Raw genomic sequence first — 53,658 nt, 5'->3', positions numbered from 1 at the left:
GCGGAGGCACGCCCCCGGCGACGCCGGCCTTCCCGGGGCCGGCGTTTACCGCCGTCGGCTACGGCCGCGATCCCGCAGGGACGCAGGCGGAGGCCGTGGGCGGTTTGCTCGCGCTGCAGCGGCAAACCGACTTTGCCCCGCTCCATGCCGCTGCGCTTGGCATGGAGCGGGCCGGCGACTGGCTGGTCTGGTCGGACGACCTGCCCGTCGTGTTCGGCTTGGAGCAAAGTCCGGACGATGGACGGACGACGCTCCAAGCCTATGATCCGGCGGCATGTGAGTGTACGCCGCCGGATCCGGCCGCGCTGCAGCAAGGCGCGCGGCAGTGGATTCCGCAGCAGGAATCGCTGGGCGTGTTGTCCTCGGCGATGATCCACTACAAGCAGGCCAAGGGAGATTGGCCTTCCAGCCTGCAGGATTTGGCCGGGCCGTTCCCCGACAATTGGATCGCCGGGACGGATCCGACGATGGTCCAGGCGTTTGGCCCGCTGCTGGAACAGTTGAAGAGCAACGGCTCCGCCGCGGCGACCGGTGAAGGGGGCGCGGAAGCAACGCTCGCGGAGGGGATGGCTCCGGGACAGCGGCCGTTTTTTGCCGAGCCCTATGAGATTATCGTGGATACAAAAACATATGAACTGGCGGTCGTCAGCGGGAATGTGCTGCTGCGGAGTTACTCGGTAGGGCTTGGCGGCGACCGGACGCCGGAGGGCACGTTCGCCATTTCGGAGAAGGTGGTTAACCCGAACGGCAGGGATGACGGAGAATTTGGCAGCCGCGGCATGCAGCTGTCGGATACGAATTACGCGATTCACGGAACGAATGAGCCGGACAGTATCGGAAAGGACGAGTCGCTCGGTTGTATCCGGATGGGCAAGAAGGATGTCGAAGAGCTGTTCGATCTCGTCCCGAAGGGGACGAAGGTGAGGATCGGGGAGGGGATTTTGCCGAAGCTGAAGAACGTCCCGGCAGAGCGTTTTGCCTTGGGCGACAGACAGGATCAGACCAATCCCCACCGCACATACCACTGGCTGGACTAGTTCAGGTCACGATCAAAAGGACGGCGGTCACGATGACGAGCGCGGCGACGATGGAAATCGACCAGATCAGCGCTTTCTTGTTGACCTCGTCCTTTTTTTGCTGGAGTGTAGGCGGTTTGCGTTTGGTTGACATATACATTTCCCCTCTCTAACCTAGTCTGAAGCGATTTTGGAGGTGCTTTCCCCCTTATTGTAACGGCTTTCATCGTAAAATTCCATCACCTTGTTGTTTCTTTCACGTACCGTTCAGGTTAAACTTTTCTTTTCCAACGGAAACGGATAAACTGATAATAGTAAATTCATGTAAAGCGTAAGATCGGAGTGAACTGCATAACGTGTTATATCGCACATTGGGAAAGCCGGTGTTTTTCCGGATGGATCCGGAGAATGCCCATCATCTCGTTATCGATGGATTACATACTGCTGCTGCCGTCCCCGGAATGATTCCTCTCTTACGCGGGATGTACGGCGTGCCGGAAACGCCGGAGCTGGCGGCGGACTTATTCGGAATTCATTTTCCTTCCCCGGTGGGGTTAGCTGCCGGTCTTGATAAAAATGCCGATGCGGTGCCGGGTTTTTCCGCGATTGGCTTCGGATTTATGGAAGTGGGCACGGTAACGCCGCTGGAGCAGCCTGGCAATGATCGGCCAAGGTTGTTCCGCTTGCCTCCCGAAGAGGCGCTGATCAACCGGATGGGCTTCAACAATCGCGGCACGGAGGCGATGGCGAGGCGGCTGCAGTCGCTGAAGCGCCGTCCGATTCCGATTGCCGTCAATATCGGCAAGAATAAAATGACACCCAACGAAGAAGCTTACCGCGATTATGAGAAATGTATCTCGGCCTTATACGAAGCAGCCGATTTTTTCGTTGTGAACATCAGTTCACCAAACACGCCGGACTTGCGTAAATTGCAGCATGGCAACGAGCTGGCTTCGCTGTTGACCGCCGTAACGGACCGAATGGCGGCTGAAGCGGAGCGGCACGGCAAATCGAAGTCGGTGCTGGTCAAGATCGCGCCGGACGTCAGCTTTGACGAGCTGGAATACATGGTCGATACCATCCAAAACAGCGGCGTTTCAGGTTTGATCGCCACGAATACGACGTTGTCCCGGGACGGGTTAACTCACCCGAACGCCAGGGAAACCGGAGGCCTGAGCGGCAAGCCGCTGGGCGCGCGATCGACGGAGATCATCTCCCGCGTTTACCGACAGACGGGCGGCCGGCTGCCGATCATCGGCTCGGGCGGGATTTTCACGGCGGAAGATGCCTACGCCAAAATCCGTGCCGGCGCCAGTTTAGTTGAAATTTATACCGCACTGATCTATGAAGGTCCGGAGATCAACCGCAAGCTGCACCGCGGCCTGCGGGAGTTGCTGCGCCGGGACGGCTATCGCCATATTTCCGAGGCGGTTGGCGCGGATCACCGGTAAGCGGGACGGCTGAATTCGAGCCGGGACAGAAGACAGGAGGCATAAGGATGGACAGTAGGGATTGGGGAACATTTTTGCTTCCATATGAACAAGCTGTTGAAGAACTGAAGGTCAAATTCAAGACGATGCGCTCCGAGCTGAAGAAACGCGAAGAGTACGCGCCGATCGAATTCGTGACCGGTCGGGTCAAGAAAATATCCAGCATCCTGGATAAGGCGAAACGCTTAAACGTCGCTTTGGAGGACCTGGAGACCGGGATTGAAGATATCGCCGGCATCCGGATTATGTGCCAGTTCGTGGAGGATATCCGCCGGGTAGCGGAGTATATCCGGATGCGCAAAGACCTCAAGGTGCTATACGAGAAAGACTATATTACGAATTATAAAGAGAGCGGGTATCGCAGCTTTCATATGATCGTGGAATACCCGGTGCAGACCGCACTCGGCCAAAAGGAAGTGCTGGCCGAAATCCAGATTCGCACGCTGGCGATGAATTTCTGGGCGACCATCGAGCACTCCCTGAATTACAAGTACCGGGAAAGTCTGCCCGAAGAGATGCGGGGCCGGCTGAAGAAAGCCGCAGAAGCCGCGTTCGTACTCGACAACGAAATGTCCAGCATCCGCCAGGAAATTTTAGTTGCGCAGAAGAGCTTTGAGGACGATTCCAACATCGTCTCCTCGGTGCTTGCCTCGATTCACCAATTGTATTTTTACCATCTGGTATCGGAGGCGATCGAAGCTCAGGAGCGGTTCAATCAGCTGTGGGAGCAGAAGGATTTCGAGGGACTGAAGCAATTGCTGGGCGAGGTGAAGGGGCTCATCAAGCAGCACAAAAAGGTGGAGGAGCCCGGGGATGAGTTATGAGCCGCTGTTCGTGGCGTACCTCGTCTACTTCAATCGGGACCGCGATTACTTCGAGTGCCATGAGGTTCTCGAGGAACTGTGGCTGGCGCGGGGGCGCGATCCGCTGTACAAAGGGCTGCTTCAGGTTGCCGTAGGCTTGTTCCACGCGCGGCGCGGGAACTTGTCCGGCGGCCGGAAAATGCTGCGATCGGCATTAGAGCGGCTGACTCCTTACCCGGAGCAGGCGCTTGGCATCGACCTCGGGAAGCTGCGCCAGGACACGGAAGCGTATGTCGCGCTGTTGACGGAGGGGGATCCTCAAGCGTTTACCTATTACGATTTAACGATCCGTCTGTTGGACCCGGAGCTGGTTCGCGCGGTAGAAGGGGCATCGGAGCACATCGCCCCCAATATTCCGCAACGACGGACGCCGCAACGCGGAGAGAAGCATGAGGAGCGGCAGCAGAAGCTCGAGCAAAGAAAAGCACGCTAGCAAGCTGGTTTGGGTTAGGTGGCCCGTCCCCCGGTGTCGGGGAGACGGGCGTTTTGCGGTAGAGAGCGATCAGATCAGAGATGAAGAATGGATGGGACAAGCATGGCAATACAACTGCCAAAGGTATTTCTCGAGCGGATGCAGGCGCTGTTGGGAGAAGAAGAGTATGCGGCGTTCTCCGCTTCTTATGACAATCCCCGATTTGCGGGAATCCGTGTGAACACGCTGAAAGTGGATGCGGAGGCATTCCGGGAGATCATGCCGTTCGAATTGCGGCCGATTCCCTGGTGTGGAACAGGCTATTATCTCGAAGAGCTGGCGAAGCCGGGAAAGCATCCGTATTACCATGCCGGGCTGTATTATATCCAGGAGCCCAGCGCGATGGCGCCGGTGGAGCTGCTGGACGTCACGCCCGGGGAGCGGGTGCTGGATCTCTGCGCAGCTCCGGGCGGGAAGTCGACGCAAATTGCGGCGAAGCTGCGCGGCAGCGGCCTGTTGGTAACGAACGATATTAACGCGGATCGAACCAAAGCCCTGGCCAAAAATATCGAGTTGTACGGCGTGCGAAACGCGGTCGTATTGGGAGAAGCGCCGGAGCGAATTGCGCGGGCTTTTCCGTATTTTTTTAATAAAATTCTAGTAGATGCGCCTTGCTCGGGCGAAGGCATGTTCCGGAAAGACGAAGATATGGCTAGGCTGTGGGAACCGGAATGGATTCGGAAGTATGCCGGCATGCAGCGGGAGATCTTGCGGTCGGCGGCGGCGCTGCTGGCGCCGGGCGGGAGAATGGTGTATTCGACTTGCACCTTTGCACCGGAAGAGAACGAGGCGACGATCGCGGACTTTCTGCTGGAGCATCCGGAGTTCCGGGTTGTGCCGCTGCAGCCGGATCCGTGGGTTTCCCCCGGACGACCGGAATGGTTGACATGGCTGGCCGAGCAGGGAGAAGGCCGCATGTACCCGCCGGAGATCGCTGAGCAAACCGCAGGCTGCGGCCGGCTTTGGCCCCACAAGGTGGAAGGCGAGGGGCATTTTCTCGCCGTACTGGAGCGCCAAGGGGAGAAGAACTTCCAGGAGCCGGCTGCGGATTATGGTATAATCTCCTCGGAATGGGAACGCAACTCCCGAGAGAAACGGGATTCCCGCCAAATGCAGCGGTCTCGTTCCGGCGCCGGGCGTGATCCTAAGCCCGTGGATGAACGGGAGGTGCTGGAGAGCTGGCGGGCGTTCTCCCGGGAGCAGCTCCAGCTGTCGGAGCTGCAGGGAGAGCCGCTGTTGTTTGGCGGGAACGTCTACCTGTCGCCGCTGCCCAAAGAGCGTCTTGACGGCTTGAAGGTCGTCCGACCTGGCTGGTATGTGGGGACCGTGAGGAACGGTCGATTGACCCCCGGGCAGCCCTTGGCAACGGCATTGTCTCCTTCAGAGGCGGTTCGGGTGCTGAATTTGAACAGTTCGGACGGCGAGTCGATTCGTTACCTGAAGGGAGAGACGCTGCAGATTGAAGCGGAACGGATTCGCTGCCTGGGGAACGCCGCCCCGAAAGGATATGTACTGGTTGCCGTCGACGATTATTCGCTGGGATGGGGCAAGTGGCAGGATGGGTTGCTGAAGAACGAATATCCCGCCGGCTGGAGGTGGACGTAACATGAGTACCGGCAAGAAAACGCAACGTTTAGATAAAATTTTGGGCCATCTCGGCTATGGAACGCGATCGGAAATCAAAAAATACGTCAAACAGGGCCGGGTCGCGATAAACGGCGCGGTCATCAAGGACAGCGGTATCCAATGCGATCCCGCTTCAGATGTCGTGGAGCTGGACGGGGAGCGGATCTTTTACCGCGAGTTCGTGTACTTGATGCTGCATAAACCCCCCGGCGTCATCTCGGCCACCGAGGATGCCCGGGAGAAAACGGTGCTGGATCTGCTTCCGCCGGAATTTCAGGTGTTCTCGCCGTTCCCTGTGGGGCGGCTGGACAAGGATACGGAGGGCCTGTTGCTGTTGACCAATGACGGTCAATTGGCGCATGACCTGCTGTCCCCGCGCAAGCATGTGCCCAAAACCTACGAGGCCGTAGTTCTCGGCCATGTCGGCGACGAAGAAGCCGCCCGGTTCCGGGAGGGCGTCGAGCTCGACGACGGCTATGTCACGCTGCCTGCCGAGCTGAACGTGCTGGAACATGGCGCAGAAGCGGACGGCACACTCATCTCCCGCATCCAACTGACCATCTCGGAAGGAAAGTTCCATCAGGTTAAGCGGATGTTCGAGTCCGTCGGCTCGCGGGTTACCTACCTGAAGCGCCTGTCGATGGGGCCGCTTGTCATTGATAAATCCCTGCCGCTCGGCGCCTTCCGCGAGCTGACCGAGTTCGAGTTGAATGCCCTGCGAACGTACAAGAGTCCCGGAGCGAAAAATAGCACTCAAGGTAACTAACGATCCGCTCTACCGTGAGCGATTCCCGCAGGGAGAGCGCCGGGTTTGCTGGAATGAAGCTAAGAAGCACGCCGTACCCCGAACAAACTAGCGGTGTGCACTACAAGTGAGCGATTCCCGTAGGGAGAGCGCCTTAGCAGCACGAAATAGAAGGAAATAAGCCATACGTTGCAGTTTTCGCCTTGGAGCAGGAGCGCTTTAAGTAGAGCGTGCCCGTAGGGCGACAAGCGGCTCAACGCTGTGCTTACCTGCCCGGGTGCGCCGACAGGAGTAGGGATGAGCAGCACGGTTTACCCGGGAACCCGGGAGCGCCTCAAGTAAGACGTACCCGAAGGGGGAAAAGCGTTCCGCGAGCCAAAGTTAAGCGATCCCCGGAGGGGGAGCGTGTAGGAGCGCCTCAGTCACTCCCACGTTCTCCCCGTTTGCGGGAGACCAGAGGGCAGCAGGCCCTCGGGCCCCCTCCCTTACGGTAAGGGAGGGATGGGGAGGGTTGAGAAAGAAAGGAGAGACACCACATATGAAATACAAACTGATCGCTTTGGATGTTGACGGCACGCTGCTCACGGACGATCACGTGCTGACTCCGGGAACGATCGAGACGATCCAGGCTATTGCGGAGCAAGGCACGGAGTTCGTGCTGTGCACCGGACGGGCCCCGCGAAGCTCGATTCCGTATATGCGCGAGCTCGGGCTTGGCGGTTATGTCATTTGTCATAACGGAGCAGCAACGGTGGATGTGCGTACCGAGGAAATTGTCCACGAATTCGCATTGAATCCCCATGGACTGGAGCCGTACATGGAGTATTGCCGCAAGAATAACGTCCATTTTGACATCAATACCACCTTTGGCCTGTATGTTGAAAATGCGGCAGGGCTCACCAAGGAAGCGCTGGACATGTACCGCCGATTCCTGATGGAACCGGAGGATATGCCGGGCTGGGCCGATTTGAGCGAACCGATTGTGAAATTCACAGTCGCCGGCGAGATGGACCAGTTGGACCGCGTGTACGCGGACTGGAGCCAGTGGACGCAGGAATTTAATATGCTGCGCAGCGGCGATTTCTTCATCGACTTGATGCACAAGGAGGCCTCCAAAGGGGCCGCCCTGAAGAAGCTGGCTGAAAAGCGGGGAATCCCTGCTGAAAATGTCATGGCGATCGGGAATTATTATAACGACTTAACGATGCTCACCTATGCCGGGCTAGGCGTAGCCATGGACAATTCCCCGCTGGACGTGAAAGCGGCGGCTAATGCCTTGACGGCGTCGAATAATGAAGAAGGCGTGAAGCAGGCTTTGGAAAAATACGTATTGGAAGCGCAGTTGGGCTAAGATCTCCTCATCAACAAGAAGCCGACCCGGAAGGGCCGGCTTCTTTGCTGCCGAAAATGTTCATTCAGGGGGGGCTGGCGGTTGGCTCGGCAACGGTCGACGAACGGTCAAGGGTTCTCGGACGGTGCAGCAGCCAGGCAAGGCCCACACCCAGACCCAGCAAGGCGAGAAGCATTCCACCAGCCAGACCCAGGGTTCTAGGCGTCACGGCTTCCAGCAGGAAACCGGAAACGAGCATAACTACACCCATGATGGTATTTTGCAAGGTGGCGAGACTGCCGAAAAATCGGCCCTGCCATTCGGTCGGAACCAGCTGCATCAGAACGGTTTCGTTGCAGGCATTGCCTACGCTCGTGATCACCGCCGAAAAAGCCAGCAGTATCAAGAGCAGGAGAAACGAAGGCGATTGGCTGATCAGCATTTGGAATATCCCTTCAATCAGCACCGTCAGGACAGCGGCTGTCCGCATATAACGTGCCGTTCGGCTGGTGAGGCTTGAGCCGATCAGCATCCCGGCCCCCAACGCCCCATAGAGCAGCCCGATGCCGAGATCCCCCATGCGGAACACTTCGGCGGCGTAGACGCTGATCAGCACGTTAAAAATCCCGTCTCCGATCGGCCATACGGCGAACACGACCAGCATGATCCGCAGGAAGAAGGACTGCGATATAAGCTGGCGGAGTAAAGGGGTTGGGCGGGGGGCAAGCGTGGGTACCGGCGTCCGTGTTGGCTCATTCGCCTCCGTCTCCGTTTCCGTCTCTGAGGCTGGAGCCTGCCCGGCAGGATCGAGGCGAAGAATCAGCAGACCGGAGACGAGGAAAGACAAGGCGTTGAGGACAAAAGACACCTGCCCGCCAATCGCAGCGGCAAGGATGCCTCCGGTGACTGACCCGCCGATGAGCACGAAGCCGACCATCGCCTGCTCCAAGCTGTTCACGGCCAGAAGGTTCTCCCGGCGTACGAGCCGGGGGATTAGCGACATGCGGGCCGGGGCGTAGATCGCTTCACCTGCGGACAAGGCAAAGGAGCTGACATAAATGATCCAGACGTCGTCGGCGTGGCGGACCAGCAGCGGAGTTAACGCAAAGAACAATCGGATGACATCGGTAAAGAGCATGATCGTCTTCTTGGAGAACCGGTCGGCGAGCCATCCGCCAAGCGGACCAAAGACGAGGTACGGAAACAGGCGGACCGCAAACGTGATGCCGATGGCCAGACCTGATCCGGTCAGGGATAGAAGCAAGCCGAGAACAGCCACCTGACTGAACCGATCCCCAATGCCGTTGACCAGTCCGGCGGTAAATAGACGGCGGTAAGAAGGTTCCTGGCGCAGGATTCGTAAGGATTTCATGGGTGGAAGCTACTCCTTTTCATGGATAATCATAATGTTACATATATCTAATTAAATATATATCTAATTTAGTGGGCGAAAAAAAGGCAACAAGGCCAAAAGCGATACCTCATTGCATGGCAAGCTTAAGCCGCCGCCATTATTGCGGGCTTTTCCCCCAAAGTTCCGGCGGGTTCAGTTCGTAAATGTCGTTCTCGCGGTACATGAAGTGATTCATGATGAACTCGCGGCGGATGGTGGCGTAATCTTCGTGGAATTTCCGGATGTATTCGTTCATTTCCTTCTCCGTATATTTACGGTGCGGCTCAACTCCCTTGACGAGACGTTCGAGCACGATCAGCTTCTTCCTGCGCTGGGCCGGCAGATGTTTTAAGGTGCCGTCTTTATTGAAGAAGTTGTCCAGGGTGGCAGCTTTGCGCGCAGCCTCTTCGTGTTTGTCCTCGGCTTCCGGGAGCGCTTTGCCGATTTTCAGGATCGCTTGGGCCTGGAGGGCGAGGCTTTTTTCATTCAAGTAGAAATAGATCGTATTCTTGTCGCGCCGCTCGTACACCAAATCGGCTTCCCGCAGCTTGGTCATGTGGTGTGTAATCGTAGGCGGTGTGACGCCAAGCTTCCCCGCAAGCGCCTGACCGTGCAACGGTCCGTTCTGAAGCAATGCGATGATCCGGATGCGGGTCACATCGCCAACAGCTTTGTGGAAATTGACCAACCGATCCAACTGCATATTCATCCCTCGCTAATTCGATATCTGTATAATTAGATGATCGTATTATTCCATGCACGTGTGCTTCTTGTCAAGGGAGGTACGAAAAAAACAGCGGAGGAATCCGTCCAGGATTCCATCCGCTATCGCAGTGCGATGTAGCATTAGACCAAGAGTGTACGGGAAACGATAACGAGCAAGATGAACAGCACCAAAATAGCTCCCGTCGAAGTGAAGCCTCCTCCGTAGATTTCACCCATTGTTATTCCTCCCTTACAATAGGTTTCCCGCTGATCACGAGATAGTGTATTGTATNCGGACGTCGCCGAGGTGAAGCCCGGCGCGCGGAACCTTCAGGCCGGTCAGGTGGTCCGGCGTCAGCGCCAGGCCGCTGCCGGTCGGCAGCAAATACAGCGCCTCGCCGAACAGAAGCGGGATGCCTTCGGCGGGAAGCGCGAAGGACGGCAGCACGTCCGCCGCCCAGGCGCGGAAGCTGTCCAGGGCGGCGGCAGCGCTTCGCTCCGCCGGGCCGGAGCGGCCTCCGTGCCTGCGATCCCGCTCGCGTCCGTCGATGCCAGTAGCTGTCGCGCCGCCCTTTTCGTCATTATCCCGCTCAATCAGGGCGACGTAGTGGCCTTCGCCTTGCTCGCGATGCGGCCAGATCCGTTTCTCGGCGATCTGGCGCAGGAAGGGATACGCCGCCAGCAGGCGGGCGATCGTGTCCTCGTTCTCGCGGCGGTTGAACGTGCAGGTGGAATAGGCGAGCCGGCCGCCGGGCTTCAGCATCGCGACCGCCTCCTGCAGGATGTCCCACTGCCGCGCCGCGCACAGCTCCACCGCCTCCGGCGACCACTCGCGAATCGCCTCGGGGTCTTTTCGGAACATGCCCTCCCCCGAGCAAGGGGCGTCCAGCATGATGCGATCGAAGGCGAGCGGAAAGCGGGCGGAAAGCGCGGGGGGTGCCGCCTGCGTCACGACGGCGTTCCGGATGCCGAGACGCTCCACGTTCTCCGCCAGGATCCGCGCGCGCTGGGGGTGAATTTCGTTGCTGATCAGCAAGCCTTGTCCGTTCATTTTCGCGGCGATTTGGGTTGTTTTCCCCCCCGGCGCAGCGGCTAGATCCAGTACGGTATGGCCGGGTTGCGGGTCCAACAGCTCTACGGCGGACATTGCTGACGGCTCCTGAATATAATAGAGTCCGGCGGCATGGTAAGGATGTTTGCCCGGCCGGGTCGATTCCTCGTAATAAAATCCCGTCCCGCACCAGGGAACCGGTCGCAGGGCAAATCGGTTCGCAAGCTTGTCCGCCGACGCTGAGGTCGGGTCCATTTTTAACGTATTCAGTCTTAGTCCATATGCACGGGGCGCGTCATAGCTAGCCAGAAACGCCTCCGCCTCGGCCGGGCCGAGCATGGCCGTCACCGCTTCAAGATAAGCGGGCGGCAGGGATGGATGGTTCATTGCTGCTGCTCCTTCCGAATAAGAACAAGGCCATCGGTGGCCGGATAATCTGTACCTCAGCAGTTTATCATATCGCTTTTTATTCTCAAAAGGGGAATGGATGTTCCTTCCTGCCTATGGCATAATGGAAAAAGAAGCGGACTTTATCGCAAATTCGTAACGACTTGCAAAGGAGAACCTCAATGAAACTGCTGCAGGCTTTATTTTTTCCGCCGGAACAGCCCGGTGGCGTATCGTCGATGATTCCGTACCTGCAAGACCGGTTTAATCCTCCTCATTGGGAGATGGAGTTATTTTCTCTACCGAAACGGATCCGCTCGAAAGGGAGCGATCCCGTTATTTTTCATACCTTTGATTGGCAGCAATACGGGGACAGCCCCATCGTGCAGAAATATGTGCAAACCTACCGTGATTACTTGTGGTGGACGAAGCTCCGGCTGAAGCAGCCTTACGATGTGATTCATGCCCATCATCCGATCGCAGGGCTGGCGATGAAGGAAGTGTTTCCGCAAACTCCGGTTATCCAAAGCATCCACTCCAGTTATGAAAAAGAACTGATCTTAAACGGCCGCATCCGGGAGAACGGGCCGGAACACCGGTTTCTCACTTCGCTGTACCGCGAGCTGGAGCATCGCGCCGACCGGATGTTCACCGTATCGCAGTCCTTCGCGGATTATTTGTCGCCCTATGTGGACGATCCCGCGGCCATCAGTGTGATTCCGAACGGGTTTGACGAGAAGCGCTTTAAGCCGATTACGCATGAGAACGAGGTCGCGCAACTGGTGACCGTCTGCCGCCTCGTGCCGGCCAAAGGGCTGGATACGTTGCTGCATGCTTGCGCTGAGCTGAAGAGACGCGGCCAAAGCTACGTGCTGCACATCATCGGCGACGGTCCGATCCGTCAGGAGCTGGAGCAGTTGGCTCAGCGATTGGGCATATATGAGGAGACGATTTTCTACGGGTACACGCTGCATCCGGAGGAATTTATGCCCTTCTTCGATATCTTCGTACTGCCGTCCCGGGCGGAAGCGTTCGGCAACGTGTTTGCGGAAGCTGCACTTTGCAGTCTGGCGCTCGTCGGAACGCGGATCGGCGGGATTGCCGAGCAAATTGAGGACGGGGTGAACGGCCTCCTGGTGCCGCCGGAAGATGCGATGGGCTTGGCCGAAGCGCTGGAGAAGGTTATCGTGGATCCGGATTACCGTTACCAGCTGGCTCGCAGCGGTTCGGAGAAAGCCAAAGCCCAGTATTCCCTGAACCGGGTCGTCCACGAACTGAAGAAGCTGTATCTGGAATTCAAATAAGGAAAGAGTTGTTGCACGAATGAGAGCCTTTCGTTTTCTCCACGCAGCCGATTTGCATCTGGACACTCCCTTCTCGGGCATGTCCGGCGTGCCGGATCGGCTGCGCGGGTTATTGCGGGAATCCACCTTTGCCGCCTTTGACCGGATGATCCGGCTTGCGATCGAAGAAGCCGTTGATTTCATCGTGATCAGCGGGGATATTTACGATGCTGCCGATTCCTCGCTGCGCGCGCAGCTGCGGCTGCGGGAAGGCTGGGACAAGCTTAGGGAGCACGGGATTCCGGTCTATCTGATCCGCGGCAACCACGATCCCCTGGCCGGACGGCGGCTAAGGTTGGCGCTGCCCGGACATGTTTACGAGTTTGGCCCCCGGGCGGAGAGCGTCACCGCCGTCAGGCGGAGCGACGGGGAGCCGGTTGCGGTGCTGACCGGGAGCTCTTATCCCACTGCGGCGGTGCATGAGAATCTGGTTTTGCAGTATCGGCGCGAGCCGGGCTCTCCCCTCTATCATATCGGGCTGCTGCATGGCAATGTGGACGGCCAGGAGGGGCATGACGCTTACGCGCCATGCTCGCTCCGCGACCTGCAGGCTTCGGGATATGACTACTGGGCGCTGGGGCATATCCATAAGCGCCAGATCCTTAGCGAATCGCCGTGGGTCGTGTACCCCGGCAACATTCAGGGACGCAGCTTGAAGGAGAGCGGCCCGAAGGGCTGCTATCTCGTTGAGGTGGCGGAGAACGGGGAAGCCGAGTTATCGTTTCGACGCCTCGATCAGGTGCTCTGGCTGGAGAGTCGTTTGGCGATCGACGGGCTGGCCACGGAAGAAGCATGGAAGGCCCGCGTGGAGGAGCGGCTGGACGAGCTGCGGGAACTGGAGCCCGGCCGCATCACGGTCGTCCGGTTCACGTTCACCGGACGGGGGCCGCTGCATACGCTGCTTCAGTCCGGCCCCGAGGCGGCAGAGCTGCTGCAGGAGCTGCGGCGGAAGGAGAGCGGGCGGTTGGAAGGGACCGGCTTCGCTGCGGCGGATGCGGCCGCTGCGGAGGGCTTGCTGCCGGGCGAAGGGATCGTCTGGCCGGCGGGCTTCAAGCTCGAAACCGGCATGGAACTGGACCGCCAGGGGCTGCTGGCGGAGGACAGCTTCCTCGGCGAGTTGTTCCGGCTGGGCGAACGGACGGCGGCGGAGCCTGAACGCGTGGAGGAATTCGTTGACACTGCGTTGGCTTCACTCTCGGACAACCGTCATCTGCGGCGTATGCTTCAGGAGCTGGATCCGGAGGCGAAGCGGGAGCTGGTGCGCCGAGCGGAGGAACTAGCGGCTGCCCTGTTGAACGAGGATTCGCCGCAGTTGCGGGAAGGGAGGGGAGCTTCATGAAGCTGGAGCGGATGCAGGTCAGCGGTTTTGGCCGTCTGAACGGGCTGGACGTGGAGCTTCCCAGCCAAGTGACGGTGTTGTACGGTCCTAATGAGGCGGGAAAAAGCACGCTGCTCGGCTTCGTCCGGGCGATGCTGTTCGGGATTCCTTCCCGGGCGCTGGCTGCCGAGCGGTACGAGCCGCTGCGGGGCGGGGCGCATGGCGGAGCGCTGACGGTGCTCGGCGACGACGGGGCGCGCTGGCTGATCGAGCGCTACGCGCAGCCGCCCGAGGGGCGGAATTTGCCCGGCACGCGCGGCGATCGGCTGCGGATCACGCGCAGCGACGAGCGCGGCGAAGTTCGGGAGGCAACGCAGGAGGAGATGCAGCGGGAACTGCTCGGCGGCATGTCCAAAGCGATGTTCAAGCAGCTCTTCGCCGTGTCGCTGACCGAGCTGCAGGAAGTGGGCGCTTTGCAGTCGGAGGAGCTGAGCCGCTATCTGTTCCACGCCGGCATCGGCGGCGGGGCCGCGGTGCTGCGCGGGGAGAAGCGACTGGTCCAGGAGATGGACAAGCTGTACCGGCCGCGCGGGCGTACGCAGGAAATCGCCCAGCTCCTTCAGGCNCCTTCGTCCGGTCCGGTGGACTGGGACGAGGAGGAGCGGCAGCTGCGCCGGCTGATGGAGGCGTGGCTGCTCTGGGAGCAGCGCCACGCCGCCCTGGAGGGCGAGGCGGATGCCGCTTTGAATCAGGCATCCGCCCTCCGGGACGAGCTGGCCGCAGCCCGGCGCGAGCTGGTCCAGCGCGAAGCGGCCTTTGACGAGCTGGACAGGGAGTGGGAGGCCTGGCTGACTGAGCGGAGGTTGTCAGTGGATTTGTCCCCGGAAGCGGCATCGGACGTATTCCGGCTGGCGGAGCAAGGGCGGGACTGGTTGTCCCGGTTGGACACCTTGAATGCCAAAATCGCCGCGCTGCGGTCGGAGAACGAACGGTTTGAGCAGGAATGCTTACGCTACGGAGATGAGAAGGCGGAGTTGGGACAGGCGGCGGTGACGCTGAGCGCGGCGTTAGCCCGTCTGGACGGTGCGATCGATCTGCAAAATCAGTTGAATCAGCTGTCCGCCCAGCTGCGGCCGCTGGAGGAGGAAGGGCAACGCTTGGATGATCGCCTGAGGCAGATGCAGGAATCGGAGCGATTGCTGCTCGCTGAAGCCGGCGCCGCGGACGGGGAGGAGCTGCTGCGTCTGAATGCAGCGCGGGAGAAGCGAGAAGCACTGGAGCGCGAGCTGCGGCAATTGGAGTTGCTGTTGTTCGCTGGACTAGATGAAGCGAAGCGGGACGAGCTGGAGCGTCTCTTGCAAACGACGGAGGAGTCAGACTTGCGGCAACGGCTGGAGAAGTCCGAGCAGGATTTGCGGCAAGCGGAGGCGTTGGTCGGGCAACTGCAGGAGAAACGCGGACGCCTTCTGCAGGAGCAGGAAAATCTAGCGGCCCGCTGTCAGCGGGACGATCTCATGCAGCAGCTGGAGGAGCAGCGTGCGGCCCTGCGCGACCGGGTGGATCAGTATGCGGTGATGGCCGTATGCCATGAGTTGATCGGCCGCGCGCGCCGGGTTTACGAAGAGGAGCGGCAGCCGGCAGTGCTGCAGGCCGCCTCGGGGTATTTTGCGGAGATGACCGGAGGCACTTATCGGCGCATCGTCATGAAAATGGGCACCCAGGAGCTCATGGCCGAACACGCGGAACTCGGGCCTCTGGAAAGTACACTTTTGAGCCGGGGGACGGCGGAGCAGCTCTACCTGTCGATGAGGCTGGCCTTGTCCGAAGCGGTGTCAGGGCAGGCTCCGCTGCCGCTGCTGCTGGATGACCTGTTCGTCAATTTCGATGAAGGCCGGTTGGAAGGGGCTTTATCGGTGCTGCGAACGGTTGCCGATCGTCAGCAAATCATCATGATGACCTGCCACGAGCATGTCGTCCGGCATATTCAGACCTTGCTGCCCGCGGCGAAGATCGTGCGGATGTAGGCAATTAACGCAGGGAACCGCATTTTGACGGAACACCCCGGGGTTTAACGATGACTTCTTTAGTTAGCCCCGGGGGTGTTTTTTTGCCGGTACAAACCCAGCATCAGCGCCCATAACAAACTGAACAAGCCAAACACGGGATAAAGCACAGACAGCAGCGAACTGAAGCCGAACTGACTGGTGATATAACAGATAAAAAGAATCGTAACCGAAATCAGCATCGGCGGCACCGGGATCCGCTGCTGCAGCTGGAGCGTCACGCCGTAAACATCGGCGACGAAGGTGCTGAAGATCTCCATGAAGATGAGCAGGACGTAGATCAACTGAATGGTCGTCCCCAACTGCTGGGCGATGCTGCCCATCGGAATTTCGTATTGGACGATCCCCGGCATGTAGGCCGACAAGGCAAAATGACCGGCCATTAACATAAACCCAACGCCCAGCCCGCCGAGAACACCACCGAGCACAATGACGCGGCGGCTTTCAGTATGGCTGCCGATCGGCACGAGCACCGCCTGGGCCATCGACAGGTTAAAGGCGGAATACATCAGCGGGGCCGCCCAGGCCGCTACCAGCGCGGTATCTGTCTCCAGCGTCAGAAAGCGGGTCGCCCCCGGCGAGCCGGCGGTATTCACAATGATCGCGAGCGAGAGAATCAGCATCATCGGCACGACGATGGAGTTCAACTGCAGTACCCCGTTGATCCCCCGACCCAGCAGCAGGTAGGTGAAAATCAAGGTGATCCATAGGCCTGTCTGATAATGAAGCCCCAGGTGTTCCATAAAAACGGAGCCGGCCCCCGCCAGCATCACACTGTTGACGCCGATTAACACGACTAATGTAAACAAGCTGAGCGCCCGGCCGATCCGTTCCCCGAACAGGCGGCGATTCAGGTCCTCATAGGAAGCGGCTTTGATCTCGCGGGCGAGCAGCATCATTTTCGTTCCGAGCCAGACAAACAGCACGGTGGATAACAGGATCGTCAGAACGCCCCATTTGCCGTACCGGGTGAAAAACTGGAGAATTTCCTGCCCCGTCGCAAAACCGGCGCCAACGACAGTGCCGATATAGGTGAATGCGATCTGCAGAACTTTTACGGCATTTTTCATGGTTTTCCCCCCGGTTCTTGTGCTATATATAGTACAGGGTATGTTGTCCAAGAACGGGACATGACTTAAAAAACGCAGGAGGTCAGCTAACGGAACACAGAGACGTTATTTGCCCGCTATCGAGGATTCTCAATTCTAACGGAACGAGGAGACCTTATTTTGAGCAAACGTTGTGAAATGAGTGCGAAAATTGCCTAATAAGGTCTCTCAGTTCCGTTACAGCGAGAAATAGTCGGGAAATGAGCAAATAAGGGCGCTACGTTCCGTTAGGTTCGCCGCACGACTTCCGCGAGCGCCGACTTCACGTGTTTGCTGCACGACTATCCGCGTGAGCCGACTTCACGGATTCGCCGCACGCCCAGCCGCACGGGTTCAATTTTGGAGCTTTCTTGGTACGGAGGGTCATCCCGCATGTCATCTTGGATGGAACGGAGTTATTGAATATGAGCCTTGGAGGAAATCAGATGGAGTTGTTAAAACAAAAGATCGTGGAGCAAGGGGTCATCGTTTCGGACCAGGTGCTGAAGCTTGACGGACTGCTCAATCATCAGGTCGATCCGCAGTTGACGATGCAGATGGGTCAGGAATTTGCCAAGCGGTTTCGCGATCAAGGCGTCACCCGCGTCATTACGGTGGAGTCGTCGGGGATTGCCGTGGCGTTTGCCACCGCTTACGAACTGGGCGTTCCGCTCGTGTTCGCGCGGCGGAAGAAGACGTTGCTGGCCGAGCCGGACATGCTGTGTGAACGGGTGCCTTCGTTTACGAAAGGCATTGTCACGGATATTTTGGTGTCGCGTGATTTCCTCGGGGAGAACGATCGGGTGTTGTTTATCGACGATATTATCGCCAACGGCGACGCCGCGCGGGGATTAATCAAAATCATCGCCCGTTCCGGAGCCGAGCTGGTGGGGGCGGGGATCGTGATCGAGAAGTGCTTCCAGCCCGGAGCCCGGGCCATTCGCGAACAAGGGATTCGGCTCGAGACGCTGGCGCGCATCGCTTCGCTGGAGGGCGGCCGAATTACGTTTGCCGATTAGGACAAAGGGACGAAGAAAAAGCAGCCAAATTTCGGTTAATCCTTTGCAGGCCCTCTTTTTTTCGCTATAATGAGGATTACTAGGGAGAGGAGGCTTAAAGAATGGGGAAAGAATTGGCAGTTGACGCGGAGTTTTTTCTTTCGAAATTGTCTGAAGCGAAGGTTACTTTTGAACGTGCCCTGGATTGCAAACATACCGAGTTTGATGACCTTTATCCCTATATGCTTGAACATCCCCAGTTTTTCTGGTACAAACGCTATGTAGCATGGTCGCAATTGTTGACGATAGCCGGGCTATGCCAAGAGCTCGAGGTGCCCTGGAAGGAACAGTTCAGCCCGCAACAGATAGGGTATTTGGAACAGAGGGTTATGTCGGCGAAAGTGCTTGATTTTTGGTTCGAAACGAATGACAGCCGGGAGCACGCTTCACGATAAGCGGTTACCGTGCTGATGCCGCAAGTGATATGCTCTTAACTGCGGCGCCGTATCGGTTAATGCAGGCATTCGAAGTCCCGTCGGTTCGCCGGCGGGGCTTTTTTTGCGTTTGACGTCAGATCCATACACGCTGCCCGGCGCTTTGAACGAGGATCCCGTTTAATCAGGCAGCAGCAAACAAGACTGTCGGGGCAAAGAAACTTTGGCGACGCAAGCGAACGGTTCGATCATGGGGCGGACGTAGGCTTAAGAGGCAGGCTGAGCGGATAAGGTAGCGTTACCTCGCAGCCGGAGGGAGGCGGATCGTGAAATCCGGACTCCGGGTTCCAAAGTGTCTTGATCCTGATTTCCGGACGATTCCGATGGTTTCGCTTCCGCTCCCCTCCTAATCCATGCTCCCTTAACAAAAGGGATAATGGTGCAAAGCCCCATGCAGAGGATCATCCAAACGCGAACCGCGAACTTGGACCCCGAACTGTTGTATAATAGAGGTTGTTCCCCTAAATCAGGAGGTAGAATGTCGATGATTTCAGATGAAACGCTGGACCAATACCGGCTGTCCGGAGAAAAAGTGCGCGTCGTACGCGACGGCATTCCGGAAAACGACGTGCGGGGGATCGTAGTGGCTTGGGACGACACGCATGTCTTAATCCGCAAGCCGAACCGCAACGTGGTCAAGCTGGATCGCAACTACATTTACCAACCTGCGCGCGAGCCTAGGATTTCGCCGCTGGATTGATCGTCTTGTTTGAAGAGGGGATCTTAAGGGAGCGGATGCTCCTTAAGGTTCCCTCTGTCCACTTTGTCCCCTTTGTCCGCACGTTCCCGCCGGGACGAGCCGGGTGCGGGAGCGCTGCCGTTCAAATAGGCACGCATCCGGGAGGACACCTCGCGCTGCAGACCCGCCCACAAAATCCGCATCTTCCCGTGATACCCCCGGCAGCGGTATTCCGCCTGTATGCCGTTCTCATCCTGGAGGATCCGTTCAATTTCGATGTTCCGCTCGCGGAACTTGCCTTGAATTTCCGAGAGGACCAGCGTTACGCGCCGCTCTCCGCCGCGGATAAGGTCCACGTAAGCCTCCGGGCTCTTCAACAACCCGCTCTGCTCGAGAATCCGGGCATCCCGCTCGAATACTTTCTGCAAAAAACCAAGCAGCAACGCGCTCTTAATCAGCGCCAGTTCCTCTTCCTTGATGCCGGGTACAGCCATCGAACAACACCTCTTCATACGAACTTATGTTCTTATCATACCCCAGCCGGACGTTTTTAATCAAGCGCAACTCTTGAAAGTTTTGCATTGACTTCTTGGTGCGAGACGTGGTATGATCTATCTTGTCGCTGCAAAAGTTAATTTGCTCGATACTCAATATGCGGTCGTGGCGGAATTGGCAGACGCGCACGGTTCAGGTCCGTGTGGGCTAACCCCCCGTGGAGGTTCGAGTCCTCTCGACCGCATTAACTCAATAAGGAATAAGCCCTTGAATTTCTTCTTTCGTGGAGATTCAAGGGCTTTTTGCATACTCGGAATTTACTGGAGAAGTTTAGATGGGTAGGAATGGCATAAATTTGAATTAATGTTATTTTAATGATATTGTAAATATTGAAATAATAGTTTAACTATCAATTCGATACTGCTACGGATCGCAGTATGTAAAAGGGGGATTGATTTGCACGCCCATTATCCATTTTCAATCCAATTCATTATTAGGAGGCGTTTTAATGTCAACGGATCAAAAGAATGGGTTTAGGGAATCTATGGTCGACTTTCTGGATAAAAGGTTTATTAACAATCCCTTTCCGGTATACCACGAGCTGCGAGAAAATGACCCGGTGCATCGGTTCCTCTTGCCTAACGGCCAGTTCGCCTGGATCGTCTCACAGTACGAAGATGCGGTGGAGATTTTGCAGGATTCGCGTTTTGTGACCAATTCTCCTTATTTAGAAAATGAAACGGGCACATTACCTCCGCATCGAGAAATTATTTATCGTAATTTGCTCAGTATTAACCCAGATGACCACCGCAGGCTTCGTCGGCTGATCCAGAAAGCTTTTACTCCACGGATGATTGAAGGGTTGCGGAGCCGTATCGAAGGAATTAGCAGCGAACTTCTTGATCGGATCGAATCGAGGGGAAAACGCGAGATGGATTTGATTGAAGATTTTGCTTTTCCTCTCCCCATCATCGTCATTTGTGAAATGCTTGGGGTTCCTCTTGAGGATCAGGAACAATTTAGGGAATGGTCTAATACCATTATGGAAGGCTTTAATAATCCGCAATTGGACCGCAAAAGCGACGAAGTGATGAAAGACTTTGTTGATTATCTGCAGAAGCTGATAGCCCATAGGAGGAACGCCCTTCAAAAAGACTTGATCAGTGATCTCATTAGCGTGGAGGAGCAAGGGGATGTTCTTTCGGAACATGAATTGTATGCGCTTGTGTTCGTGCTAATCATTGCTGGTCACGAGACAACGGTAAACCTTATCGGGAATGGTATGCTGGCACTCATGAGTAACCCGGAGCAGAAACAGTTGCTCTTAAATGATCCTGCTCGGATCCATATGGCCATCGAAGAAATATTACGTTATAATGGGCCTGCTGAAGTAAGCAACGTTCGATGGGCAACGGAGGATGTGGAGTATAAAGGCAAACACATTCGACAAGGCGACATGCTATTTGTCTCCTTTACTTCGGCAAACCGAGACCCTCGGCAGTTTCCAGAACCGGATACGTTTGATATCACACGTGAAGTAAACAACCATATTGCTTTTGGCAAAGGGGTGCACTATTGTCTGGGAGCGCCATTGGCAAGACTGGAGGGCGAAATTGCCATAAACGCCTTACTAAACCGGATGCCGGAAATACGGTTGAAAACATCGGATGAGCTGCTGGAATGGCGGCCGGGCATGATTATACGAGGATTAAAGGAGATACCGGTGATATATTAATTATTTTAGTTGAATGGTTCGCAACTTTCCCCTTCAGGGGTGAAGTTGCTTTTTTTAGTATGCGATTCACTTCCCTTTCGTACATGTCCTACTTCCCTTTTGTACGATTAAACTGCAATAACGTTGTATTACAATCATGTATAGTAGAGGAGGGGTATCAATTGGTTACAGGAGTTGGCAATAAAGATGAGTGTTAAAATTGTCGGCGTACATTCCGAAGGTTTAGGAAATAGTATGAAAGTATGAGGGGAACAATATGAAGATCCCACGGATTTTTAGGACAGACAAAGAACTTGAAGATCAGATGAGTGATGAAATCCTTGTTGCTCGTGGTCCTATTCTGCTCTGGGTATCGTTAGTCTATGCAGCTTCAATGATCTTACAGATGCTGGGCCAGCTAAATTGGATGAACACCATGATCTTTACTGTTGTATATGGAATACATCTCGTACTTCACTGGAATCTATACAGGGTCGTGAAAACTAAGGCTTGGATTTATTTTTTAATTCAAGGATTGCTTATTTTTGCCTGTGCTTTATTAATGCCTGACAGTTCTCCGGCGATTCTTATCGGATTGTATCCTGTCTTGATTGGACAATCAATTAGCCTGTACTATCAAAAACGCAAAATTGCACTGGTGATCCTATACAGTTTCTTTATGTTTTTTTACGCCTTATTGTATCTAGGGAGCCGTTATGAACTGGTATTAATGGTGCCGTTATTTTTGTTAATGTTAATTGTAGTGGTCGCATATGCCTCATTATTTTTTCAGCAAGTACATGCCCGAATCCGGACACAAACTTTTTTGAGGGATTTGGAAAAGGCACATAAAAAGGTTGAAGAACTGACTCTCGCAAACGAACGCCAACGTTTGGCACGCGATCTTCACGATACACTCGCTCAAGGATTAGCAGGGATTATCATGCAAATCGAAGCTATTGATGCACATGTATCTAAAGGAAATATTACGAAAGCTCAGGAATATCTAAAAATATCCATGGGTGAAGCTCGAAGAATATTGGCCGAAGCTCGGCTAGCTATCGACAATCTAAGAATGAAATCTGCTTCTAATGTGGAATTTGAGGAAGCAGTTAATGATGAAATACGTCGATTTATTCAGGCTACAGGTATTAGTATCCTTGGTCGAATTGAGGTTTCATCTCATATGTCCGGCACCTTAAAAGAGCATAGTCTGCAGATTATTAGTGAATGCTTGATGAATGTGGCAAAGCATGCCAAAGCGGATTCAGTATGGGTCCATGTGACTGAGAGGTCAAGCACATTATATATTGAAATCAGAGACAACGGTGTAGGGTTTGATACAACTCTGATCGGACAAAAAACGGGGCATTACGGGATACTGGGAATGTATGAACGTGTTCGGTTAATCGGAGGAACGATTACGATTCATAGTCATCCCACTGGCACAAGAATCCAAATCGAAGCTCCATTTCATAAAGGGGAAGGGATATGAACCCATACAAAATACTGATTGTTGATGACCATCTGGTGGTAAGAGAAGGATTAAAGATGATCTTGGAAACCGATAACCGCTTTGAGATCATCGGAGAAGCGGAAAATGGGAAGGTCGCTCTTCGTTTGATTGAAGAACTTTCGCCTGACGTTATCCTCCTCGACCTAAATATGCCGGTGATGAGTGGTGAAGATACCTTGAAAGCCCTACAAACGAATCGGTGCAGCATTCCTGTCATCATATTAACAACCTACAATGAGGACGGTTTAATGGTCAATGCGTTGGCGCTTGGTGCAAGAGGATATTTGCTTAAAGATACGGGCAGAGAGCATTTATTCCATACGATTGAATCGGCCGTGCGTGGGGATACCTTACTGCAGCCCGATGTTCTAGCTAAAGTTTTGGCGGCTAAGAATCATATGGATGAGCCTAATTCAAAGGGAAAAGGGCGCTTCATCTTGACGGACAAAGAATTATTTGTCTTGCAATTAGTAGCTAGAGGATATAAAAGTAAGGAAATCGCTTTTGACATGGGGGTTACTGAACGGACGGTCAAAGCCCATCTAACTAATATCTACAATAAACTTGGGGTGGACTCACGCTCCCAGGCTGTAGTTACAGCACTGGAACACGGGCTTCTTCATATCTGATTATACTCGGGCCATGCTCATGCAGAAAACTCCAACTTGAAACGCACGGATCTTCCGTGTGTTTTTTTATTCCTCTGCTTCCCTTTCATTTCCCTAAAGTACAGGTTCCTCACTTCCCCTTTGTACGATTCTTTCTTTGATTATTTTTTTTAAACTAACTATATAAAAAAAAGAAAGAATAGGATGTCGGGAGGAAGAGAAATGGCAAAGTATTTATATCGTTTAGGACATTGGTCAGCAAGAAATGCAAAGAAAGTCCTTATTGGAGGAATTGGATTTTTGTTAACACTTGCCATACTAGCCATAGCAGTGGGTCCATCCTTTAATGACAATATTTCTATTCCGGGGCTTCAATCCGAGTCAGCGATCAAGCTTCTGAACAAGGAGTTTGCCGGACCGCAGGAAGATGGAGGGCAAGCACGCTTGGTAATTAAAGCACCGGAAGGAGAGACGTTGTCCTCAGAAACGGCTCAACTTTTTATACAGAAGGTCTTAAAGGATATTAAAGAAGATACGCAAGTGAAGTCAGTAACAAGTCCTTATGAAAATTATTCAATTCGTGCAGACAAGAACATAGCTTATCTGGATGTCACATACAAAACCCCAGCCGGTGAGGTAACAGATCAATCCAGAGATCATCTTTCATCTGTTGCTGAAACTATGAGGTCTTCTGGCTGGGAAGCAGAGCTGACAGGCGCAGCATATGTTCAAATGAAAATCATGGGGCCGTCCGAGGTTATTGGCGTTATCATTGCTTTTCTGGTACTATCCATAACCTTTAGTTCGTTCCTGCTTGGCGTATTGCCCATTGTAACAGCAGTTATTGGGCTTGGTATGGGCTTGCTGGGTGTACTGCTAGGCACCAAATTATTTGACATTCCATCGACTTCAATGTCGCTGGCAGCTATGCTTGGATTGGCAGTCGGTATAGATTATGCACTCTTTATGGTCTCAAGGTATCGTCAACAATTGGCAGAAGGCTTCAGCAAATCTGAATCCATCGCCATCGCGAATGCGACAGCAGGAAGCTCAGTTGTATTTGCCGCAATCACGGTTATTATTGGGCTTACCGGTCTTGCTGTGGTTAACATTCCATTTCTGACTGCCATGGGGCTGGCTGGAGCATTTTGTGTAGTAACAGCCATGTTAATCTCGATTATTCTTGTTCCAGCTTTACTTAGCTTGATGGGCGGCAAAATTAGTGCTGGGAGCAGCAATAAGCTGCTGAACATGGGGAGACGCAAAACTCAGAAGAAAAAGAACCGTCTTGGGCATTTGGTAACCAGCAAGCCATGGGTGGTGGTCTTTCTTGGAATTATCATGTTGGGGACTATCGCGATTCCTTTCTTCCATATGGAACTTGGCACGTCAGATGATGGTCAAAAATCTACAGAAAAGACGGAGCGCCGCGCTTATGACCTTCTCTCAGAGGCCTATGGTGAAGGCTATCATAGTCCGCTTATCGTTCTAGCCCGTGCAGACGGCACTGGTGATTTCACTGCCGATGTTTCGAGTGCAATGGAAGAGTTAAAGAATATACCGAATATAGGTACGATTTCGCCTGCAATACCAAGTCCTTCTGGAGAGGTAGCTATGATTAATATTATCCCTGCCATAGGACCTCATAATATTGAAACTCCTAAATTAGTAGATGCAATTAAGAACCAGACACCTCAATTTCTGGATAAATATCATGTGGAACTGATGGTTACGGGTTCCACTGCAGTGAATCTCGAAATATCCCAGAACCTAACCGATGCGTTACCGAAGTTCTGTCTGGTGATCATTGGGCTGGCATTCTTCCTGCTCATGGTAGTGTTTCGTTCCTTGCTTGTGCCCATTAAAGCGGTGCTCGGCTTTATTCTTTCGCTAGCGGCAACGTTGGGGTTTGTTGTGTTTGTCATACAGGATGGGCATATGTCCAGTATTTTCGGCTTTTACGGATCGGGTCCGATCCTCAATTTCCTGCCTATCATTGTTGTAGGCATTCTATTCGGCCTTGCTATGGACTACGAGGTATTTCTTGTCAGCCGAATGCGTGAAGAGTTTAAACAAACCGGTGATGCAAAGAAAGCAGTTTTGGCCGGAATGGGGCATAGTGGCGGAGTGGTAATAGCAGCAGGACTAATTATGATCTCGGTTTTTACGGGATTCATGCTTGCAGAGGATCCGATTATTAAATCCATGGGCTTTGCACTCGCATTTGGTATTCTTTTTGACGCTTTTGTAGTTAGACTCCTTATTGTGCCTGCGGTCATGACGCTTTTGGGTAAGTCTGCTTGGTATTTGCCAAAGTGGCTGGATCGAATTCTTCCTAACCTTGATATTGAAGGAGAGTCTGTCATGGAGGAGATTAAGAAAAATGTACAACAGCGAAGTTAGCCTATTATCTTGATCCTTAAATACGAAGCCCTTCGATCTAATCGAAGGGTTATTTTTTTGTTGTACAGAAGAAGTCGAATTGGAATACAGGCGGAAGGGTAAAGATGAGGAGGCTGCGCAACCAGAAAGGTCAATATCCGATGATGACAAGGTAATATTCGATGAGACAACCAAGAAAAGAAAAGGTACACTGAATATAGCGTTTAAACGCTTACATGGTGATTGCGCACACCAGTTTAGACGAGGGTTCAGTGCAGAAGAAAAGGTCAATAAACCGGAGGGCGTCGTTGACGGTTTCCATGGACAAATGTTCATAAGGGAGGGTCTTGGTATGATTCTAAAAAGAATGATGGCCGTGTTACTAACGGGTTGTTTGGTTGGCGCGGCATTGACGGGCTGCGGAGGAAAAGACGAATCCGGCGCAGATCAAAATGAAAACGCTTCAAACGGCAAGCCGACCAAACTGACGGCATTGTTTGTTAAGCACTCGCTCACGAAGGACATCAATGAGATGCAGTGGCTGTCCGATTTGGAGAAGAAGGCGAACGTGGAAATCGAGTGGCAGCAAATCTCCGCGGACTGGGATCAGAAGAAGAGCGCCCTGTTTGCCAGTGGCGAAATTCCGGATCTGCTGTTCAATGCGACAAAGAATTCGGATTTCGTGCAGTTTGGCGGCTTGTTTGAAGACCTTAGCCCCCTGATTGAGAAGAACGCGCCCAATATTCAAAATATGTTTAGCGAACACCCTGATTTGAAAACGCTATCTACGCAAGTTGACGGAAAGATCTACAGTACGCCCAGATATAAAGGGCTCTGGCCCAATGCTACCGCAACGATGTTTATCAATAAAACCTGGCTTGACAATCTTGGTTTGAAAGTTCCCGAAACCTGGGACGAACTGGAGCAGACGCTGATCGCCTTCCGCGACGGCGACCCGAATCAGAATGGCGACACCAAGGATGAGATCCCGATGGATTTTAATAAAATCGGCTGGAGTTTCACGCCGAAGCTTCTGCTTGGCAGTCTGGGGTTGCCCCTGTCCGATGACGCGCCGGACGGCTACTTCACCGAAAATGCCCAGGTCAAAAATTTTTATGTGGATGAACGCTTTAAAACGTTAATGCAGTTTCTGCAGAAGCTGTACAGCGAAGATCTCATCAACAAAGAAGCCATCACGCAGGATTACTCCAAGTATCAGTCGCTGGCACGCGGCAATGGCTCCACTGCAAAGGTAGGTTTTACTTGGGGCTGGGAATCCGGAGACCGCTTTGGCAACGAACTCAAGGACCAGTATATGGTGTTGCCGCAGCTTAAGCAGCATGCCGATTCGACGGATGAACTTTACTGGAGTTACGACTATTACAATCAGAACTTCGGGGACAATGCGGTAGCCATGAGCGCCAAATCCAAGAATAAGGATGCGGCCATGCGATTTATCGATGCGTTTTACGAACCGACCGTCAGTCTCCAGGTGTTGTTCGGGGGCATGAACGATAAGGATCAAGGCATTAAAGATAACGGGGACGGCACGTATCAAATCCTGCCCCCGGCTGACCCTTCGCTGGATCCCGGTTCCTGGAAATGGACCAACTCGTTTGCGGACTTGGGCCCGATGTATGTTGCCGATGACCTGAAAGAGAAGGTGACGCTCGGGACCGACATGCAGGCTGTATTTAAAGAGAAGGCGATATATAACGACTTGCTTGCCAAAGCGGACCCGAAATCGAACGTCTATCCGCAAGCTTTTATGAAATACAGTACAGAAGACACCAATACAATGGCCATGAATCAGGCCAATATCAACAACATCACCGACCAGGAATGGGCACGTTGGATGATGACGAATGCCGATATCGAAAAGGAATGGGATGCTTACGTCGACAAAGTCTATAAGGTCGGTCTGAAGCAAAATCTGGAAATTCGTCAGAAAGCCTATGAGGAGTATTTGTCGACTTTGAAATAGAAGATGAGAATCGGATGCGATTCATTCCATGAACCGCATCCGGGTTCACCTTTATAAGGGGGGAAGCATCCATGAAGCAAGCGCAGACGGCCCAGCGGGTCCTCCATGCCCGCAAAGGAACAAGACTGGGGAAGCACTTGGGAAACTATCAGTTGTGGATTATGGTTCTCCCGGCGGTTGTTTATATCGCCATTTTCTGTTACGGCCCGATGTACGGCATTCAACTCGCTTTCCGGGATTTTGATTTTAGCAAAGGGATTACCGGGGGGAATTGGGTCGGGTTAAAGTACTTCGAGCAATATTTCGACAGTCCGATGTTCTGGCCTACGCTCAGAAATACGTTCGTGATCGCCTTTTTCTCGCTGCTGCTTGGTTTTCCGATGCCGATCTTGCTGGCGCTGGTCATCAATTCCATTCGCAGCGCGAAGCGCAAGCGTATCCTGCAGACTACGGTTTACATGCCGTATTTCATCTCCACGGTCGTCATGGTGGCTTTGCTGCAAATCCTGCTTTCCCCCACAACGGGTCTGGTCAGCGGCTTGCTCAAATCATTGCACCTGATTCCTGCGGATATGAATCTCATCGGGGATCCCAGAGCTTTTGTTCCGGTCTATGTCCTTTCGGGTATCTGGCAGCTCTGCGGCTGGAACAGCATTATTTTTATCGCTGCGTTATCCTCGGTGGACACCCAACTCTATGATGCCTCCCGAATCGATGGGGCCAACCGCTGGCAAATCGTGCGGCACGTGGAGATCCCTGCAATCCTGCCGACGATTATTATTTTGCTGATCATGAATATGGGCAACATACTGAGCGTCGGCTTTGAGAAGACCTTCCTGATGCAGAATAGTCTCAACTTGTCCGTATCGGAAGTCATTTCAACCTATGTGTTCAACGTTGGGGTGAAGTCCAACCAGTTCAGTTTCGGCTCGGCTGTCGGACTCTTCAATACGGTCGTCAATTTCCTGTTTCTTATGATGGCGAACCAATTGGCCAAGAAGTCATCGAACATCAGTTTAATGTAAGGGAGGCGAGGTCATGTCTGCCAGAAACGCGCAAGGTCCGCAGAGCCTGGTCCATTCCGGCGGCATAGCCGACCGGTTATACACGGTCGTTGTAGCTGTGGTCAGCATTTGTGCCATGATCATTGTGGCCTATCCGCTCTACTTTATTGTTATCGCTTCATTCAGCAGCTCCACGTTGGTGAATCAGGGGGATGTTGTTCTATGGCCCAAGGGGATCAATTTTTACGGTTACGAACAAATTTTTAACGACGGACGCATTTGGCAAGGGTATCTTAACACGATCATTTATACGGTATTCGGTACCCTGTTAAATTTGGCGGTTACTTTGCCGGCCGCTTACGCGCTTTCCCAACGGGGATTTGTGGCGCGCAAAGTCATCATGCCGTTATTCGTATTTACGATGTATTTCGGCGGCGGAATGATTCCTACGTATCTGTTGATCCGCGATCTGCATTTGCTTAATACGCCATGGGTCATGATTGTAAACGGCGCACTGAGCGTCTACAACTTGATTATTACCCGGACCTTTATTGAAAGTTCGATTCCGGAGGAGCTTTATGAAGCAGCCGCGCTGGACGGATGCTCTCATTTCCGCTATTTCGCTTCCGTGGTGATGCCTCTTTCCAAAGCGGTCATTTCGGTCATTTCTCTCTATTACATGGTAGGTCATTGGAATGACTTCTTTAACGCGCTGCTCTATCTCAACTCGGATGAACTCCAGCCGCTCCAGATCGTTCTTCGCAACATTTTGTTGTCGAACCAGGCGTTTGCGGGCGGTGCCGGGGCCGGGGCAGGCGCAGGTGCGGGCAGCTATGCCCAGCAGTTTGCAGATCAGATCAAATATGCGGTGATCATCGTGTCGACGGTCCCTATCCTCTTGGTGTATCCGTTTATCCAGAAGTACTTCGAAAAAGGAGTCATGATCGGCGCGGTCAAGGGCTGACGCGTATTTGAGCGCATGTCCGCGTGGCCGGTCAGGGAGGTGCGAAATGAAGAAAAGCCTTGAATTATTGGAATTCTTCGGGGAGACCGTTTCACGGGATATGAAGGAAACGGTGGCTCACGGAAGCAGGCAATTTCGCATGAGCGTACACATGACGAAGGTCCCTCCAATCAACAATGTTGTGCTGTATTCGCATTGGCATGAGGAGCTGGAGTTTCTATTTTTGGCGAAAGGCAGTGCGCTGGTGCACATCGGTCAGGAGAAAGTGAAGGTTCGAAGCGGCGAGATCGTTTTCATCCCGCCCAACCTACTGCATTCTGCCAGCCGATTGGACCGGGAGGAAATCGTTTTCTATGCCGTGCTGGTGCATTTTAATTTTCTGTCAAGCCTGGAGAATGACCGGATTCAACAGCAATATATCTTGCCGCTGTTTATGCAGAACCTCCGTTATCCTCATCTGATTACGCGCGAGATGGACGAAGAGTTGCATCTCTATCCGTTATTGGAGGACATACGCGATGTTTATCAGCAGGAACCTCCCGGATACGAACTGCTGGTCAAAGCCAAGCTGCTGGAGATCTTGTATCGTTTGCAGACCCGCGCCGTTCCGGTCGATGCGGATCAAGCGTTCGGGAAGGCGAAGGGCCATCCTTCTTTATTGGCCAAAAAAGTGCTGGCCTACGTTCAGCAAAATTACGGAAAGCGGATCACCCTTGCGGATATGGCGCAGCACGTAAATCTGAGCCTGTCCTACTTTTGCCGGTTTATGAAAAAGCAGTTTGATCTTTCGCCCATGGATTTTTTGAACGAATACCGAATTTCTGAAGCGATCAGTCTCATGGAGACGACGGATAAAACCATCACCGAAATCGCTGAACTGACCGGCTTTTGCAACGTGAATCGCTTTACGGAGACCTTCAAGAAGTTCTACGGCTGTACGTCTGCCTATTATCGCAACGCGATTCGGAATCATGAAGGTCAGGGTCAATATACCGTTCGGCGCGATACGGATTTGAAATTCATGTAATCAGCAGAAAGGAAAACAAGAACATGACATTATTTGAGAGACAAGGAAACCGGTTGATATGGCGGGGCAACGGCGAAACCTTATATCTGGAGCCTTGGGGGCAAGACAGCTTGCGCGTTCGCAGCGCGATGATGGGGGAGGTTCTCGACACGGACTTTGCCTTGTTGGAACCGGAATCCCGGGAAGCGGAAATCGTCATAGAGGGACATGAAGCTTCCATTCGCAATGGAAAGATCCAAGCGGTTCTGAAGGTTTCCGATTGGACGAAAAACTGCCGAATCGGTTTCTATAATCAAGAAGGGCGATTGCTGTTGCAGGAGCTGGACGGACACGGCTGTCTCAACCTCTCCGCGCGCAAATTCAAGCCGATTATCGGCGGGGATTTTCGCCTGACTGCCAGTTTCGAGTCCGACGACTCGGAGAAGCTGTACGGCATGGGGCAGTACCAGCAGGAGATTCTCAACCTCAAGCACTGTCATCTCGAGCTTGCGCACCGGAACTCTCAAGCCAGCGTGCCGTTTGTGCTGTCAAGTCTCGGCTACGGATTTTTATGGCACAATCCCGCGATTGGCCAGGCCAGCTTCGGCAAAAACGTGACCGAATGGTTCGCCGAAAGCACGAAACAGCTCGATTACTGGATTACGGCAGGCGATACCCCTGCGGCCATCGTGGGCAATTACGCCAGCGTTACCGGTTATGTTCCGATGATGCCGGAATACGGGCTTGGCTTCTGGCAGTGCAAATTGCGCTACTGGAACCAGGAGCAGCTTCTGGAGATAGCGCGCGAGTACAAGCGGCGCAACCTGCCGATTGACGTGATCGTGTGCGACTTTTTCCATTGGCCGAAAATGGGGGACTTCCGGTTTGAGGAGGAATTTTTTCCCGATCCGAAAGCGATGGTGGAGGAGCTGAAAAGCCTGGGGATTGAACTCATGGTGTCCGTATGGCCGCAAATCGATCTGAAAAGCGAAAATTTTGAGGAAATGCGCCATAAAAACCTGTTGGTGAAACCGGAAATGGGCGTCAACATCTGTATGCGTTTCGGTGGAGAGAGTGTATTTTACGACGCAACTAACCCGGAGGCGCGCAAATATGTCTGGGATAAGTGCAAACAAAACTATTACGATCACGGCATCCGTGTATTTTGGCTGGATGAAGCGGAACCGGAATACGGCGTATACGACTTTGACAATTACCGCTACAAGATGGGGCCGAATGTGCAAATCGGCAATGTCTACCCGCAGCTCTTCTCCCGCACTTTTTATGACGGCATGACGGCGGAGGGGGAACAAAATATCGTCAATCTCGTTCGCTGCGCTTGGGCGGGCAGTCAGCGCTACGGTGCGTTGGTCTGGTCGGGAGACATCCACTGCTCCTGGACGGACTTCAGACGGCAGATTTGCGCGGGGCTGAATATGGGGATCGCCGGTATTCCATGGTGGACTACGGATATCGGGGGTTTTTCCGGCGGCAACCCTGAAAACGAGAGTTTCCGCAAGCTGCTGGTCCGATGGTTTCAATACGGCACGTTCTGCCCGGTCATGCGTCTGCATGGCGATCGTCTGCCTACACAGAAAATATACCGCAAAGACGGTACCGAAGCTTTGTTCTCCGGAAGTGACAACGAGGTTTGGAGTTTCGGCGAGGAGGTTTATCCGATCCTGGTCAAATACATGAACCTGCGCGAAACGATGCGGCCCTATACCCGCAGGCTGATGCAGGAAGCGCATGAACAGGGAGCGCCGGTCATGCGGCCGATGTTCTATGAGTTCCCGCAAGAGGGGATCTGCTGGGACCTGCAGGATCAATACATGTTTGGTCCGGATGTGCTGGTGGCCCCCGTTGTGCAGGAGAGCGCCAGCGAACGCGAGGTGTATCTGCCTGCAGGGGCGGAATGGACGGAACTGCATAGCGGGCGCGTCTATCCTGGGGGTCAGATGATTCAAGCCGATGCTCCGCTGGAGGTCATCCCGGTATTTCTGAAGAACGGCGCTTGCGCGGAATGGGTTGGCGCGATTTAAGAGATCAGCCGGCGCACTTCGCCGACTTTTCAAAATGGGGGTGGAATATCAAATGACGGTTTCTAAAAACAACGGCGTCTTAATGCTGCCCTACTTTTTAACGCCGGATACCGTGCTGCCGGAGGAAATTCACGGAGAGCCGGTGCTCTGGCGCTCCTCATTGCCGGGCGCGCTGGACGGGCACGGGCGCTTGATGCCGCCGCAAACAGGGGTGGGGCCGGAGTTTCATTTGATCGCGGCGACTCAGGGGGAAGAACGTTGCTTTAAAGTCCGCATGCTGGGGCGGGATCGTTACTGGCTGGCCGCCTATACACGCGAACCGGATGATAACCCGAATGTTTACAGCCGATTTATCGCCAACAGTCTTCATTTGGCCTTAAGTACGGAAGAAGAAGGCGGTTTTGAAGCGCTGAACAGCAACTACGGGGTACTGTTTGCGAAAGCCGATTACCGCAAGTCGGCAGTTGGAGCAACCAAGCTGCTGCAAATGCCGCGCTGCTTCAGACGGGCTGATCAGGGGTTTGGCATATTGACGGTCCCGCTTGACCATGAAGGACATGTCGACAGCCAGGGTGAACTGTTGTATTTTGAAACGCGCGATTTCGTCCGTTATGAAGAGAGAGGGCGGATCAAGCTGACTCAGGCCGCGCTGTTGGATTATTCCTGCGAATTGGACGCCATGACGCTGCTGTACCGGATCGGCTGGAAGGAAGAAAGCGGCGAAACCTGGTTTGTAACCACATCGGATTTCATCCATTTTGATGCTCCACAGCAGGGGGAAATGTTCCCGGTTAGGACGGCCCCCATCCCCATTGAAGGTGCAGCAAGCGGACAGTTGATCGCCTTGACGGCGCCGGAAGCGATCTATTTAAGGAACAAACTGGGGCGTGTCCGCAAGGTTTCCGTGACCGTTCCGACGATCTTCCTTCGGGCGGGTTCCGTTCCCCGGGATTTGCCTGCGATACGTGCGGCGGCCCATTATTCGGACGGCAGTGCCGCGTCCCAAAGAATCGAAGTCGACTCGGATAGAATCGCCCAATTGGATTGGTCGCGGCCGGGCCGCTATATACTTCCGGCGAAGGTGGTCCGGCATCGTTTCCCGTATCCGATGATGCGAACCAGGCCGGACCCGTACGTGTTGCTCTACAAGGAACGTTACTACTTCATTTCTACGGATGATGACAAGCAGCGGAAAATTTATATCCGCTCCGCCGAGACACTGGAAGGGCTTGAAGATGGCCGAGCGGAAGAAGTGCTGCTGTGGGACGGTAATCTTCCGGATGGTGAACGGCAAGGAGAGCTTTGGGCCCCGGAGCTGCATGTGATCGGCGGCAAACTGTATTGTTTGCTGGCGATCAGCGTCAACAACCATTGGCATGGCGTTCAAGCCCACCTGGCCTCGCTCATCGGAGAAGATCCCATGAATCGGGACCATTGGGAGAAGCCGAGACGGATCACGGACCGTCATGGGAAACCGTTGGCGGATCCATCGCAAAGGGAGCGCGACATCTGTTTGGATATGACCTATTTCGAGCATAACGGGAACTCGTATTTCTGTTGGTCGCAACCCAAATGGATCGGGAAAGAGCAGGAACTGGCCTCGCTTTACATCGCGACGGTAGACCCGGAGCAGCCCTGGCGTCTTACCGGGGATCCGGTGCGGATCTGCCGAAATGAATACGGGTGGGAGCGTAACGGCGGCGCGGCTTCCGGCGTGTCGGAAGGACCGTATGTGCTAAAGCGCATGGACAAGCTCTATATGGTTTACTCCGGCTCCAGCGTAGGGCCGACCTACACGGTCGGTCTCCTGGAATTGGATGCGGCCGGCGATCCGCTGGACCCATCCGCTTGGAGGAAAAGCAATTATCCATTGATGCATTCTCTCAGCCTGCAGGGGCAATACGGACCAGGTCACAACATGATGTTGCAGGACAACTTCGGCGACTGGTTCAACGTTTACCATGCCTGCGGCGTAAACGGCGGACACCGCCACGCGGGCATCCGGCCGGTACATTTCCGGTTCGACGGTTCGCCTGTTCTCGATATGAGGGAAGAGGAGGAACTGCTGCCGGAATACGAAAGATTATACGTAACCGTTGTTGTCGAAGAGTCAAAATAATGCACGCCAGCGGACGATACATCGTTCATAGACGCCCGTCTTGGTTTGTGGTATTACCGAATTAAGTCCCGGGATAAATGAAGTAGTGAGGTGTGGTCTACGATGAGAGGATTAACGCTTTGCATGGCATATGCTCCGCGCAGGGTCTGATTCAGGACGGTGATTGCGCGGAGCGGTTCTTCCGGAAAGGAAGTCTACCGTCCACATCAGGCTTTGCGCCACTTACAATCACTTATTTTGTAAGGAGCGGAAGCCATGAAGAAAGATCATATCTTTTCGGGCCTTGGGAATTTCCTTGTCCTCTGGGGCTCGCAGTCCGTATCCACGTTGGGTACGGCAATGACCAATTTTGCATTAATCGTCTGGGTGTACGGACAAGAAGGCACCGCCTCCAGTATTGCGCTGTTGTCGGTTTGCTCGCTTGTGCCCTCCATCTTGTTTAGCTTTGTCGCCGGCACGATTGCCGACCGCTGGGATAAAAAGCTAACGATGCTTGTAACGGATGCCTTTGCAGCACTTGGGACGGTGGCCGTCTTGATGCTGTACGTATCATCTGCCCTGCAAATATGGCATCTGTATATCATCAATTTTCTGCTTAGCTTCATGAATGCTTTTCAAGGCCCGGCATCGTATGTAGCCACAAGTTTACTCGTTCCGAAGGAGCAATACGTCAGGGTTAGCGGGCTACAAGCGTTTTCGGGCTCGATCGTAACCATATTAGCTCCGGCGCTGGGCAGCGCGCTGTTAGCGTTCGGCGGATTGAGAACCGTTTTGATCCTTGACCTGGTTACGTTTTCGATTGCTTTCTCCATCCTCATGCTGTTTATTAAAATCCCAGCCTTAGAGCGGCATGCAGAAGAGGTAAAAGAATCGTTCCTGAGAAGTTGCCTGGCCGGGGTCCGGTTTCTGAAGGAACATCAGGCGCTTTTGCGGATGATTCTGTTCTTCGCTTTTATCAACTTTATCGCAAAAATGGGCGGCTACGGAATGATGCCTGCGCTGATATTGAGCCGAACGGGCAACGATCAAGCCGCGCTCGGCATGGTGCAGGCAGCCGTAGGGACGGGCACGCTTATCGGCAGCGTGCTTGTTACGTTGATGAGGCCCGCCAAAAGCCGGGTGGGCGTTATCTTTTTTGCCTGCGGCATCTCATTTCTATTGGGCGACGTAGGGCAAAGTCTAACGCACACCTTGCCGCTTTGGATGATAGCAGCGTTTGCTTCCAATGTGCCGATGGCCTTTTTGAATGCAAATCTGACCGCTGTTATGCGCAGTAACGTGCCTATAGAAATGCAGGGCCGCGTTTTTTCGGCGAGGGATACCATTCAGTTCAGCACGATTCCCGTAGGACTGTTTTTGGGCGGAGTTCTGGCAGACTATGTATTTGAGCCTTTTATGAATACCGCATCGCCGATCCAAAACGCATTATCCCTATTTTTTGGCATGGGCAAGGGATCGGGCATCGCCATTATGTTCTTTATTGTCGGTATCATTGGAGGTGTGTCGAGCTTTTTCTGCCTGAAAAATCCGGAATACAAGGTTCTGGACAAAGTACAATAAGAGGTTGCAGAGGCGGGGCATATCGCATTTGCTTTTGTAATTCTTTTACTTGGTGCTAGGATCATGGACATCAAAACGGCATTTTTTACATTTCTAGCATCCCTCGCCTATTCCCAATAAGTAAGCCTGCAAAAGGAAGGAGCAGTCAGCATTCTGCTGGCTGCTTCTTCCTTTTGGTGGTTACGCAAGATCGGATCTCTGTTTTGAGGCCTGAATATATTCCGAGAAATTTTTTTGTAAATACATCGAATTAATGTCCTCTCTCAAATGATGATGGATAAGTTCGTCCAGTTGATCGAGCTCCTGATTCATCATCAATTCGAGTATGGTGCTATGCTCCTGATGGAGCTCCACCAGCTTTTCCTTTCTCAACATATGCAGCCTGCGGTATCTGGCGTAATGGACATTGGACTGCTGAATCAGATTCCACAGGAACTCCCTTCCGGCCAGCCGGAACAGGGATTGGTGAAAAGCGTCGTCCAGATTCATAAATCGTTCGCCGCCTTCGTCTTCATGGATAACGGCAAGCTGCTTGTCCAAAATCTCCTTGAGCTCATGAACGCCTGTGAGCAGAAGGTGGGAGGATAAATATTTGATAATTTCTCTCTCCAGTACGCTGCGCAAATAAATGATTTGCTCCACCGATTCCAAATCAATATAGGAAACAAGATTGCCTTTCTTCGGATAGATATCGATATAGGACTCCAAACTGAGCTGTTTCAGCACATCGCGAAGCGGGGTCCTTGAGATTTGGAAACGCTCGGATAGGGCGGTTTCGCTCAAGATGGTGCCGGGCTTTAGTTGTAGAGTCAGGATTTCGCTCTTCAGTGATCGCATGATCTCATCTTTAATCGACATGTGGACTCCTGCTTTGGTTTCGTATTCTCTGGTATACATCATGTTAACACAAATCGAATTCAAGCTAGGTGATGAATGTAACAGACGCTTCCCAAACTTGTATCTTATGATCAGTTCAATCTTGTATACAAGAAGGAGGAGATCATGAAATGAACATGACATGGCGATGGTATGGAGAAGGGAATGACAACATTACCCTTGACCATATCCGGCAAATTCCCGGAGTTATGGGAATCGTCTGGTCCTTGCACGACAAAGTGGCCGGAGAAGTATGGGAAATGGAACGGATTCAGGAAGTGGCCGACCAAATTACAAGCAAAGGCTTCAGTACGGCGGTTGTGGAAAGCGTCAACGTTCATGATGATATTAAAATCGGCTTGCCGACGCGCGACAAATATATCGATATCTATATCGATACCATTCGTAAATTATCCAAAGTCGGCGTTAAAGTGATCTGTTATAATTTCATGCCGGTCTTTGACTGGACGCGTACGGAGCTGTACAAAGAGCTTCCCGACGGGTCGAACGCGCTCTTTTATGAAAAGGCTGCCATTACGAATCATCCTCGAGAGATGGTGGACCGGATTCTGAAAGGCGCCGGAGATTTCACGATGCCGGGATGGGAGCCGGAACGGCTGGCGAAGCTGGATGAGCTGTTCGCCGCCTATGCGGATGTGACGGAAGAGAAGCTGTTTGAGAATCTGAAGTATTTTCTGGAGCGTATTATTCCGGTATGTGAAGAAGTGGATATCAAGATGGCGATCCACCCCGATGATCCGGCTTGGCCGATTTTTGGTCTGCCGCGCATCATTCGCAGCCGCGACACGATCCGCCGGATGCTGGACGCCGTGGACAGTCCGTATAACGGCCTGACCTTCTGCACGGGGTCGCTGGGAACGAACCCCGAGAACGATCTTCCGGCGATGATCCGCGAGTTCCATGATCGGATTCATTTTGCCCATATCCGCAATGTGAAAGTGTTCGATAACGGAGACTTTATCGAGGTGTCCCACCGGGGGCGCGATGGCAGCGTAGATATTGCGGAAGTCGTTAAGGCCTATCACGAGAACGGATACACCGGTTATGTGCGTCCCGATCACGGGCGGCATTTGTGGGGAGAAGAGAAAAACTGCCGTCCGGGCTATGGCCTGTATGATCGGGCGCTGGGGGTCATGTATTTGCTAGGCGTTTGGGACAGCCTGGAAAATGTGAAGGTGACTAAATAATGCTTCGCTTATCCTTAAACCATATTTCCGATACCTCGGCATGGACGGCTGCAGGCGTGGAGCTTCCTCGGTTTGATATCGCGCAGGTGAAGAGGAATACCCGTTCAAAGCCGGAATGGGTTCACTTCGGCGCAGGCAACATCTTCCGGGGGTTTGTGGCGAATGCCCACCAAAAACTGCTGGACAGCGGCAAAGCGGATACGGGGATTATCGCTGCGGAATCGTTTGATTTTGAGATGATCGACAAGGTTTACAAGCCTTATGACAATTTGACGCTGCTGGTACTGATGAATGCCCGCGGTGAATTTCAGAAGAAAGTGGTCGCAAGTATTGTTGAGTCGATTACGGCGGATAAATACCGGGAAGCGGATTACGATCGGCTTATCGAAATCTTTGAGCATCCGAGTCTGCAAATGGCCAGCTTCACCATTACGGAAAAAGGCTATTCCCTGACCGGCCCGGACGGGCATTTCCTGGGCATTGTGGAGAAGGACATGGAAGCAGGCCCCGTTCAGCCGATTCACGTGATGAGCATTGTCGCCTCGCTCGCTTACCGTCGTTATTTGAAAGGCCGATATCCAATGACTTTCGTCAGTATGGATAACTGCTCGCATAACGGTGACAAGCTGAAACACGCGGTCTTGACGATTGCCAGGGAGTGGGCGAAGAGAGGGTTGGTCGAACCGGACTTCATCAACTATCTTGAAGATGAACGCAAAATTTCGTTCCCGTTGTCCATGATCGACAAAATTACGCCGCGTCCGTCGGAAACGGTGCAGGCCGCGTTGTTGGAGCAGGGCGTCGGCGAAATGGATGTGATCGTCACCTCCAAGAACACCTATACCGCGCCTTTCGTAAATGCGGAAATCAGCGAATATCTGGTGATCGAAGACAAGTTCACCAACGGCCGGCCGCGGCTGGAAGAAGCGGGGATTATATTTACGGATAGAGACACCGTAAACAAAGTGGAGACGATGAAGGTTACGACCTGCTTGAATCCGCTCCACACCGCCCTCGCCGTATCCGGCTGTCTGCTTGGGTTTACGTTGATTGCGGATGAGATGAAGGACGACACACTGCGCAGATTCGTGGAGACGATCGGTTACACCGAGGGGCTGCCGGTCGTGGTTGACCCCGGCATTTTGAATCCCAAGCAGTTCCTGGACGAAGTGCTGCAGGAGCGCTTCTCCAATCCGTTTATTCCCGATACGCCGCAGCGGATCGCCACCGATACCTCGCAGAAAGTGGGCATCCGCTTCGGTGAAACGATCAAATCGTACATTCGCCGGGAGGACCTTGACCCGGCCGAGTTAACGGCCATCCCGCTGGCGATTGCCGCCTGGTGCCGCTACTTGCTGGGCGTGGACGATGAAGGCCAGCGGCTCGCGTTGAGTCCGGACCCGCTGCTGGAAACGTTACAAGGGCATTTGGCAGGGGTAAAGCTGGGGGATAAAGTCTCGGGAGTTCGCGCTATCCTTGAGGACGAGAACATTTTCGGCGTTCCTTTGTACGCGATCGGACTTGGGGAGAAGATCGAGCGCATGTTTTATGAAATGCTGGAAGGTCCGGGGGCCGTGCGAACAACGCTGGAGAAATACTTGAACTAACGGTGGCACATATAGCGGGGAAGGCCTGCTTTGCAAAGGCTCTTGATTGCCGTTAGGCGGATCAAGAGCTTTTTGCTTTGGTTACTGGAAAAGACTCGTTGACAAAAATAAAAGACCGGAATAACATCTTATTAACTTAAACGTATAAGTTATAATTATTAAACGTTTAAGTTAAATTAGTATTCAATCGGAGGATGGTTACGAATGGAAGCGAAAATCATCACCCTTTCCAAGGTTTATTCCAAGCTTTTGGACAATTCAAGGGATGTTTACGTCTATTTGCCCCCTTCTTATGATGAAGCGGTGAATTGCCGGTACCCCGTGCTGTATGCGCAGGACGGACAGCATATGTTCGCGTCGGACGCGATGGGGGATTCGTGGGAGATGCACCGGACAGCGGAGAGGTTAAGCCGGGAAGGACGGATGAGAGAAGTGATTATCGTCGCCGTCTCGTCCATTTCGGATCAGCGGGCATCCGAATATTTTCACGAGCATTCAGGTCTACGGGAAGCGTTCCACGCATCCTGCAAGGGGGAACTGTACGAACGATTTCTCATCGAGGAACTGAAGCCGATGATTGACGGCAGGTTCCGCACGTTGGCGGATCGGGAGCATACCGCGTTAATCGGTTCGTCCGCGGGAGGACTTGTCTCGTATCATATCGCGTTTCGTCGACCGGACGTATTCGGACAGGTGGCGATCCTGTCGCCTTTCCTGGTGCATACGGTGGTGAACGAGCAAGGGGGCGGTGCGAACAATCTTGAACCGATTCGCGAACAAAAAATATATCGCTCCTATCCGGTTAAACCGCCGGCGATGCGAGTTTGGGTGGATATCGGCGGAGCGGAAGGCCTGATCATGCCCCGTCACGTCCGGGCGTTTGCCGATGAACTGATCGAGGCTGGATTTCAGCCGGGTGATGATCTGATGTTTCTGCTCGACGAATCTGCTGGCCATTCCCAGATGGATTGGGCTAGACGGCTGCATCACCCGCTGTTGTACCTGTTCGGGACGATTGGACGCCCGCGCAGCCTGCAACTGGCCGGAAGGGGGCGGATTGGGGTGGAGGGACTCCAGGTTCAGCTTTACCCCAAAGTGACGTATGATACCGGCTTTCAAATGAGTTTGCTGTCGGCCGAATATACGGTGGACCATCCGGAAGTGTTGGAGGTTGGCTCTGACGGCCGAATCGTTCCACTAACCGGAGGAGCGGCCGAGGTGACGGTCAGATATAAGGGGCTAACCGGATCGGCGAGCTTCGAAGTCGTCCCGGAGTTGTCGGATCATGTGCGGGTTGAAATCAGCGTGACGGTTCCTCCTACTACCCCGGCGGATGCTCAAATCCATGCGGGGTTCGAAATTCCGAAAGTCCGGGAAGGGTTCTATCAGGGAAGCTTTCTGCTGCCCAGAGATCTGGCGTTTGATGTGAAGGTTTCGCGGGGGTTTGGTTATCATGAACGAAGAGAAACGAGCCGACGATTCGACACGTCCGAACCGGTCAGTCTTCATTATGTTGTTGAGGGATGGGAGGATGGATGTGAAAAAAGCTACGATGAAGGACATCGCCCGTGAGGCGAAGGTTTCCGTTGCGACGGTCAGCTACATTTTAAATAAGGTAGACAATCAGAAAATTACGGATGAGACGCGTTGCCGGGTGTTGGAAGCTGCGAATAAGCTGAACTATATTCCGAGCCTAACCGCTCGCTCGCTGGTTCGAGGGAGGTCCGGCATGGTGGCCTTGATCTTCAGCCGCAGCGAACGGGACGGGTTATGGAAGAAGCTGTATTACGGCTGGCTGGCCGAACGGATGGAAGCCCTTTGCAAACAAGCAGGTTATCATCTGCTCGTTCTGGGGATGGATGCAGAGCTGCCAAGACCGGAAATGATCCGGCAGCGGGAAGTGGACGGAGTGCTGCTTGCCGGAGTGAAGAAGGAGGTGTTTCGGGACATCTCGATTCACTTCAGTGTTGGCGTGCCGATTGTACTTCTGGACAGCCATATCAACGACCCGCTGTTTCACAAGGTTGTGATGGATTACCGACAGGCTTTCGCATTGTGGAGGAAGCGAACGGCCGCTGGAGAGGGACGGCGATTCCTTGTCCTGGACTACCTTGCGAACGAGGAGACGATGAAGGCCATGGTCGACGCTGCCCAACTCGGCGCGGATTCGATCTTCATCCTGGCGGAGGACAACGCGAACCGCTTGCCGGATTTCCTTGCCCGGTTTCAAGCGGGATGTGGGCTTGTGCTGAACGAGTTTGTTGGGATGGTTGTGGCGAACGCTGCGCGAGGGTTGGAGCTTGAGCTGACTGTCCTTTGTCCCAACGGCTGTGCCGAGCTGCTGCCCCCGGATGTACACACCCTAAAGCCGGAGGGGAACCGGGGACCGCTTGAGCTGGCTTTTGAGATGATGCAGTATTATATTGAATCGAAGGAGAAGACCCTTGCTGATGGGAAATCCGAAGAAGGATATGAAGAGTATGTTTCTATTCCGCTTCAGGAGTCCGATCCGTGCTGAATTAGGGCCGTCAGAAAAAGTCGGACAACACTCGTTTGATTGGGTTCGGACCGGTGATTTCCGGGCCGAAGCAGGCTTTGATTTGTCGGCTGTTCGTCCAAGGTTCCACGTCGCAAGCGTCTTGCACGCCCCGGATGGTCCATGAGCGAACCTTGTCGAAGGAGATGCCCGTATTGTAAGCATGGATATGATTGATCCAGATCGGTTCCTTGAGATGGATAAATTCGTGGGGAACCTTTAAGGCATCACGCCACGTGAGCTTGGGCTCCTGGCCCTTCAAATATTTCCCGACGTCATGGATCGTTGCGCCATAGCTGGGCAGCCAAAAAAAGAACTTGCCGAGCCGGTGCTGCACAGAGTCGTAGACGTAGCCGTATTGGGGCACCAGCGCAAGCGTCTCCTTCTTCGGCGTCCATGTCCGCAGTTTTCGGATAAACTCCTTATGGTACATATCGTCGCTGGAGAGGTAAACGCGATAGAAACGGTGATAATCGGCAATGTCTTTCGCGACCTGGGCATGATAGGCCCTTGGGGGAACGAAGCGAATGTTATTCGGCAGCGGTGCGTAACGGTCCAGGACTTCCCGGATCGTTCGTTCGGATGCCGGATCGTACAGCACGTAACAGGAGAAATCCTGGGAGGTTTGCAGTTGCAAACTTTTTCGTGTGTACTTCATGAACAGGGCCAGCCTGTTTTCGATCCACGTTGGGGTTAATCGGTCCGGCGTTCCGCCCCAATCGTTAAAATGAATCTCAATGATCAGTTTTATCCGGTTCCGTAAGTCTTCCGGCATCATGGATCGACCTCCTCTATTTCATACGGCGTTGCGATTTCAAGCTTCTCTAGCAGTTTATGCTAGGATGTTGTTTTGGCTTGGACGTTTTTGTAGACGACGGGGAAATCCGCATTTGAAGAGGTCTGCCGTGACTGGCTGCGATTTTCGGGTCAGGGTCGCAAATATCGGGACGACTCATGTTCGTCCAACCCGGATGATATAATGGTTGCGATAAAATTGATAAGCAGCGGGAGGAGACTTACGATGCATGAAAAAACGGATCGATCGCGGGTGAAAGGATTTTTGCGCGCGGATGGAACCCGAATCGTAAACGGTGACGGGGAGGAAATCCTGCTTACGGGCTGGGGCCTCGGAAACTGGCTTTTGTGCGAAGGATATATGTGGTTGTCCCACCATCCCCGGTTCGATCGTCCACGGCGAATTGAAGCGGTCATTCAGGAAGCCGCCGGCAGTGCATATGCCGAGCAGTTTTGGAAGCGTTTCCGGCAAAACTATGTGACTCGCGAGGATATCCGGCTGATGGCGGAGCAAGGCTACAATTCGGTACGCATCCCGTTCGGGTGGCGGATTCTGATGGAGGACGAGCCGGGCCTCCGTTGGAAAGAGGACGGGTTTGCGCTGATCGACCGTTGTTTGGAATGGTGCGAGGAGTTTGGTCTTTACGCTTTCTTGGATCTGCACGGCGCGCCCGGCGGTCAGACCGGAGCCAACATCGACGACTCGGTCGACGATTTCCCTCGCCTGCTCACCGATGAAGACAGCTGGAACAAAGGGATCGAGCTGTGGAGGGAGCTGGCTCGCCGGTACCGCGACCGCTGGATCGTGGGCGGTTACGACCTGCTAAATGAGCCGGTTCGCCCGGGTCTGATGGAAGGGAAACACGAGGATTACCTCGTCCGGCGGTTAGCGGCGTTTTACGAGGAAGTCATCGCCGCGATCCGGGAAATCGACGACCGGCATATGCTCTCGGTGGAAGGGCATCACTGGGCAACGAATACGGCGGTCTTCTATAAACGTTATGATCCGAACATGGTTATCCATTTTCATCGTTATGCCTGCAAGCCCGGGGCAGAGGCTTATGAGGAGTTCCTGGCGCTCTCCAAGGCGCTGGATCAGCCTTTATGGCTGGGCGAGACGGGAGAGAACGAGCTGGAATGGTTTGCTGCAATGTATCCGCTCGCATTGTCGCTCGGGATCGGCTACAATTTATGGCCGTGGAAGAAGATGGAACGCGCCACCTCGCCGTATACCGTGAATCAACCTGAGGGCTGGAACGAGTTTCTCGCTTACGCCGAAGGAGGCGCGCGGCCGAGTAATGAACGGGTGCAGCAAATTCTCGATGCCTACCTGGAGAATATCAAGGTGGAGAACTGCACGCCGCGTCCGGAAGTGACAGCGGCGGTCTTCCGCAAGCCGGGCTGCCGGGTTCGCGGCACGGATTTCGACGAGTTGCCGGGGAGAGGAATTTCCTTCAGCGGAACCCGCACGGAAGGGAACATCTATAAGTACCGGGCGAAAACCGGGATGAAGATCGTACCGATTGTCGATGAGCCTCAACCGAAGAAGTTCGGGTTTGACAGCGGGTGGCAGAACCTCGCGTTGGAGTTGATGGACGGCGAGTTTGCGGCTTACACGTTCCATGCCGTCGAAGCAGGCCATCAGGTGATCCTGGAGCTGGTTTGCAGGGAGGGCGCGGCCGTTATTTTGATGCAGGATGGGGTTGAGCGGGGGAATGCGGCATTGTCCTCCGGCAGCGATCCAATCCGCATCCATGCCCTCCTTGAGGCTGCCGCCCATTCCACAATCACTGTGAGCGTACACGAGGGCCGAATCGAACTCCATTCCGTCACAGTGGAATAAAAAGGGTTGACTCTTTTCGCGGCGCATGATATTTTATATCTTGTCGCCGCGAAAAACAGGTTGTGACTTTCGCGGATCCATGACGCTAAGCGGTCGTGGCGGAATTGGCAGACGCGCACGGTTCAGGTCCGTGTGGGCTAACCCCCCGTGGAGGTTCGAGTCCTCTCGACCGCATTATCTTAACAATGAACGAGCTCTTGAATTTCCCCTAGTGGAGATTCAGGAGCTTTTTTTGCATATGGGAATCGTGTAATGAGGAAGCAATGATGGGCACCGGCATTAAATTCGGCCCAATTATCGCACGATGCTAGAGTCAATCGATAGAATGTCCTTGAATTGGAACGGGTGATTCTATTTAATTAGGATATAGATTTAGCGGAATGGGGCGATGGCAGATGAAGGAAAGGTTGTACCACTTCTATTCAAAAATCCGCTTTAAGAAAATTCGTAACCGCTTTCTTGGCGCGATGATCGTCTTATCGATCCCGCCGCTGTTCCTGCTGGGTTATCTGTCCTTCAACATTGCCAAAGATACGCTGATGGAGACGAACAAGAAGGCGGACCAAGTGCATCTCCAATCCTCCAGCGAAGTGGCCGATCTCATTTTTCGCAATATCATCAATTTGAATCGCTCGGTTATTTTGAATGAGGAAATACGTGACCAGCTTCGGGCAAGCCAAAATCCCGAGGAAACGCATGCCGATGCTAGACATGAGAAGATTCTCGGCCAATTGCAAAAAATGGTGAACAGTTTATTTATTAATTCCCGTTATGTCGATTCCGTTTGTCTCATCGATTTGCAATGGAAAGCCCATTGTTTGGGGCGTTCCGATAACCTGGGGATATACGAAGGAGCCGACCAGGCGGAGCAGCTTAAATTGTCGCAATGGTATGAACAGGCTGTCGCCTCTCAAGGCCAGGTCGAATTTTATCCCGATAACGTATTGGGGGATCCGTCTTACACTTTCTCCACGGTCAAGCTTTTCCGCGACTCGCAGCATATAAGCGGCGAACCGATCGGAATTCTTATTATCAATATTTCCAAATCGATCTTCGATTCGATCTTCACGGAAACGGATCAGGCGAGCGGAGAGTATATCGCATTTACCTCAACGCCGGAGTCCGTGGAGGTGATTTACCCGCGCAACTCTTACCTTGAGCTGAACGGTTTGGTCGGCTCCCCGGGCGATCTTCATCGGCGGCTTGAAGAGCAAGGTTATCTGGTCGTGGATTTCAGGAATGAAACGACCGGCTGGACGTTTCTTCATATCATCAAAGTGAAGGAGCTGCTGAAGCAATCGCAACAAATCGGAACGGTCACGATGCTGATTTCTTCAATTATCGCGCTCGTCGCTTTAGTGTTGTCCTATTTTATCTCCGGCAGCATTACGCGCCCGTTGCTTCAGTTAAAGAAGATGATGCTGGATTGGACGCAGGGGAAGCGGGATTTCGGGGAAACGTTCGACCGAGATGAGGTTGGGGCGATCGGACAAACCTTCAAGAAGATGGCATCCGAGAACGAGGAACTGACGGAGCGTCTCGTTCATACTGAGCTGAAGGAGCGGGAAGCCGAACTGCGGGCTTTGCAAGCTCAAATCAAACCGCATTTTTTGTACAATACCTTGGATTCGATCTATTGGATGGCTACGATTCAGAATAACAAGGAGGTTGCCCGGATGGCATTTTCCTTGTCCGAAAGCTTCAAATTGAGTTTGAATAAGGGCAAAGAAACGATACCGTTATATAAGGAGCTTCAGCATATCGATCACTATATGACGATTCAAAATATCCGGTACAATCAACGATTTACATACGTCGAACAGGTGGAAAGCCAGATGAAGAGCATGGAAATTTTAAAGCTGTTGCTGCAGCCGTTGGTCGAAAATGCCATTTACCATGGCTTGGAACCCAAAGTGGGAGAGGGAACCGTGTCGTTGACGGGGAAAATGGAAGGGGAGTTTCTAGTCTTTGTCATCCAGGATGACGGAGTGGGAATCGAGGAACTGGAGCGAACCGAACAAGGCTATGGTCTGCGCAATGTCAGGGAACGAATGAAGATGTTCTACGGAGAAGCAAGCGTTCTGATTATCGACAGCAAGCCAGGCTCGGGAACCCGAGTCGAGCTGCGGATTCCACTGAACGGGATAGAGGTGAAGCTGGATGTATAAAGTGGCGATTTTTGATGACGAGTATATTGTGCTGCAAGGGCTGCGGCAGATGATCGATTGGACGGGATACGGCCTCGAGCTGGTTGGAACGGCTTCCGACGGCTTATCCGCGCTGGACCTGGTGCAAAGGCAAGCGCCGGATATCGTGTTTACGGATATTCGCATGCCGGGTATGGACGGTCTGAAGCTGATCGAAGAGATCCTGAGGCAGTCGCCCGATACGTTTTGCATTGTCTTCAGCGGGTTTAATGAATTTGAATACGTGAAGCGGGCGCTGCAGCTCGGAGTTGTCGATTATTTGGAGAAGCCGATCACCGTGGATAGCGTTCAACATTCGATCCAGCGGGTCCTTTCCCGAATCGAAGCCGAGGAGGCAACAGAACGGTTGCGGAAACAAGTGGAGGAAAGCCGCCATGCCGACCATGCGACGGCCGAAAACGATGAAACGGGCAAGCGGGGAGCTATCGACAGGGCCAAAGCCTATATCGAACATCATGCGTCCAGGGATTTGTCATTAAACGAAGTGGCGGAATATGTCGGGATGAATGCCGCTTATTTGAGCGCGCTGTTTAAGGAAGAAGCGGGGGAGAGCTATATCAAGTTTCTGACCCGTTTGCGCATGGAGCGGGCCAAGAAGCTGTTGTGGAAAGGACTCAAGGTTCATGAAGTAAGCGAACGCGTCGGTTATCATACCTATCGGCATTTTTCGGAAGTCTTCAAAAAGCACACCGGAGTCACGCCTGGACAATATAAAGAAGAAGCGGAGGAATCATCGGCCCTGTCCAAAAAAAACGGACAGAAATCTATAAAATGAAGCAGTACCTGAACGGATACGCCAAATTTATAATGGAAACCAACAGAGAACCCGGGCTCTGTAACATAATACTTGAACGATCAGGGGGATAAGCCTATGGGGAAATCGAGAAAAGTCATTGTCATGTTGCTTTGTGCCGTGATGACGGTTGGATTGTTGGCCGCTTGCGGGAAGAAACAGAACGAAACCAATCCATCCGCCGTCGGAACGAACGGGAATAATACGGCCAAAGAAAAGGTGACCCTCTCGCTGTTGACGGATAATACGCAGGAACAAGTAAGCGCTGCCAAAGCGGTAATAGAAGCATTCCAGACCAAATACCCCTATATCACTGTGGAGCACGAAACGCGCCCCGGCGGTTCCGAAGGCGACAACCTGGTGAAGACGCGGATCGCCACCGGGGATTTGAACGATGTCATTTATTACAATTCCGGCTCTTTGCTGCAATCGCTGGATCCCGAGAAGAACTTTGTGGATCTCACGAATGAGCCTTTCATGGCCGATGTCATGGAATCCTACAAACCGACGGTATCAGTTAACGGAAAAGTATACGGCGTGCCGGCCGGCTCGACGATGGCCGGGGGCTGGTTTTATAACAAAAAAGTATACGCGGATCTCGGTCTGTCCGTGCCGAAAACGTGGGCGGAGCTGATGGCGAACAACGAGAAAATCAAGGAAGCGGGCATGACGGCGGTGATCGGATCTTATAAAGACAGTTGGACCGCCCAGTTGATCGTGCTTGCCGATTATTACAATGTACAAAAGCAGGCTCCGGATTTCGCCGAGAATTATACCGCCAACAAAGCTAAATACGCCGATACGCCCGCCGCTTTAAGAGGTTTTGAGAAACTGCGGGAAGTGTACGATAAAGGTTTGATGAACAAAGATTTTCAGGCCACGACTTACGATACGGGCTTGAAAATGCTGGCGGAAGGGAAAGGAGCGCATTACCCGATGCTGTCCTTTGCGGTTCCGGCCCTGGAGCAAAACTTCCCGGACAACATGAACGATATCGGATTTTTCGCCCAGCCGGGAGATTCGGCGGAGTCGAACGGGTTGACGATTTGGATGCCGGGGGCCGCCTACGCCTACAAGAACGGAAAACATGTTGAGGAAGCCAAGCTGTTCCTGGAATTTCTGACGACGCCGGAGGGCATTTCTGCAACGATGAGCGCTGCCAAACCTACCGGTCCATGGCCGGTCAAAGGAATTGAGTTACCGGACAATGTCACTCAAGTCGTCAAGGATATGCTTCCTTATTTTGCTACGGAGGAGACGACAGCTTCCGCCCTGGAATTTGTCAGTCCCATCAAAGGTCCGAATTTGCCGCAAATTACGGTGGAAGTCGGCTCCGGCATCACCGACGCCAAGGAAGGTGCGGAGAAATATGACCAGGACGTCAAGAAACAAGCACAGCAGCTCGGACTAGAAGGCTGGTAAGCCGGCGATGACGAAATTATGGAAACAGACCTATTCTTATTCGTTTTTATGGCCGGCAGCCATCGTCTATACCTTGATCTTCCTGCTGCCGACCGCGCTTTCCTTTTTCTTTAGTTTGACGCGCTGGACCTTAAGTGAATGGGAGTTTATCGGGCTTGAAAATTTTATTACCTTTTTTCAGGAATCGTCCTTAAGCATCGGATTTAGAAATACGCTGGTTTACGCGCTCGTGACTTGTTCGGCCAAAGTGGTTCTGGGGCTGCTGCTCGGGACGTTTCTCACTTCCAAGCTGAAGACCAAAGGTTATCTGCAATCCGTTCTGTTCTTTCCGACGCTGGTCAGTACGATTGCGGTCGGCGTGGCGTTCAGCACGATGATGCACCCGACGCAGGGCATCATTAACCAGGCGCTGCAAGCGATCGGCCTCCCCGGCCAGGACTGGCTCGGCAATACGAAGATCGCGTTGCTGTCGGTCGCATTTGTCGACATTTGGAAAGGGGTCGGGTTCGCCACGGTGATTTTTGTGGCCGGGATTTTATCGATTCCGGAGGACTATTACGAGGCGCTGCAGATCGATGGGGGGACGGCCTGGAATAAATTTTGGAATATTATCGTTCCGCTTAGCCGGCCCGCCACGAACTCGGTCATTATCCTTTCGTTCATCGGCGGACTGCGTTCCTTCGATTTGATCTGGGCGATGACCAAAGGCGGACCGGGCTTTACGACAGACGTGATCGCGTCGATCATTTACAAACAGTATCAAGGCGGCTTTTACGGCCTGGCGACAGCGGGCAACGTCATTCTTTTCCTGTTCGTGTCCTTGCTCGCCTTCCCGCTTACCCTGTATCTCAACAAGAAAGAGGTGGACCTATGAGACGCCGGGCAGGGCAGTTCGCGGTTGAATCGATTGCGGTGCTGGCTACGATCGGGATCTTCTGGGTTCCGCTGTATTTTGTCATCGTCAACGCCATGAAGGATAAGCAAGAGGCCTCGCTATTAAACATGGATTGGCCGGGGCAGATTCATTTGTGGGAGAATGTCAAGGAAGTGGTCATGGCCAGAGATTACATGCTGCTGCGGGCCTTTTACAACAGTACGATTATGACCGTGCTTTCCATCGCTGTGTTGGTGGTGATTTGCGCGATGGCGGCTTTCGTTTTGCAGCGAAGAAGCGACAAGGCCAGCCCGTACATTCATTTCCTGGTCTTATCGGGCTTGATCATTCCGCCGGCGATCGTTCCGACCATTTGGGTATTGGATTCGATCGGATTATTTAAAACGATGGCCGGGATCGTGGCGGTGGAAGTGGCGCTCGGCTTTCCGTTTTGCGTTATTTTGTACAAAGGATTTATCGCCGGCATTCCCCGCGAAATCGACGAGGCTGCCGTTATTGACGGCTGCGGCAAGTATCGTTTGTTCTTTCAAATGATATTCCCGCTGCTGAAGCCGGTGTCCGCGACGATTATTATTACGCAGTCGGTATTTATTTTCAACGACTTTACGAATCCGCTGTACTTCTTTCCCGGCTCCCAAAATGCCACCGTCCAATTGACGTTGTATAATTTTACGAGCCAATTTGTCTCCCAATGGAATTTGTTGTTTGCGGATATTTTAATCATCACGCTCCCGATGCTGCTTCTGTTCGTTATTTTTAACAAGCAGATCGTTTCGGGGATGATTGCGGGTTCCGTCAAGGGATAATAGAAGCGCCAATGAGATGTTGAAGAGGGGTTGAGAGACGTGGCGATACGTCAAGATTGGGTTGGGAAGGCGAAGCAACTGATACCGCAACTTCTGGAAACGACGGTGTATCCTCAAGAGACGATTCAGGTTTACCCCGACCCCGTTGCGGTTCAAGGATGGGGCAAGGACTCTTTGGAGCCGTATGAGCGCGTATTGAAGCAATCGTTGGGTACGGGGGACAGTTTTATCCTTGATTTCGGAGATCATCAAGTGGGTTATGTCACCTTCAAAATCAAAGCGGTGGGGAGTCCGCAAGACGCTCCGCTCCGCTTGAAACTGATCTTTGGCGAAATGCTTTGCGAGATTGGGGAAAATTTCGATGATTATGACGGCTGGATCAGCCGATCCTGGCTGCAGGACGAAATCGTCAATATCGACGTATTGCCCTGCGAACTGAAGCTGCCAAGGCGCTATGCTTTCCGGTATCTGAAGGTTATCGTTCAGGCAACCTCGCCCAAATACAAAATCCTATTCGAGGAGATTTATTGCACCAGCGTGAGTTCGGGCGATCCCAGCGTCATCCACCCGCTGCCCGGGCATTTGCCGGCGGATCTGCTGGCGATGGACCGGATCGGAATCAAGACGCTGCAGGATTGCATGCAGACCGTGTTCGAAGATGGTCCGAAGCGGGACCGGCGCCTTTGGATCGGCGATCTGCGGCTGCAGGCCCTGGCCAACTATGTTACCTTCGGAAATTTGGATCTGGTCAGAAGATGCCTTTATTTGTTTGGCGGCATGACGCTGGAACGAGGAGAGGTTGGAGCCTGCCTGTTTGAAAGTCCGGAGCCTCACGTCGACGATACGTCGTTGTTTGATTACTCGTTGTTTTTTGTCGCGACGCTGCATGATTATTATGCGGCATCGGGGGACGTGGAACTGTTGCGGGAGCTTTGGCCGGTTGCGCGCGAACAACTGGAACTGGCTTGGGATAAGGTCGGAGACGACGCGATTGTCGCGGATGATCCCGGTTGGTGGTGTTTCGTGGATTGGCATCAAGAGTTGAACAAGCAGGCTGCGGCACAGGCTATCTTCATTTATTGCCTCAAACGGGGGCTGGTCCTCGCCAAGGCGCTTGGGTGCGACGACGACCGGGAAGCCTTGGCTGTCCAAATCGAGCAACTGAGCAGGGCGGCGTTGACGCATCTCTACGATCCGGACCAAGGATTTTTCACAAGCGGTGCGGAACGTCAAATCTCCTGGGCGTCGCAAATTTGGATGGTTCTGGCCGAAGTGCTGGAGCCCCAGGACAATAGCGACCTGATGAACCGATTGTTCGAGCGGCGGCCGCCGATCGCTCCCAATACGCCTTACATGTACCATCACTTGATTGAAGCGCTGCTTGTAGCAGGTCAGAAGGAGAAAGCGCTGGAGCAAATGCGGGCTTACTGGGGAGAAATGGTGCGGGATGGCGCGGATACCTTCTGGGAGGTGTACAACCCGCAGGAAAAGAAGCTGTCCCCGTACGGCAGCAACCTGATCAACAGCTATTGCCATGCGTGGAGCTGCACGCCAACGTATTTTATACGCAAATACTTTGTTTGAGCGGAGCCGGATTGTGCGAGAAACCCTGTCCTTTTTGAAGGATCAGGGTTTCTCGGGTTGTACGGTTTGCTCTCTTCTTCGAAGATTATGAAACGGCCTTCAGTCCAACCACGCCCACGACAATGATGATGAGACTGATCATGCGCCCGATACTTTTGGATTCACCAAAAAAGATCATGTTGACCAGAACGGCCGCCGAAGTCCCTAATCCAATCCAGACCGCATAGGCGACGCTGACTTGAAGATCGTTAAATGAAGCGTAAAGAAACGCAAAAGATCCTCCAAAACCGCCAAAGAACATCAGCAAATTCATCATCGATTTTCTTTGGCTGAATTTTTTTAAACCGACGACGCCAACCAACTCCAACATCGCAGCAACAAATACGAATAACCAACCCATCTTACCGAGCTCCTTTTGCCGATTCGGATTCCGGCTTGTTATCGGATAGTTTCAAGGCAATCACTCCAATGACCAGAATCCCCATAAATATGCCTTTGGCCACGCTGAATTCCGCATCGAAAAGAAGGATATCCATTAGCGCCGTGCCCACGGTGCCGGCTGCGGCAAAGACAGCATATACGGTGCCTGTCGGCAATGACTCGCATGCTTTGGAAAGAACGTGCATGTCAA

At 53.3% G+C, this 53,658-nt stretch carries 46 protein-coding genes and 2 tRNA genes (1 of these 48 cut by a window edge); 37 read left to right on the top strand and 11 right to left on the bottom strand.

Features of this window, described 5'->3' with window-relative positions; translation table 11 throughout:
• Positions 1-1,037: L,D-transpeptidase (locus BN3795_RS26090; protein WP_068786362.1), on the top strand; the 1,037-nt coding region annotated here is incomplete at its 5' end.
• A 1-nt stretch (position 1,038) separates the two neighbouring features.
• Here BN3795_RS26090 and BN3795_RS26085 read toward each other — a convergent pair.
• Positions 1,039-1,170 carry a hypothetical protein gene (locus BN3795_RS26085; protein WP_262362897.1) on the bottom strand — a complete coding sequence of 44 codons (132 nt, stop codon included), beginning with the start codon at positions 1,168-1,170 and terminating at the stop codon, positions 1,039-1,041.
• Between the two features lie 202 nt (positions 1,171-1,372).
• Between BN3795_RS26085 and BN3795_RS19510 the strand changes: the two genes are divergently transcribed.
• From BN3795_RS19510 to BN3795_RS19485, 6 genes are all read left to right on the top strand, one after another.
• A complete protein-coding gene (locus BN3795_RS19510; RefSeq protein ID WP_068786361.1) occupies positions 1,373-2,467 on the top strand; it encodes a quinone-dependent dihydroorotate dehydrogenase in 1,095 nt (364 codons plus the stop codon).
• 47 nt (positions 2,468-2,514) lie between these two features.
• Complete coding sequence (locus BN3795_RS19505; RefSeq protein WP_068786360.1) at positions 2,515-3,330, top strand: GTP pyrophosphokinase; 816 nt, start codon at positions 2,515-2,517, stop codon at positions 3,328-3,330.
• A complete protein-coding gene (locus BN3795_RS19500) occupies positions 3,320-3,802 on the top strand; it encodes a DUF309 domain-containing protein (RefSeq protein WP_068786359.1) in 483 nt (160 codons plus the stop codon). Before BN3795_RS19505 ends, BN3795_RS19500 begins: the two co-directional genes overlap by 11 nt.
• 102 nt (positions 3,803-3,904) lie before the next feature.
• Positions 3,905-5,446, top strand: a complete 1,542-nt coding sequence (locus BN3795_RS19495; protein ID WP_068786358.1) for an RsmB/NOP family class I SAM-dependent RNA methyltransferase — start codon at positions 3,905-3,907, stop codon at positions 5,444-5,446.
• A gap of 1 nt (position 5,447) precedes the next feature.
• Positions 5,448-6,233, top strand: a complete 786-nt coding sequence (locus BN3795_RS19490) for a pseudouridine synthase (protein WP_068786357.1) — start codon at positions 5,448-5,450, stop codon at positions 6,231-6,233.
• Positions 6,234-6,750: 517 nt separating this feature from the next.
• Positions 6,751-7,563, top strand: coding sequence for a Cof-type HAD-IIB family hydrolase (locus tag BN3795_RS19485; protein ID WP_068786356.1), 813 nt, complete (start codon positions 6,751-6,753; stop codon positions 7,561-7,563).
• Positions 7,564-7,627: 64 nt separating this feature from the next.
• On the opposite strand, the gene BN3795_RS19480 is transcribed toward BN3795_RS19485, so the two are convergent.
• The 4 genes from BN3795_RS19480 to BN3795_RS19470 all read right to left on the bottom strand — a co-directional run bounded on the left by BN3795_RS19480 (position 7,628) and on the right by BN3795_RS19470 (position 11,078).
• Positions 7,628-8,914 carry an MFS transporter gene (locus tag BN3795_RS19480; protein ID WP_068786355.1) on the bottom strand — a complete coding sequence of 429 codons (1,287 nt, stop codon included), beginning with the start codon at positions 8,912-8,914 and terminating at the stop codon, positions 7,628-7,630.
• Positions 8,915-9,053: 139 nt separating this feature from the next.
• Positions 9,054-9,638: a DUF2087 domain-containing protein gene (locus tag BN3795_RS19475; RefSeq protein WP_068786354.1), complete on the bottom strand. Its 585-nt coding sequence runs from the start codon at positions 9,636-9,638 to the stop codon at positions 9,054-9,056.
• 143 nt (positions 9,639-9,781) lie between these two features.
• Complete coding sequence (locus tag BN3795_RS25650; protein WP_193415011.1) at positions 9,782-9,877, bottom strand: sporulation protein YjcZ; 96 nt, start codon at positions 9,875-9,877, stop codon at positions 9,782-9,784.
• 34 nt (positions 9,878-9,911) lie between these two features.
• A complete protein-coding gene (locus BN3795_RS19470) occupies positions 9,912-11,078 on the bottom strand; it encodes an RsmF rRNA methyltransferase first C-terminal domain-containing protein (RefSeq protein ID WP_110945267.1) in 1,167 nt (388 codons plus the stop codon).
• A 182-nt stretch (positions 11,079-11,260) separates the two neighbouring features.
• Between BN3795_RS19470 and BN3795_RS19465 the strand changes: the two genes are divergently transcribed.
• From BN3795_RS19465 to BN3795_RS19455, 3 genes are read left to right on the top strand one after another with little or no spacing between them, the layout of a single operon-like run.
• A complete protein-coding gene (locus BN3795_RS19465; protein ID WP_068786353.1) occupies positions 11,261-12,382 on the top strand; it encodes a glycosyltransferase family 4 protein in 1,122 nt (373 codons plus the stop codon).
• Between the two features lie 19 nt (positions 12,383-12,401).
• Entirely contained in the window at positions 12,402-13,760 is a 1,359-nt protein-coding gene (locus BN3795_RS19460) for a metallophosphoesterase family protein (protein ID WP_068786352.1), read from the top strand.
• Positions 13,757-15,763 carry an ATP-binding protein gene (locus BN3795_RS19455; RefSeq protein WP_068786351.1) on the top strand — a complete coding sequence of 669 codons (2,007 nt, stop codon included), beginning with the start codon at positions 13,757-13,759 and terminating at the stop codon, positions 15,761-15,763. Before BN3795_RS19460 ends, BN3795_RS19455 begins: the two co-directional genes overlap by 4 nt.
• Before the next feature lie 59 nt (positions 15,764-15,822).
• Here BN3795_RS19455 and BN3795_RS19450 read toward each other — a convergent pair whose 3' ends face one another.
• On the bottom strand, positions 15,823-16,872 hold the full coding sequence (locus BN3795_RS19450; RefSeq protein ID WP_068786350.1) for a YkvI family membrane protein: 1,050 nt from the start codon (positions 16,870-16,872) through the stop codon (positions 15,823-15,825).
• 464 nt (positions 16,873-17,336) lie between these two features.
• Between BN3795_RS19450 and BN3795_RS19445 the strand changes: the two genes are divergently transcribed.
• The 3 genes from BN3795_RS19445 to BN3795_RS19435 all read left to right on the top strand — a co-directional run bounded on the left by BN3795_RS19445 (position 17,337) and on the right by BN3795_RS19435 (position 19,082).
• The gene (locus BN3795_RS19445; RefSeq protein ID WP_068786349.1) at positions 17,337-17,909 is read left to right on the top strand and encodes a xanthine phosphoribosyltransferase; all 573 of its coding nucleotides are present in this window, start codon (positions 17,337-17,339) and stop codon (positions 17,907-17,909) included.
• A 101-nt stretch (positions 17,910-18,010) separates the two neighbouring features.
• Positions 18,011-18,343: a hypothetical protein gene (locus BN3795_RS19440; protein WP_068786348.1), complete on the top strand. Its 333-nt coding sequence runs from the start codon at positions 18,011-18,013 to the stop codon at positions 18,341-18,343.
• 523 nt (positions 18,344-18,866) lie between these two features.
• On the top strand, positions 18,867-19,082 hold the full coding sequence (locus BN3795_RS19435; RefSeq protein WP_068786347.1) for a hypothetical protein: 216 nt from the start codon (positions 18,867-18,869) through the stop codon (positions 19,080-19,082).
• 23 nt (positions 19,083-19,105) lie between these two features.
• On the opposite strand, the gene BN3795_RS19430 is transcribed toward BN3795_RS19435, so the two are convergent.
• Positions 19,106-19,555, bottom strand: coding sequence for a hypothetical protein (locus BN3795_RS19430; protein WP_068786346.1), 450 nt, complete (start codon positions 19,553-19,555; stop codon positions 19,106-19,108).
• A 160-nt stretch (positions 19,556-19,715) separates the two neighbouring features.
• Here BN3795_RS19430 and BN3795_RS19425 point away from each other — a divergent pair.
• The 12 genes from BN3795_RS19425 to BN3795_RS19370 all read left to right on the top strand — a co-directional run bounded on the left by BN3795_RS19425 (position 19,716) and on the right by BN3795_RS19370 (position 36,455).
• A tRNA-Leu gene (locus tag BN3795_RS19425) sits at positions 19,716-19,800 on the top strand.
• Positions 19,801-20,064: 264 nt separating this feature from the next.
• Positions 20,065-21,291, top strand: a complete 1,227-nt coding sequence (locus BN3795_RS19420; protein ID WP_110945266.1) for a cytochrome P450 family protein — start codon at positions 20,065-20,067, stop codon at positions 21,289-21,291.
• A 256-nt stretch (positions 21,292-21,547) separates the two neighbouring features.
• Positions 21,548-22,765, top strand: coding sequence for a sensor histidine kinase (locus tag BN3795_RS19415; protein ID WP_068786345.1), 1,218 nt, complete (start codon positions 21,548-21,550; stop codon positions 22,763-22,765).
• The gene (locus BN3795_RS19410) at positions 22,762-23,415 is read left to right on the top strand and encodes a response regulator (protein WP_068786344.1); all 654 of its coding nucleotides are present in this window, start codon (positions 22,762-22,764) and stop codon (positions 23,413-23,415) included. The genes BN3795_RS19415 and BN3795_RS19410 overlap by 4 nt, the downstream gene beginning before the upstream one ends.
• Before the next feature lie 201 nt (positions 23,416-23,616).
• On the top strand, positions 23,617-25,797 hold the full coding sequence (locus BN3795_RS19405; RefSeq protein ID WP_068786343.1) for an MMPL family transporter: 2,181 nt from the start codon (positions 23,617-23,619) through the stop codon (positions 25,795-25,797).
• A gap of 331 nt (positions 25,798-26,128) precedes the next feature.
• Positions 26,129-27,760, top strand: coding sequence for a type 2 periplasmic-binding domain-containing protein (locus BN3795_RS19400; RefSeq protein ID WP_232729984.1), 1,632 nt, complete (start codon positions 26,129-26,131; stop codon positions 27,758-27,760).
• A 71-nt stretch (positions 27,761-27,831) separates the two neighbouring features.
• Positions 27,832-28,785, top strand: coding sequence for an ABC transporter permease (locus tag BN3795_RS19395; RefSeq protein WP_110945265.1), 954 nt, complete (start codon positions 27,832-27,834; stop codon positions 28,783-28,785).
• A gap of 13 nt (positions 28,786-28,798) precedes the next feature.
• Positions 28,799-29,728, top strand: coding sequence for a carbohydrate ABC transporter permease (locus BN3795_RS19390; RefSeq protein WP_068786342.1), 930 nt, complete (start codon positions 28,799-28,801; stop codon positions 29,726-29,728).
• A gap of 46 nt (positions 29,729-29,774) precedes the next feature.
• The gene (locus tag BN3795_RS19385; RefSeq protein ID WP_068786341.1) at positions 29,775-30,755 is read left to right on the top strand and encodes an AraC family transcriptional regulator; all 981 of its coding nucleotides are present in this window, start codon (positions 29,775-29,777) and stop codon (positions 30,753-30,755) included.
• Positions 30,756-30,778: 23 nt separating this feature from the next.
• A complete protein-coding gene (locus BN3795_RS19380; RefSeq protein WP_068786340.1) occupies positions 30,779-32,776 on the top strand; it encodes a glycoside hydrolase family 31 protein in 1,998 nt (665 codons plus the stop codon).
• A 52-nt stretch (positions 32,777-32,828) separates the two neighbouring features.
• Complete coding sequence (locus BN3795_RS19375; protein ID WP_198524777.1) at positions 32,829-34,895, top strand: family 43 glycosylhydrolase; 2,067 nt, start codon at positions 32,829-32,831, stop codon at positions 34,893-34,895.
• A gap of 255 nt (positions 34,896-35,150) precedes the next feature.
• Positions 35,151-36,455, top strand: coding sequence for an MFS transporter (locus BN3795_RS19370; RefSeq protein ID WP_068786338.1), 1,305 nt, complete (start codon positions 35,151-35,153; stop codon positions 36,453-36,455).
• A gap of 180 nt (positions 36,456-36,635) precedes the next feature.
• Here the strand turns inward: BN3795_RS19370 and BN3795_RS19365 are convergent, their stop codons facing one another.
• A complete protein-coding gene (locus BN3795_RS19365; protein ID WP_068786337.1) occupies positions 36,636-37,313 on the bottom strand; it encodes a GntR family transcriptional regulator in 678 nt (225 codons plus the stop codon).
• A gap of 149 nt (positions 37,314-37,462) precedes the next feature.
• On the opposite strand from BN3795_RS19365, the gene uxuA reads away from it, so the two are divergent.
• The 4 genes from uxuA (at position 37,463) to BN3795_RS19345 (ending at position 42,664) form a co-directional block, all read left to right on the top strand.
• The gene (gene uxuA / locus BN3795_RS19360; protein ID WP_068786336.1) at positions 37,463-38,539 is read left to right on the top strand and encodes a mannonate dehydratase; all 1,077 of its coding nucleotides are present in this window, start codon (positions 37,463-37,465) and stop codon (positions 38,537-38,539) included.
• Complete coding sequence (locus BN3795_RS19355) at positions 38,539-40,146, top strand: mannitol dehydrogenase family protein (RefSeq protein WP_068786335.1); 1,608 nt, start codon at positions 38,539-38,541, stop codon at positions 40,144-40,146. Before uxuA ends, BN3795_RS19355 begins: the two co-directional genes overlap by 1 nt.
• A gap of 204 nt (positions 40,147-40,350) precedes the next feature.
• A complete protein-coding gene (locus BN3795_RS19350) occupies positions 40,351-41,718 on the top strand; it encodes an alpha/beta hydrolase (protein WP_068786334.1) in 1,368 nt (455 codons plus the stop codon).
• Positions 41,684-42,664 (top strand): LacI family DNA-binding transcriptional regulator, encoded by a 981-nt coding sequence (locus BN3795_RS19345; RefSeq protein WP_068786333.1) that lies wholly within the window; start codon positions 41,684-41,686, stop codon positions 42,662-42,664. The genes BN3795_RS19350 and BN3795_RS19345 overlap by 35 nt, the downstream gene beginning before the upstream one ends.
• A 10-nt stretch (positions 42,665-42,674) precedes the next feature.
• Here BN3795_RS19345 and BN3795_RS19340 read toward each other — a convergent pair whose 3' ends face one another.
• Positions 42,675-43,460: a glycosyltransferase gene (locus BN3795_RS19340; RefSeq protein WP_232729983.1), complete on the bottom strand. Its 786-nt coding sequence runs from the start codon at positions 43,458-43,460 to the stop codon at positions 42,675-42,677.
• Between the two features lie 243 nt (positions 43,461-43,703).
• Between BN3795_RS19340 and BN3795_RS19335 the strand changes: the two genes are divergently transcribed.
• From BN3795_RS19335 to BN3795_RS19300, 8 genes are all read left to right on the top strand, one after another.
• Positions 43,704-45,320, top strand: coding sequence for a glycoside hydrolase family 5 protein (locus BN3795_RS19335; protein WP_068786332.1), 1,617 nt, complete (start codon positions 43,704-43,706; stop codon positions 45,318-45,320).
• Positions 45,321-45,409: 89 nt separating this feature from the next.
• A tRNA-Leu gene (locus BN3795_RS19330) sits at positions 45,410-45,494 on the top strand.
• Between the two features lie 221 nt (positions 45,495-45,715).
• A complete protein-coding gene (locus BN3795_RS19325; protein WP_068786331.1) occupies positions 45,716-47,488 on the top strand; it encodes a sensor histidine kinase in 1,773 nt (590 codons plus the stop codon).
• Positions 47,481-48,302, top strand: a complete 822-nt coding sequence (locus BN3795_RS19320; protein ID WP_068786330.1) for a response regulator transcription factor — start codon at positions 47,481-47,483, stop codon at positions 48,300-48,302. Before BN3795_RS19325 ends, BN3795_RS19320 begins: the two co-directional genes overlap by 8 nt.
• 96 nt (positions 48,303-48,398) lie before the next feature.
• Positions 48,399-49,742, top strand: a complete 1,344-nt coding sequence (locus tag BN3795_RS19315; RefSeq protein ID WP_068786329.1) for an ABC transporter substrate-binding protein — start codon at positions 48,399-48,401, stop codon at positions 49,740-49,742.
• Between the two features lie 7 nt (positions 49,743-49,749).
• Positions 49,750-50,616: a carbohydrate ABC transporter permease gene (locus BN3795_RS19310; RefSeq protein WP_068786328.1), complete on the top strand. Its 867-nt coding sequence runs from the start codon at positions 49,750-49,752 to the stop codon at positions 50,614-50,616.
• Positions 50,613-51,443, top strand: a complete 831-nt coding sequence (locus tag BN3795_RS19305; RefSeq protein WP_068786327.1) for a carbohydrate ABC transporter permease — start codon at positions 50,613-50,615, stop codon at positions 51,441-51,443. Before BN3795_RS19310 ends, BN3795_RS19305 begins: the two co-directional genes overlap by 4 nt.
• Positions 51,444-51,482: 39 nt before the next feature.
• Positions 51,483-53,027 carry an alpha-L-rhamnosidase-related protein gene (locus BN3795_RS19300; protein WP_110945263.1) on the top strand — a complete coding sequence of 515 codons (1,545 nt, stop codon included), beginning with the start codon at positions 51,483-51,485 and terminating at the stop codon, positions 53,025-53,027.
• 85 nt (positions 53,028-53,112) lie between these two features.
• Here BN3795_RS19300 and BN3795_RS19295 read toward each other — a convergent pair whose 3' ends face one another.
• On the bottom strand, positions 53,113-53,427 hold the full coding sequence (locus BN3795_RS19295) for a DMT family transporter (protein ID WP_068786325.1): 315 nt from the start codon (positions 53,425-53,427) through the stop codon (positions 53,113-53,115).
• 1 nt (position 53,428) lies between these two features.
• Positions 53,429-53,658, bottom strand: partial view of a DMT family transporter gene (locus BN3795_RS19290; RefSeq protein ID WP_068786324.1) — the 3' portion only. It continues 118 nt past the right edge of the window; only the last 230 of its 348 coding nucleotides appear in the window; its start codon lies beyond the right edge, outside the window — the gene reads right to left on this strand; it ends in the stop codon at positions 53,429-53,431.

Origin of the sequence: Paenibacillus phocaeensis (genome assembly GCF_900021165.1) — a bacterium.
Lineage (GTDB): Bacteria > Bacillota > Bacilli > Paenibacillales > Paenibacillaceae > Fontibacillus > Fontibacillus phocaensis.
The sequence above is the reverse complement of the archived record's forward strand: the minus strand, read 5'-3'. Positions and strand labels throughout refer to the sequence as shown.

Excerpts from the sequence above, each read along its gene's own strand:
- BN3795_RS26085 (WP_262362897.1), bottom strand. The coding sequence starts at position 1,170 with ATGTCAACCAAACGCAAACCGCCTACACTCCAGCAAAAAAAGGACGAG.
- BN3795_RS19505 (WP_068786360.1), top strand. The coding sequence starts at position 2,515 with ATGGACAGTAGGGATTGGGGAACATTTTTGCTTCCATATGAACAAGCT.
- BN3795_RS19500 (WP_068786359.1), top strand. The coding sequence starts at position 3,320 with ATGAGTTATGAGCCGCTGTTCGTGGCGTACCTCGTCTACTTCAATCGG.
- BN3795_RS19495 (WP_068786358.1), top strand. The coding sequence starts at position 3,905 with ATGGCAATACAACTGCCAAAGGTATTTCTCGAGCGGATGCAGGCGCTG.
- BN3795_RS19490 (WP_068786357.1), top strand. The coding sequence starts at position 5,448 with ATGAGTACCGGCAAGAAAACGCAACGTTTAGATAAAATTTTGGGCCAT.
- BN3795_RS19485 (WP_068786356.1), top strand. The coding sequence starts at position 6,751 with ATGAAATACAAACTGATCGCTTTGGATGTTGACGGCACGCTGCTCACG.
- BN3795_RS19480 (WP_068786355.1), bottom strand. The coding sequence starts at position 8,914 with ATGAAATCCTTACGAATCCTGCGCCAGGAACCTTCTTACCGCCGTCTA.
- BN3795_RS19475 (WP_068786354.1), bottom strand. The coding sequence starts at position 9,638 with ATGCAGTTGGATCGGTTGGTCAATTTCCACAAAGCTGTTGGCGATGTG.
- BN3795_RS25650 (WP_193415011.1), bottom strand. The coding sequence starts at position 9,877 with ATGGGTGAAATCTACGGAGGAGGCTTCACTTCGACGGGAGCTATTTTG.
- BN3795_RS19465 (WP_068786353.1), top strand. The coding sequence starts at position 11,261 with ATGAAACTGCTGCAGGCTTTATTTTTTCCGCCGGAACAGCCCGGTGGC.
- BN3795_RS19460 (WP_068786352.1), top strand. The coding sequence starts at position 12,402 with ATGAGAGCCTTTCGTTTTCTCCACGCAGCCGATTTGCATCTGGACACT.
- BN3795_RS19450 (WP_068786350.1), bottom strand. The coding sequence starts at position 16,872 with ATGAAAAATGCCGTAAAAGTTCTGCAGATCGCATTCACCTATATCGGC.
- BN3795_RS19445 (WP_068786349.1), top strand. The coding sequence starts at position 17,337 with ATGGAGTTGTTAAAACAAAAGATCGTGGAGCAAGGGGTCATCGTTTCG.
- BN3795_RS19440 (WP_068786348.1), top strand. The coding sequence starts at position 18,011 with ATGGGGAAAGAATTGGCAGTTGACGCGGAGTTTTTTCTTTCGAAATTG.
- BN3795_RS19435 (WP_068786347.1), top strand. The coding sequence starts at position 18,867 with ATGATTTCAGATGAAACGCTGGACCAATACCGGCTGTCCGGAGAAAAA.
- BN3795_RS19430 (WP_068786346.1), bottom strand. The coding sequence starts at position 19,555 with ATGGCTGTACCCGGCATCAAGGAAGAGGAACTGGCGCTGATTAAGAGC.
- BN3795_RS19420 (WP_110945266.1), top strand. The coding sequence starts at position 20,065 with ATGTCAACGGATCAAAAGAATGGGTTTAGGGAATCTATGGTCGACTTT.
- BN3795_RS19415 (WP_068786345.1), top strand. The coding sequence starts at position 21,548 with ATGAAGATCCCACGGATTTTTAGGACAGACAAAGAACTTGAAGATCAG.
- BN3795_RS19410 (WP_068786344.1), top strand. The coding sequence starts at position 22,762 with ATGAACCCATACAAAATACTGATTGTTGATGACCATCTGGTGGTAAGA.
- BN3795_RS19405 (WP_068786343.1), top strand. The coding sequence starts at position 23,617 with ATGGCAAAGTATTTATATCGTTTAGGACATTGGTCAGCAAGAAATGCA.
- BN3795_RS19400 (WP_232729984.1), top strand. The coding sequence starts at position 26,129 with ATGATTCTAAAAAGAATGATGGCCGTGTTACTAACGGGTTGTTTGGTT.
- BN3795_RS19395 (WP_110945265.1), top strand. The coding sequence starts at position 27,832 with ATGAAGCAAGCGCAGACGGCCCAGCGGGTCCTCCATGCCCGCAAAGGA.
- BN3795_RS19390 (WP_068786342.1), top strand. The coding sequence starts at position 28,799 with ATGTCTGCCAGAAACGCGCAAGGTCCGCAGAGCCTGGTCCATTCCGGC.
- BN3795_RS19385 (WP_068786341.1), top strand. The coding sequence starts at position 29,775 with ATGAAGAAAAGCCTTGAATTATTGGAATTCTTCGGGGAGACCGTTTCA.
- BN3795_RS19380 (WP_068786340.1), top strand. The coding sequence starts at position 30,779 with ATGACATTATTTGAGAGACAAGGAAACCGGTTGATATGGCGGGGCAAC.
- BN3795_RS19375 (WP_198524777.1), top strand. The coding sequence starts at position 32,829 with ATGACGGTTTCTAAAAACAACGGCGTCTTAATGCTGCCCTACTTTTTA.
- BN3795_RS19370 (WP_068786338.1), top strand. The coding sequence starts at position 35,151 with ATGAAGAAAGATCATATCTTTTCGGGCCTTGGGAATTTCCTTGTCCTC.
- BN3795_RS19365 (WP_068786337.1), bottom strand. The coding sequence starts at position 37,313 with ATGTCGATTAAAGATGAGATCATGCGATCACTGAAGAGCGAAATCCTG.
- uxuA (WP_068786336.1), top strand. The coding sequence starts at position 37,463 with ATGAACATGACATGGCGATGGTATGGAGAAGGGAATGACAACATTACC.
- BN3795_RS19355 (WP_068786335.1), top strand. The coding sequence starts at position 38,539 with ATGCTTCGCTTATCCTTAAACCATATTTCCGATACCTCGGCATGGACG.
- BN3795_RS19350 (WP_068786334.1), top strand. The coding sequence starts at position 40,351 with ATGGAAGCGAAAATCATCACCCTTTCCAAGGTTTATTCCAAGCTTTTG.
- BN3795_RS19340 (WP_232729983.1), bottom strand. The coding sequence starts at position 43,460 with ATGATGCCGGAAGACTTACGGAACCGGATAAAACTGATCATTGAGATT.
- BN3795_RS19335 (WP_068786332.1), top strand. The coding sequence starts at position 43,704 with ATGCATGAAAAAACGGATCGATCGCGGGTGAAAGGATTTTTGCGCGCG.
- BN3795_RS19325 (WP_068786331.1), top strand. The coding sequence starts at position 45,716 with ATGAAGGAAAGGTTGTACCACTTCTATTCAAAAATCCGCTTTAAGAAA.
- BN3795_RS19320 (WP_068786330.1), top strand. The coding sequence starts at position 47,481 with ATGTATAAAGTGGCGATTTTTGATGACGAGTATATTGTGCTGCAAGGG.
- BN3795_RS19315 (WP_068786329.1), top strand. The coding sequence starts at position 48,399 with ATGGGGAAATCGAGAAAAGTCATTGTCATGTTGCTTTGTGCCGTGATG.
- BN3795_RS19310 (WP_068786328.1), top strand. The coding sequence starts at position 49,750 with ATGACGAAATTATGGAAACAGACCTATTCTTATTCGTTTTTATGGCCG.
- BN3795_RS19305 (WP_068786327.1), top strand. The coding sequence starts at position 50,613 with ATGAGACGCCGGGCAGGGCAGTTCGCGGTTGAATCGATTGCGGTGCTG.
- BN3795_RS19295 (WP_068786325.1), bottom strand. The coding sequence starts at position 53,427 with ATGGGTTGGTTATTCGTATTTGTTGCTGCGATGTTGGAGTTGGTTGGC.